The 54,912-nt window shown below is 70.5% G+C and carries 56 protein-coding genes, 2 tRNA genes and 1 riboswitch (2 of these 59 running past the window's edge); of the genes, 26 read left to right on the top strand and 32 right to left on the bottom strand.

The window, feature by feature from the left end:
• Positions 1-15, top strand: partial view of a hypothetical protein gene (locus tag AB0L75_RS27370; RefSeq protein WP_365185730.1) — the 3' portion only. 429 nt of this gene lie to the left of the window's left edge; the window shows 15 of its 444 coding nt (coding positions 430-444); its start codon lies beyond the left edge, outside the window; the stop codon is at positions 13-15.
• A 28-nt stretch (positions 16-43) separates the two neighbouring features.
• Here AB0L75_RS27370 and AB0L75_RS27365 read toward each other — a convergent pair whose 3' ends face one another.
• Positions 44-1,306 carry a DUF445 domain-containing protein gene (locus tag AB0L75_RS27365; protein ID WP_365185900.1) on the bottom strand — a complete coding sequence of 421 codons (1,263 nt, stop codon included), beginning with the start codon at positions 1,304-1,306 and terminating at the stop codon, positions 44-46.
• A gap of 295 nt (positions 1,307-1,601) precedes the next feature.
• On the opposite strand from AB0L75_RS27365, the gene AB0L75_RS27360 reads away from it, so the two are divergent.
• Positions 1,602-2,936 carry an SGNH/GDSL hydrolase family protein gene (locus AB0L75_RS27360; RefSeq protein WP_365185728.1) on the top strand — a complete coding sequence of 445 codons (1,335 nt, stop codon included), beginning with the start codon at positions 1,602-1,604 and terminating at the stop codon, positions 2,934-2,936.
• A 26-nt stretch (positions 2,937-2,962) separates the two neighbouring features.
• Positions 2,963-3,565 (top strand): RdgB/HAM1 family non-canonical purine NTP pyrophosphatase, encoded by a 603-nt coding sequence (gene rdgB / locus AB0L75_RS27355; RefSeq protein WP_365185726.1) that lies wholly within the window; start codon positions 2,963-2,965, stop codon positions 3,563-3,565.
• 4 nt (positions 3,566-3,569) lie between these two features.
• Here the strand turns inward: rdgB and AB0L75_RS27350 are convergent.
• Together AB0L75_RS27350 and bcp are read right to left on the bottom strand one after the other, a co-directional pair.
• Positions 3,570-3,656: transfer RNA gene (locus AB0L75_RS27350), tRNA-Leu, on the bottom strand.
• A 47-nt stretch (positions 3,657-3,703) separates the two neighbouring features.
• Positions 3,704-4,171 (bottom strand): thioredoxin-dependent thiol peroxidase, encoded by a 468-nt coding sequence (gene bcp, locus AB0L75_RS27345; protein WP_365185723.1) that lies wholly within the window; start codon positions 4,169-4,171, stop codon positions 3,704-3,706.
• A gap of 92 nt (positions 4,172-4,263) precedes the next feature.
• Here bcp and AB0L75_RS27340 point away from each other — a divergent pair, with 92 nt between their 5' ends.
• The 3 genes from AB0L75_RS27340 to AB0L75_RS27330 all read left to right on the top strand — a co-directional run bounded on the left by AB0L75_RS27340 (position 4,264) and on the right by AB0L75_RS27330 (position 5,483).
• A complete protein-coding gene (locus tag AB0L75_RS27340; RefSeq protein ID WP_365185720.1) occupies positions 4,264-4,593 on the top strand; it encodes a DUF3618 domain-containing protein in 330 nt (109 codons plus the stop codon).
• Positions 4,594-4,636: 43 nt separating this feature from the next.
• Positions 4,637-4,996 (top strand): co-chaperone GroES, encoded by a 360-nt coding sequence (locus tag AB0L75_RS27335; RefSeq protein ID WP_365185718.1) that lies wholly within the window; start codon positions 4,637-4,639, stop codon positions 4,994-4,996.
• Positions 4,997-5,054: 58 nt separating this feature from the next.
• Positions 5,055-5,130, top strand: a riboswitch (guanidine-III (ykkC-III) riboswitch).
• A 32-nt stretch (positions 5,131-5,162) separates the two neighbouring features.
• A complete protein-coding gene (locus AB0L75_RS27330) occupies positions 5,163-5,483 on the top strand; it encodes a multidrug efflux SMR transporter (RefSeq protein ID WP_365185715.1) in 321 nt (106 codons plus the stop codon).
• Between the two features lie 45 nt (positions 5,484-5,528).
• On the opposite strand, the gene AB0L75_RS27325 is transcribed toward AB0L75_RS27330, so the two are convergent.
• On the bottom strand, positions 5,529-8,333 hold the full coding sequence (locus tag AB0L75_RS27325; protein WP_365185712.1) for a transglycosylase domain-containing protein: 2,805 nt from the start codon (positions 8,331-8,333) through the stop codon (positions 5,529-5,531).
• A gap of 568 nt (positions 8,334-8,901) precedes the next feature.
• Here AB0L75_RS27325 and AB0L75_RS27320 point away from each other — a divergent pair.
• The 5 genes from AB0L75_RS27320 to AB0L75_RS27300 all read left to right on the top strand — a co-directional run bounded on the left by AB0L75_RS27320 (position 8,902) and on the right by AB0L75_RS27300 (position 12,983).
• Complete coding sequence (locus AB0L75_RS27320; protein ID WP_365185709.1) at positions 8,902-9,249, top strand: hypothetical protein; 348 nt, start codon at positions 8,902-8,904, stop codon at positions 9,247-9,249.
• Between the two features lie 334 nt (positions 9,250-9,583).
• Positions 9,584-10,384, top strand: coding sequence for an ABC-2 family transporter protein (locus AB0L75_RS27315; protein ID WP_365185706.1), 801 nt, complete (start codon positions 9,584-9,586; stop codon positions 10,382-10,384).
• 61 nt (positions 10,385-10,445) lie between these two features.
• Positions 10,446-11,222, top strand: a complete 777-nt coding sequence (locus AB0L75_RS27310) for an ABC transporter permease (protein ID WP_365185898.1) — start codon at positions 10,446-10,448, stop codon at positions 11,220-11,222.
• Between the two features lie 3 nt (positions 11,223-11,225).
• Complete coding sequence (locus AB0L75_RS27305) at positions 11,226-12,236, top strand: ATP-binding cassette domain-containing protein (protein ID WP_365185703.1); 1,011 nt, start codon at positions 11,226-11,228, stop codon at positions 12,234-12,236.
• A 9-nt stretch (positions 12,237-12,245) separates the two neighbouring features.
• Positions 12,246-12,983, top strand: a complete 738-nt coding sequence (locus AB0L75_RS27300) for a DUF1707 domain-containing protein (protein ID WP_365185700.1) — start codon at positions 12,246-12,248, stop codon at positions 12,981-12,983.
• Between the two features lie 30 nt (positions 12,984-13,013).
• Here the strand turns inward: AB0L75_RS27300 and AB0L75_RS27295 are convergent, their stop codons facing one another.
• The 4 genes from AB0L75_RS27295 to AB0L75_RS27280 form a co-directional block, all read right to left on the bottom strand.
• Positions 13,014-13,418: a hypothetical protein gene (locus AB0L75_RS27295; RefSeq protein ID WP_365185699.1), complete on the bottom strand. Its 405-nt coding sequence runs from the start codon at positions 13,416-13,418 to the stop codon at positions 13,014-13,016.
• A gap of 133 nt (positions 13,419-13,551) precedes the next feature.
• On the bottom strand, positions 13,552-13,947 hold the full coding sequence (locus AB0L75_RS27290) for a hypothetical protein (RefSeq protein ID WP_365185697.1): 396 nt from the start codon (positions 13,945-13,947) through the stop codon (positions 13,552-13,554).
• A 110-nt stretch (positions 13,948-14,057) separates the two neighbouring features.
• Positions 14,058-14,795, bottom strand: a complete 738-nt coding sequence (gene rph, locus AB0L75_RS27285) for a ribonuclease PH (RefSeq protein WP_365185694.1) — start codon at positions 14,793-14,795, stop codon at positions 14,058-14,060.
• A gap of 91 nt (positions 14,796-14,886) precedes the next feature.
• Positions 14,887-15,120 carry a PTS glucose/sucrose transporter subunit IIB gene (locus AB0L75_RS27280; RefSeq protein WP_365185691.1) on the bottom strand — a complete coding sequence of 78 codons (234 nt, stop codon included), beginning with the start codon at positions 15,118-15,120 and terminating at the stop codon, positions 14,887-14,889.
• Positions 15,121-15,247: 127 nt separating this feature from the next.
• Here AB0L75_RS27280 and AB0L75_RS27275 point away from each other — a divergent pair, with 127 nt between their 5' ends.
• Both AB0L75_RS27275 and AB0L75_RS27270 read left to right on the top strand, forming a co-directional pair.
• Positions 15,248-16,549 (top strand): PTS transporter subunit EIIC, encoded by a 1,302-nt coding sequence (locus tag AB0L75_RS27275; protein ID WP_365185688.1) that lies wholly within the window; start codon positions 15,248-15,250, stop codon positions 16,547-16,549.
• Positions 16,550-16,766: 217 nt separating this feature from the next.
• The gene (locus AB0L75_RS27270) at positions 16,767-18,032 is read left to right on the top strand and encodes a PTS transporter subunit EIIC (RefSeq protein ID WP_365185685.1); all 1,266 of its coding nucleotides are present in this window, start codon (positions 16,767-16,769) and stop codon (positions 18,030-18,032) included.
• Positions 18,033-18,116: 84 nt separating this feature from the next.
• Here AB0L75_RS27270 and AB0L75_RS27265 read toward each other — a convergent pair whose 3' ends face one another.
• The gene (locus AB0L75_RS27265) at positions 18,117-18,869 is read right to left on the bottom strand and encodes an MBL fold metallo-hydrolase (RefSeq protein ID WP_365185682.1); all 753 of its coding nucleotides are present in this window, start codon (positions 18,867-18,869) and stop codon (positions 18,117-18,119) included.
• Positions 18,870-19,098: 229 nt separating this feature from the next.
• On the opposite strand from AB0L75_RS27265, the gene AB0L75_RS27260 reads away from it, so the two are divergent.
• Complete coding sequence (locus tag AB0L75_RS27260) at positions 19,099-19,557, top strand: type II toxin-antitoxin system PemK/MazF family toxin (RefSeq protein WP_365185680.1); 459 nt, start codon at positions 19,099-19,101, stop codon at positions 19,555-19,557.
• A 5-nt stretch (positions 19,558-19,562) separates the two neighbouring features.
• On the opposite strand, the gene AB0L75_RS27255 is transcribed toward AB0L75_RS27260, so the two are convergent.
• From AB0L75_RS27255 to clpS, 9 genes are all read right to left on the bottom strand, one after another.
• Positions 19,563-20,027, bottom strand: a complete 465-nt coding sequence (locus AB0L75_RS27255; RefSeq protein WP_365185677.1) for a hypothetical protein — start codon at positions 20,025-20,027, stop codon at positions 19,563-19,565.
• Between the two features lie 130 nt (positions 20,028-20,157).
• Positions 20,158-22,224, bottom strand: coding sequence for a putative Ig domain-containing protein (locus tag AB0L75_RS27250; RefSeq protein ID WP_365185674.1), 2,067 nt, complete (start codon positions 22,222-22,224; stop codon positions 20,158-20,160).
• A gap of 274 nt (positions 22,225-22,498) precedes the next feature.
• A complete protein-coding gene (locus tag AB0L75_RS27245) occupies positions 22,499-23,449 on the bottom strand; it encodes a cysteine synthase (protein ID WP_365185672.1) in 951 nt (316 codons plus the stop codon).
• 17 nt (positions 23,450-23,466) lie between these two features.
• The gene (locus AB0L75_RS27240) at positions 23,467-23,745 is read right to left on the bottom strand and encodes a MoaD/ThiS family protein (RefSeq protein ID WP_365185671.1); all 279 of its coding nucleotides are present in this window, start codon (positions 23,743-23,745) and stop codon (positions 23,467-23,469) included.
• A 107-nt stretch (positions 23,746-23,852) separates the two neighbouring features.
• The gene (locus AB0L75_RS27235) at positions 23,853-23,948 is read right to left on the bottom strand and encodes a putative leader peptide (RefSeq protein WP_023550193.1); all 96 of its coding nucleotides are present in this window, start codon (positions 23,946-23,948) and stop codon (positions 23,853-23,855) included.
• 79 nt (positions 23,949-24,027) lie between these two features.
• Positions 24,028-24,450: a M67 family metallopeptidase gene (locus AB0L75_RS27230; RefSeq protein ID WP_365185669.1), complete on the bottom strand. Its 423-nt coding sequence runs from the start codon at positions 24,448-24,450 to the stop codon at positions 24,028-24,030.
• A gap of 134 nt (positions 24,451-24,584) precedes the next feature.
• Positions 24,585-26,021: an amino acid permease gene (locus AB0L75_RS27225; protein WP_365185667.1), complete on the bottom strand. Its 1,437-nt coding sequence runs from the start codon at positions 26,019-26,021 to the stop codon at positions 24,585-24,587.
• A gap of 348 nt (positions 26,022-26,369) precedes the next feature.
• Entirely contained in the window at positions 26,370-26,975 is a 606-nt protein-coding gene (locus AB0L75_RS27220; RefSeq protein WP_365185665.1) for a DUF2017 domain-containing protein, read from the bottom strand.
• Positions 26,976-26,988: 13 nt separating this feature from the next.
• On the bottom strand, positions 26,989-27,306 hold the full coding sequence (gene clpS, locus AB0L75_RS27215; RefSeq protein WP_365185663.1) for an ATP-dependent Clp protease adapter ClpS: 318 nt from the start codon (positions 27,304-27,306) through the stop codon (positions 26,989-26,991).
• A 57-nt stretch (positions 27,307-27,363) separates the two neighbouring features.
• On the opposite strand from clpS, the gene AB0L75_RS27210 reads away from it, so the two are divergent.
• Positions 27,364-28,710 carry a nicotinate phosphoribosyltransferase gene (locus AB0L75_RS27210; RefSeq protein WP_365185660.1) on the top strand — a complete coding sequence of 449 codons (1,347 nt, stop codon included), beginning with the start codon at positions 27,364-27,366 and terminating at the stop codon, positions 28,708-28,710.
• Positions 28,711-28,808: 98 nt separating this feature from the next.
• The gene (locus AB0L75_RS27205) at positions 28,809-29,402 is read left to right on the top strand and encodes a nicotinamidase (protein WP_365185657.1); all 594 of its coding nucleotides are present in this window, start codon (positions 28,809-28,811) and stop codon (positions 29,400-29,402) included.
• A gap of 12 nt (positions 29,403-29,414) precedes the next feature.
• On the opposite strand, the gene AB0L75_RS27200 is transcribed toward AB0L75_RS27205, so the two are convergent.
• Both AB0L75_RS27200 and AB0L75_RS27195 read right to left on the bottom strand, forming a co-directional pair.
• Positions 29,415-29,735 (bottom strand): hypothetical protein, encoded by a 321-nt coding sequence (locus tag AB0L75_RS27200; protein WP_365185655.1) that lies wholly within the window; start codon positions 29,733-29,735, stop codon positions 29,415-29,417.
• Between the two features lie 121 nt (positions 29,736-29,856).
• Positions 29,857-32,217: an immune inhibitor A domain-containing protein gene (locus AB0L75_RS27195; RefSeq protein ID WP_365185652.1), complete on the bottom strand. Its 2,361-nt coding sequence runs from the start codon at positions 32,215-32,217 to the stop codon at positions 29,857-29,859.
• A 285-nt stretch (positions 32,218-32,502) separates the two neighbouring features.
• Between AB0L75_RS27195 and AB0L75_RS27190 the strand changes: the two genes are divergently transcribed.
• Positions 32,503-32,748, top strand: a complete 246-nt coding sequence (locus AB0L75_RS27190) for a hypothetical protein (RefSeq protein ID WP_365185649.1) — start codon at positions 32,503-32,505, stop codon at positions 32,746-32,748.
• Positions 32,749-32,823: 75 nt separating this feature from the next.
• On the opposite strand, the gene AB0L75_RS27185 is transcribed toward AB0L75_RS27190, so the two are convergent.
• Together AB0L75_RS27185 and AB0L75_RS27180 are read right to left on the bottom strand one after the other, a co-directional pair.
• On the bottom strand, positions 32,824-33,579 hold the full coding sequence (locus AB0L75_RS27185; RefSeq protein WP_365185646.1) for an RDD family protein: 756 nt from the start codon (positions 33,577-33,579) through the stop codon (positions 32,824-32,826).
• Positions 33,580-33,654: 75 nt separating this feature from the next.
• Positions 33,655-35,199 (bottom strand): RDD family protein, encoded by a 1,545-nt coding sequence (locus AB0L75_RS27180; RefSeq protein ID WP_365185644.1) that lies wholly within the window; start codon positions 35,197-35,199, stop codon positions 33,655-33,657.
• 246 nt (positions 35,200-35,445) lie between these two features.
• Between AB0L75_RS27180 and AB0L75_RS27175 the strand changes: the two genes are divergently transcribed.
• The gene (locus AB0L75_RS27175) at positions 35,446-35,859 is read left to right on the top strand and encodes an SsgA family sporulation/cell division regulator (RefSeq protein WP_365185643.1); all 414 of its coding nucleotides are present in this window, start codon (positions 35,446-35,448) and stop codon (positions 35,857-35,859) included.
• Between the two features lie 17 nt (positions 35,860-35,876).
• Here the strand turns inward: AB0L75_RS27175 and AB0L75_RS27170 are convergent, their stop codons facing one another.
• The gene (locus AB0L75_RS27170; protein WP_365185641.1) at positions 35,877-37,283 is read right to left on the bottom strand and encodes an FAD-linked oxidase C-terminal domain-containing protein; all 1,407 of its coding nucleotides are present in this window, start codon (positions 37,281-37,283) and stop codon (positions 35,877-35,879) included.
• A 92-nt stretch (positions 37,284-37,375) separates the two neighbouring features.
• Here AB0L75_RS27170 and AB0L75_RS27165 point away from each other — a divergent pair, with 92 nt between their 5' ends.
• Positions 37,376-38,830 carry a tetratricopeptide repeat protein gene (locus AB0L75_RS27165; protein ID WP_365185638.1) on the top strand — a complete coding sequence of 485 codons (1,455 nt, stop codon included), beginning with the start codon at positions 37,376-37,378 and terminating at the stop codon, positions 38,828-38,830.
• A gap of 22 nt (positions 38,831-38,852) precedes the next feature.
• Here the strand turns inward: AB0L75_RS27165 and hppD are convergent, their stop codons facing one another.
• Positions 38,853-39,998: a 4-hydroxyphenylpyruvate dioxygenase gene (hppD, locus tag AB0L75_RS27160; RefSeq protein ID WP_365185635.1), complete on the bottom strand. Its 1,146-nt coding sequence runs from the start codon at positions 39,996-39,998 to the stop codon at positions 38,853-38,855.
• A gap of 122 nt (positions 39,999-40,120) precedes the next feature.
• On the opposite strand from hppD, the gene AB0L75_RS27155 reads away from it, so the two are divergent.
• Genes AB0L75_RS27155 through AB0L75_RS27135 form a run of 5 tightly spaced genes read left to right on the top strand, consistent with a single transcriptional unit; the run spans position 40,121 to position 44,368 of the window.
• Positions 40,121-40,600, top strand: coding sequence for an Lrp/AsnC family transcriptional regulator (locus tag AB0L75_RS27155; RefSeq protein ID WP_365185633.1), 480 nt, complete (start codon positions 40,121-40,123; stop codon positions 40,598-40,600).
• A 22-nt stretch (positions 40,601-40,622) separates the two neighbouring features.
• Positions 40,623-41,270, top strand: a complete 648-nt coding sequence (locus tag AB0L75_RS27150; RefSeq protein WP_365185631.1) for an ABC transporter permease — start codon at positions 40,623-40,625, stop codon at positions 41,268-41,270.
• Positions 41,263-42,522: a betaine/proline/choline family ABC transporter ATP-binding protein gene (locus AB0L75_RS27145; protein ID WP_365185629.1), complete on the top strand. Its 1,260-nt coding sequence runs from the start codon at positions 41,263-41,265 to the stop codon at positions 42,520-42,522. Before AB0L75_RS27150 ends, AB0L75_RS27145 begins: the two co-directional genes overlap by 8 nt.
• Positions 42,519-43,415 carry an ABC transporter permease gene (locus AB0L75_RS27140; RefSeq protein WP_365185627.1) on the top strand — a complete coding sequence of 299 codons (897 nt, stop codon included), beginning with the start codon at positions 42,519-42,521 and terminating at the stop codon, positions 43,413-43,415. Before AB0L75_RS27145 ends, AB0L75_RS27140 begins: the two co-directional genes overlap by 4 nt.
• Positions 43,412-44,368, top strand: a complete 957-nt coding sequence (locus tag AB0L75_RS27135; RefSeq protein WP_365185626.1) for a glycine betaine ABC transporter substrate-binding protein — start codon at positions 43,412-43,414, stop codon at positions 44,366-44,368. Before AB0L75_RS27140 ends, AB0L75_RS27135 begins: the two co-directional genes overlap by 4 nt.
• Before the next feature lie 31 nt (positions 44,369-44,399).
• Here AB0L75_RS27135 and AB0L75_RS27130 read toward each other — a convergent pair whose 3' ends face one another.
• The 4 genes from AB0L75_RS27130 to AB0L75_RS27115 form a co-directional block, all read right to left on the bottom strand.
• Positions 44,400-45,191 (bottom strand): S16 family serine protease, encoded by a 792-nt coding sequence (locus AB0L75_RS27130; RefSeq protein ID WP_365185624.1) that lies wholly within the window; start codon positions 45,189-45,191, stop codon positions 44,400-44,402.
• Between the two features lie 148 nt (positions 45,192-45,339).
• Complete coding sequence (locus AB0L75_RS27125; protein ID WP_362125175.1) at positions 45,340-45,981, bottom strand: helix-turn-helix domain-containing protein; 642 nt, start codon at positions 45,979-45,981, stop codon at positions 45,340-45,342.
• Positions 45,982-46,276: 295 nt separating this feature from the next.
• A complete protein-coding gene (locus tag AB0L75_RS27120; RefSeq protein WP_365185621.1) occupies positions 46,277-48,076 on the bottom strand; it encodes a DEAD/DEAH box helicase in 1,800 nt (599 codons plus the stop codon).
• Between the two features lie 131 nt (positions 48,077-48,207).
• Positions 48,208-49,671 (bottom strand): MFS transporter, encoded by a 1,464-nt coding sequence (locus AB0L75_RS27115; RefSeq protein WP_365185619.1) that lies wholly within the window; start codon positions 49,669-49,671, stop codon positions 48,208-48,210.
• A gap of 175 nt (positions 49,672-49,846) precedes the next feature.
• Here AB0L75_RS27115 and AB0L75_RS27110 point away from each other — a divergent pair.
• Both AB0L75_RS27110 and AB0L75_RS27105 read left to right on the top strand, forming a co-directional pair.
• Positions 49,847-49,918 (top strand) — tRNA-Cys (locus AB0L75_RS27110).
• Positions 49,919-50,449: 531 nt separating this feature from the next.
• A complete protein-coding gene (locus AB0L75_RS27105) occupies positions 50,450-50,728 on the top strand; it encodes a hypothetical protein (RefSeq protein WP_365185616.1) in 279 nt (92 codons plus the stop codon).
• Positions 50,729-50,761: 33 nt separating this feature from the next.
• Here AB0L75_RS27105 and AB0L75_RS27100 read toward each other — a convergent pair whose 3' ends face one another.
• From AB0L75_RS27100 to AB0L75_RS27085, 4 genes are all read right to left on the bottom strand, one after another.
• Positions 50,762-52,054 carry a tyrosine-type recombinase/integrase gene (locus AB0L75_RS27100; RefSeq protein ID WP_365185614.1) on the bottom strand — a complete coding sequence of 431 codons (1,293 nt, stop codon included), beginning with the start codon at positions 52,052-52,054 and terminating at the stop codon, positions 50,762-50,764.
• Positions 52,055-52,064: 10 nt separating this feature from the next.
• Positions 52,065-52,298 carry a helix-turn-helix domain-containing protein gene (locus AB0L75_RS27095; protein ID WP_365185612.1) on the bottom strand — a complete coding sequence of 78 codons (234 nt, stop codon included), beginning with the start codon at positions 52,296-52,298 and terminating at the stop codon, positions 52,065-52,067.
• Between the two features lie 223 nt (positions 52,299-52,521).
• Positions 52,522-53,691 (bottom strand): DUF3631 domain-containing protein, encoded by a 1,170-nt coding sequence (locus AB0L75_RS27090; RefSeq protein WP_365185609.1) that lies wholly within the window; start codon positions 53,689-53,691, stop codon positions 52,522-52,524.
• 367 nt (positions 53,692-54,058) lie between these two features.
• On the bottom strand, positions 54,059-54,912 hold the 3' portion of the coding sequence (locus tag AB0L75_RS27085) for a bifunctional DNA primase/polymerase (protein WP_365185607.1). It continues 79 nt past the right edge of the window; only the last 854 of its 933 coding nucleotides appear in the window; its start codon lies beyond the right edge, outside the window — the gene reads right to left on this strand; the stop codon is at positions 54,059-54,061.

Genomic DNA, 54,912 nt, shown 5'->3' with positions numbered 1-54,912 from the left:
ACCACAGGGGCATGAGAGGCACGCCCCCGCACCGCGGAGTCACTCAGGCGCCCAGCGTCCGCGTCACCACATAGATCAGCAGTCCCGCCAGTGATCCGACCACCGTGCCATTGATCCGGATGAACTGGAGGTCGCGGCCGATGTGGGCCTCGATCTTCCGGGTGGTGTGCTCGGCGTCCCAGCTCGCCACGGTGTCGGTGATCAGCGAGGTGATCTCCTTGCGGTACGTCGTCACGACGTGCACCGCCGCGCCCTCGACCCAGCTGTCGACCTTCTCCTGCATCTTCGGCTCGGTCGCCATCCGCGCCCCGAGGGACAGCAGCGCGGCCCGCACCCGCAGCCGCAGCTCGCTGCGCTCGTCCTCGGCCGCCGCCACGATCATGGACCGTACGGCCGTCCAGGCGGACGCGATCAGGTCCTGCACCTCGCCGCGGCCCAGCACCTCGCCCTTGAGCCGCTCAACCCGCGCCCTGGTGTCGGTGTCGGACTGCAGGTCGGAGGCGAAGTCGGTGAGGAAGCGGTCCAGCGCGCCGCGTGCCGGATGGGTGGGCATGTCCCGCATCTCGGCGCAGAAGCGCAGCAGCTCCTTGTAGACGCGCTCGCCGACCCTCCGGTCCACGAACCGCGGGGTCCAGCCGGGCGCGCCGCCCTCCACGGCGACCATCACGTCGTCCCGGTGCAGCACCAGCCAGTCGTGCGCACGGGTCACCACCAGGTCCACCACCCGCCGGTGCCCGCCGTCGGCGACGATGCCCTCCAGCATCTTGCCGATGCCCGGGGCGATCTCCTGGATGTTCGCCCGCCGGGTGACGGCCTCGGTCACGACCGCCTGCACGTCCGAGTCCCTGAGCACCGTCAGCGCGCCGCGCAGCGCGGTGGCCAGTTCCGCCGTCACCCGGTCCGCGTGCTCCGGCTCGGCCAGCCAGGCCCCGAGCCTGCTGCCGATGCCGACCGCGCGCAGCCGTTGCCGTACGACGTCCCGGGAGAGGAAGTTCTCGCCGACGAACTCGCCGAGCGAGACGCCCAGTTGGTCCTTCTTGGTGGGGATGATCGCGGTGTGCGGGATGGGCAGGCCGAGGGGGTGCCGGAAGAGCGCGGTGACCGCGAACCAGTCCGCCAGCGCGCCGACCATGCCCGCCTCCGCCGCCGCGGCCACATAGCCCGCCCACGGCCCGGCGCCCTCGTGCGCGGCGAGCCTGGCCAGGACGTAGACCAGCGCCACGAACAGCAGCAGGCCCGTCGCCGTCAGCTTCATACGGCGCACCCCGCGCCGGCGCTCCTCGTCGGCCGGGGTGAAGGCCGTCATGGTCTTGTACGACACGCCCCGCGCCCGTGCCGGCGCCGGCACCGCCTCGGTCTCGGTCTCGGTCGGTTCCATCAGCTCCACCCGTTCGATGATCCCTCGGTGATCCCGCACACAATTGTCCCTTCCTGACCGACTCCCGGAACGGAACAAGAGTTCCCGGCGTCGGTCCGAGCGGAGGATCGGGCAGGGCCCTGCCAGGTCTCCCCGACCCATGACGCATCATGGGCTCATCAAGATCGGAGCCTCGGGCTCCCATCCCCGAGGAGCTCCCATCCCCGAGGAGAACAACAACAGCGTGACCAAGCGACAGGGCCATGCGGTACTGAGTGCGCTCGTCGCACTGGTCGTCGCCGTGTCCGCCGCCATCTACCTCGCCGTCGCGGCCGACCACGGCGCCTCGCGCGGCGCGCTCACCGACGACCGCCCCCACCACGGTTCCTCCGCCGCCCCCGCCTCGACCGGCACCTGGGTCGGCGCCTGGTCCACCTCCCCGGTCGGCGGCGAGCCCGGCACCGAGCAGCAGGGCCTCGCGGGCCACTCGGTGCGCAATGTCGTCCACGCGGGCACCGGCGGCACGAGCGCACGGATCACGCTGTCCAATCTCTACGGCCAGACTCCGCTGACCCTCACCCACGCCTCCATCGCGCTGTCCGCGGGCGACGGCACCGCCGCGGCCGACCCGGAGTCGATGCGCCGCCTCACCTTCAACGGCGCCACCAGCGTGGTCGTCCCGGCCGGCGAACAGGTCGTCAGCGACGCCGTGCGCCTCGCCGTCCCGCACGACAGCGACGTGCTGGTCACCACCTACTCCCCCGCCCCGTCCGGCCCGGTCACCTACCATCCGCACGCCCGGCAGATCTCCTACGTCGCCGCCGGCGACCGCACCGAGGACGCGACGGGCACGCCGTACACCGAACAGACGCCGTACTGGCGCTACTTGACGAGCCTGGACGTGCTCAGCAACGAGGCCGCCGGCACCGTCGTCGCCTTCGGCGACTCCATCACCGACGGGATAACGTCCACCACCGGCACCAACCACCGCTGGCCGGACCTCCTCGCGGGCCGGCTGCGCACCGCGGTCGAGGGCGGGCGGCGGGTGCCGCGCTACAGCGTCGTGAACGAGGGCATCAGCGGCAACCAGGTCCTCGCCGACGGGCTCGGCCGGCCCGCCGAGAACCAGAGCGGCCTCGGCCGCTTCGACCGCGACGCGCTCTCCCACCCGAACGTCAAGGTCGTCGTCATCGACCTCGGCGTCAACGACATCCTGCGCAACCCCGGGCTCGCCGACCCGAACCAGATCATCGCCGGCCTGCGCACCCTGGTCCGCGAGGCGCACGCCCGCGGGCTGAAGGTCGTCGGCGCCACGCTGATGCCCTTCCGGGGCCACCGCGGCTGGACGGCGGCCCGGGAGACCGTACGCCAGGAGGTCGACGCGCGGATCCGGGCGGGCGGGGTGTACGACGCGGTGGTCGACTTCGACAAGGCACTCCGCGACCCCTACGACCCACGCCGTCTCCGCCCCGACTACGACTCGGGCGACCATCTGCACCCCAGCGACCCGGGCTTCGCCAGGATGGCCGCGGTGTTCGACCTGAGCACGCTGGGCGGCGCGGGCCGGGCGGAACTCTAGAGACGGGGCGAGGAATACTGGCGGGCATGACCCGCTTGATCCTCGCCACCCGCAACGCCGGAAAGATCACCGAGCTGAGGGCCATCCTGGCCGACGCCGGACTCCCCCATGAACTCGTCGGCGCGGACGCCTACCCGGACGTCCCCGACGTCAAGGAGACCGGCGTCACCTTCGCCGAGAACGCCCTGCTGAAGGCGCACGCGCTCGCGCAGGCCACCGGCCTTCCGGCCGTCGCCGACGACTCGGGCCTGTGTGTCGACGTCCTGGGCGGCGCCCCGGGCATCTTCTCGGCCCGCTGGTCCGGCCGGCACGGTGACGACCGGGCCAACCTGGACCTCCTCCTCGCCCAGCTCTGCGACGTCCCCGACGAACACCGAGGGGCGCACTTCGCGTGCGCGGCGGTCCTGGCGCTGCCGGACGGCACGGAACGGGTGGTCGAGGGCCGGCTGCGGGGTGTGCTCCGACACGCGCCGACCGGCACGAACGGCTTCGGCTACGACCCGATCCTCCAGCCGGAGGGCGAGACGCGGACGTGCGCCGAGCTGAGCCCCGGGGAGAAGAACGCGATCAGCCATCGAGGCAAGGCGTTCCGGGCGTTGGTGCCGGTGGTGCGGGAACTGCTCGGCTGAACTCTGGTGCGGCCGGAGGGACTCGAACCCTCACGGGAGTTACCCCACTGGGACCTAAACCCAGCGTGACTGCCAATTCCACCACGGCCGCGTGGTACTGCCCGGCCATGCTAGCGGCCGGGCAGGGGGCCTTGCCGGTCAGATACCCAGATCCTTGATGATCTTGGCCACGTGGCCGGTGGCGCGGACGTTGTAGAGGGCCCGTTCGACCTTGCCCTCCTCGTCGACGACGATCGTGGAGCGGATGACGCCCAGATAGGTCTTGCCGTAGTTCTTCTTCTCGCCGTAGGCGCCGTAGGCCTCGGTGACCTGCTTCTCCGGGTCGGCGAGGAGGGTGATCCCCAGGGATTCCTTCTCGCGGAACTTCGCCAGCTTCTCGGGGCTGTCCGGGGAGATGCCGATGACGTCGTAGCCGGCGCCGGCCAGCAGCTCCAGGTTGTCCGTGAAGTCGCAGGCCTGCTTGGTGCAGCCGGGAGTCAGGGCGGCCGGGTAGAAGTAGACGATGACCTTGCGGCCCTTGTGGGCGGACAGGGACACCTCGTTGCCGTCGGCGTCGGGGAGGGTGAAGGCGGGGGCCACGTCCCCCGGCTGGAGTCGCTCGCTCATCGGGCCAGCGTAACCGGGGGGCCTTGCGGTGCGGTGCGGGCCGGAGCTGACAGACTGTCCGGGACAGCATCACAGACTTCGGAGGCCGTACGGTGGCGGACACGTCGGACACCAGAACCCCGGCGCAGATCGAGGCGGACATCAAGCGCCGCCGTGAAGTGCTGGCCGAGACGCTCGACGAGATCGGGGTGCGGGTGCATCCGAAGACGATCGTCGGGGACGCCAAGGCGCAGGTCGTCGCCAAGGTCGACCACACCGTCGGCCGGGCGTATGTGCAGGTCAACCGGGTGGTGAGTGAGGTCAGGGCACAGTTCGTCGACGACGAGGGCGCCCTGCGGCTGGAGCGGGTCGTGCCGGTCGCGCTGCTCGCCGTCGGTGTCGTCGGGCTGTTCGCCGTGGGCTCCCGGCGGCGCAAGGGCTGACCCGGACGCGTACGGGCCGGGCGAAGACAGGTAGGTTCGAGGCGTGAGCCCCAACAGAGACGAGCACAGCACCCCCCATCACGACAAGCTCCCCATCCGGATGCTGCATGACCGGGTTCTGGTCAAGCAGGACACCGGCGAGGGCGAGCGGCGGTCGGGGGGCGGCATCCTGATTCCCGCCACCGCGGCGGTCGGACGGCGGCTGGCCTGGGCCGCGGTCGTCGCGGTCGGCCAGAACGTACGGACCGTGGAGCCCGGCGACCGTGTCCTGTACGACCCGGAGGACCGGGCCGAGGTCGAGGTGCGGGGCGTGGCGTACGTGCTCATGCGTGAGCGGGATCTGCACGCCGTGGCCGCGGACCGCTTCGAGGGCTCGGAGGACTCCACGGGGCTGTATCTCTGAGTCCGTCTCGCAAAAGGGGCCGGTGACGATCGTCACCGGCCCCTTTTGCGTTTCCTTTGCTATGTTCGAAAGCGGTCAGCCCGACGAGACGCGCCGTACCGGGATCCCCGACCCCCAGGAAAAGACGACGCACCCCCGTTCAGAGATGTCTTCCGGAGGTGCTGTCATGGCCTGGGTTCTGCTGATCGTCGCCGGTCTGCTGGAGGTCGGCTGGTCGATCGGGATGAAGTACACGGACGGCTTCACCCGGCTGGTGCCCAGTGTGTTCACCGGCGCCGGGATCGTGGCCAGCATGGTCCTGCTGTCGTATGCCGCGAAGTCCCTGCCCATCGGTACCGCCTACGGCGTGTGGGTCGGTATCGGGGCGGCCGGTGCGGCGGTGCTCGGCATGGTGGTGCTGGGTGAGCCGGTCACCGCCGCCCGGATCTTCTTCGTCTGTCTGCTGCTGGTCGCCGTGGTGGGGCTGAAGGCGACCAGCAGTCACTGAGCAGTCGGCAGTGGGCAGCAGGCGTCGGGCATCGGGCGTCGTACGTCAGGTGACGGGGCCGCCGCCGTCGCCGGCGGCCGTGCCTGTCGTACCTCCACCGCCGTTGGTGGCGCCACCCGTGGTCGGCTCTCCCCCGGTGGCGTCCCCGGCGGTCGTGCCCCCGCCGGTCGTGCCGCCGCCGGTGGTGTTGCCCCCGCCCGTCGTGCCGCCCCCGGTGGTGGTGCCGCCGCCGGTGGTCGTGGTGGTGCCGCCGGTGGTGGGGGTGCCTCCGGTGGTCGTTCCGCCGCCGGTGGTGGGGGTGCCGGTGGCGCCGCCGGCCGGGCTCATGGTCGCACCGCCGCCGGTCGGACTGGCGGTCGGACTGCCCTTGCCCGGGGCGGTGGTACCCGGCTGGGCCGAGCCGGTCGCACTCGGCGGCTGCGGCTCGTCGGCGCCCTGCTCCAGCTGGAGGTCGAAGTCGGAGGGCGACGTGTTCTGCAGCGCGTCGTGCGTGTACTGGGCCCAGATCTCGGTCGGCGGGCCGCCGCCGTTCATCCGGGGCTGGCCGAGGGCGCCGTACAGCCCCATGTGCTTGGCCGTCACCGGGTCCTGGCCCATCACGGAGACCACCGTGGCCAGGTCGGGGGTGTAGCCCGCGAACCAGGCGGCGGTGTCGTTCTCGGCCGTACCGGTCTTGCCGGCCGCCGGGCGGTCCGCGGCCTGCGCGGCGGTGGCGGTGCCGTTGTCGACCACGCTCTGCAGGATCGACGTGGTCGTGTCGGCGGCCTCCCGGCTGACGGCCTCCTGGACCGGCTGCTCGGGCAGCTTGATCTCGTCCGTGCCGTCCTTGGTGATCTTCTCGATCATGGTGTACGTGCCGTGCTTGCCGTGGTTGGCGAGCGTGGCGTAGCCCTCCGCCATGTCCAGCACGCTGGCGGTGGCGGTGCCGAGGGCGATCGACGGGTACGGCTGGAGGTCCGGGGTGCCGGACGGGATACCGAGGTCGATCGCGGTCTGCTTGACCTTGGACGGGCCGACGTCGACGGCCATCTGCGCGTAGACGGCGTTCACGGACAGGTCGGTCGCCTTGGTGACGTCGATCTGGCCGTACGACTTCTGGTCCTCGTTCTGCGGGGCGTAGCCGCCGCCGCTCCAGCCCTGTACGGGGCGCTCGTTGGTGCCGTCGTACATGGTGTTCGGGGTGATGGGGCGGCCGTCCTGGGTGGTCGAGCCGTTCTGCACCGCCGAGGTGAACACGAACGGCTTGAACGTCGAGCCGACCTGGAAGTCACCGCGGGTCGCGCCGTTGGTGTACTGCTTCACGTAGTCGATGCCGCCGTACATGGCGACGACCTTGCCGGTCTTCGGATCGACGGAGGCGCCGCCGGCCCGGACGTAGTTGTCCGCCTTGTTGTTCTTCTTGTCCAGCTTGGAGATCAGCTGGTCGTTCACCGCCTTGACGAAGGCGTTCTGCTTGTCCTTCTGGATGGTGGTGGTGATGCGGTAGCCGCCGGCCGCGAGCTGGTCGGGGTCGACGATGTTGTTCTTGGTCAGGTAGTCGTTGACCGCCCGCACGAAATAGCCGCGCTGGCCGGACAGGCCGGTGGAGACCGTCTGCTCCTTCGGCATCGGGAACTTCAGGCCGGCGCGCTTGGACTCGTCGAGCCAGCCCTTCTTCACCATGCCGTCGAGGACGTAGTTCCAGCGGGCGACGGCCGCGGACTTGTTCTCGGGGTGGGCCACGACGTCGTACTCGCTGGGCGCGTTGACGAGCGCGGCGAGGTAGGCGGCGCGGGCCGGGTCCAGGTCCTTGGCGTCCACGCCGTAGTAGGCCTGGGCGGCGGCCTGGATGCCGTAGGCGTTGCGGCCGAAGAAGCTGGTGTTGAGGTAGCCCTCGAAGATCTCGTCCTTGGACTTCTGCTGGTCCAGCTTGATCGAGATGAAGAACTCCTTGGCCTTGCGGGTGACCGTCTGCTCCTGGGCCAGGTAGTAGTTCTTCACGTACTGCTGGGTGATCGTCGAGCCGGACTGCTTGCCCTTGCCGGTCGCGGTGTTCCAGGCGGCGCGCAGCATCGCCTTCGGGTCGACGGCCGACTCGGAGTAGAAGTCGCGGTCCTCGGCGGCCAGTACGGCGTGCTGGGCGTCCTTGGAGACCTGGGCGAGGCTCACGTTCTCGCGGTTGATGTCGCCGTCGCGGGCGAGCTGCGAGCCGTCGGCGTAGAGGTAGACGTTGCTCTGCTTGGTGGCGAGGGCGTTGGCCGGCGGGATGTTGACCATCGAGTAGCCGAGGAAGAAGAGCCCGATGATCAGCATCACGCCGATGATGAAGGTGCCGAGCACCATGCGCCAGGTGGGAATGAGCCTGCGCCACCCGGTCCGCTTGGGCCGCTTCGGCTTCTTGCCCTTGCCGCCGCTCCCGTCACCGCCGTCGCCACCGCCGGGCTGCCCGCCGCCGGAGGCGGCCGCGAGGAGACCGGCCTCCTGCTCGGCGCCCTGGGCGGAGCCGCGAGAGGTGCGGCGGGGGCCGGCAGCGCTCGCCGCGCCCGCGCCACCGGCGGGGCCTGCCTGGGACGCCTGGCCGGCGGCCGCTCCGGCCGCGCCCACGGCGGCGGCCAGACCGGCGGCCCGGGCGGCGCGGTTCGCACCGGGACCGGTGGTACGAGGGGTGCGCGGGGCACTCGGGGTACGGCCGGTGGCGCTGGGCTCACCGGCCGGAGAGTCGCCCGGCTCGGCGGCTCGGGGTGCGTTGACCCGCCGCAGGACCTGGGTGCTCTCGGGCGCCTGCTCCTCACCGGAGCCCGCGGCGGCCCCGGCCGCTGTGCCGGCCTGGTCCCCCTGAGCCCCTCGGGGCGCCGTGACCCGCCGGAGCACCTGAGTGCTCTCGGACTGCCCCTGCCCGGAACCGGCCCCGTGAGCCGCGGTCTGCGAGCCCCCGGAACCGTCACGCCGCCGCCTGGCCCCCGAACGCCCACTGGAACCCAAGCCGTCACCGGACGCCGAGCCAGAGCCCTCGGACACCGCCGAAGCACCGGACGCCGAACCCGCACCCGTGCCGGCCGACGACCCACCGGAACCCGACGCACCACGACCGGCCGACCCACCCGAAACCGAGCCGTCACCGGACGCCGAGCCCCTGCCAGAGCCCTCGGACGCCGCCGACGCACCAGACGCCGAACCCGCACCCATGCCGGCCGACGACCCACCGGAACCCGACGCACCACGACCGGCCGACCCACCCGAAACCGAGCCGTCACCGGACGCCGAACGCCCACCAGAACCCGAGCCCTCACCGGACGCCGAAGCCGAACCCGTGCCCGTGCCGCCCGCCGACGGCCCACCGGAACCCGGCGCGCCACGATCAGCCGACCCACCCGAAGCCGAGCGGCCGCCGGACGCCGAGCCCCCGCGAGTCGCCGCGTCCCCGCCGGAGGCCGAAGCCGTGCCCGCGGCCCCGCGGGACCCGGAGGCCGAACCCCGGCCGGAACCCGAGGCCTCCTCACCGGACGCCGAGACGCCGACGGAGGCCGTGTCGCCGCTCGGCGCGGTCGTCCCGGGCTCCGTGCGGCCGCCTCGGGCCGCCTGGCGGGCCCGGGCCATGGAGGCCGTCCGGTCCAGGGCCGAGCGGTCCGCAGGAGTCGCGGGGGCCGCCTGCGCCGAGGACTCCGCCGGAGACGGCTGCTCCTGGGACGCGGGGCCGTCACCCGTTCGGCCGGCCCCGGCCGGGCGGGTCCGCCCGCCCTGCTCGGCCTTCTGCGCGCGCTCGGCACGCCCGGCTCGCTCGCCCTGATCGGCCTTCCCGGCGCGCCCGGCGCGCTCGCCCTCCACAGGCGGCGTCGGCTCGCCGGGCCCTTCAGCCGGCAGCGGCTTTGTCGGCGGCACGCCCTCGGTCGGCTGCTGCGGCTGCGGCTCGTCGCTCATGTCGTGCACGGACTCCTGTTTTTCGCGTCGTACGTTCCCGTACGTCTCGTACGCTTCTGCGCCCCCGGTTTGAAGACTCTCGCACCTGGCGTTCCGTTCCCGGATTCCGGCACGCTTCGAGCACAAATTGCGTGGCCGTCGGCCGGACCTCAGGGCTAGGCTCCTGCGCTTCGGTGTCGAGCGGTCCCGGGAGGTGGACTGGTGTGAGCGCGGGACGGTTGTACGTGGCCGTCGCGGCGGGGGGATTCAGACGGTACGCGACGTATCGGGCCGCCACTGCGGCAGGGGTGTTCACCAACACGGTCTTCGGACTCATTCTCGTCTACACCTACCGCGCGCTCTGGGACGAGCGGCCGCACCTCGGCGGGTGGGATCAGGCGCAGGTCGTGACGTACGTGTGGCTGGGGCAGGCACTCCTGTCGACGCTCGCGATCGGCGGCGGTGGCGTCGAGAACGAGGTGATGGAACGCATCCGTACGGGGGACGTGGCGATCGATCTGTATCGGCCCGCCGACCTGCAGCTGTGGTGGCTCGCCACGGATCTCGGCCGGGCGTTCTTCCAGTTGCTGGGGCGGGGAGTGGTGCCCTTCGCCTTCGGCGCCCTGTGCTTTCCGGTGTACCTGCCGACGGACGCGGGCACCTGGGCCGCCTTCTTCGTCGCCGTGCTGCTGGCGATGCTCGTCGGGTTCGGGATCCGGTACCTGGTGGCGCTGAGCGCGTTCTGGCTCCTGGACGGCATGGGTGTGACGCAGATGGCATGGCTGGCCGGCTATTTCTGCTCGGGCATGCTGCTGCCGCTGAACGTCTTCCCGGGGGCGCTCGGCGAGGTCGTACGGGCCCTGCCCTGGTCCTCGCTGCTCCAGGCGCCGGCCCAGATCCTGCTGGGGCACGCGGACCCGCTGGGCACGTATGCCTTCCAGGGGGCGTGGGCGGTGGCGCTGCTGGGCGGGGGGCGGCTGGTGCAGTCGGCGGCGACGCGCAGGGTGGTGGTCCAGGGTGGGTGATCCGGGTGAGGTGAGTCACCTCGAGCGGGGCCGGGTGCGGGAGGGGGCGCGGGTCTATCTGATGATCGCCGGGATGTGGGTGCGGTCCACGATGGCCTACCGCGCCTCGTTCCTGATGACCACGTTCGGCAGCTTCGCGACGACCTTCTTCGACTTCGTCGGGATCCTGCTGATGTTCTCGCGGGTGGACGCCCTGGGCGGCTGGTCGCTGCCCGAGATGGCCTTTCTCTACGGCCTGTCCGGTGCGGCCTTCGGGCTGGCCGACCTGGTGATCGGGTCGATGGAGCGGCTGGGGCGGCGGGTGCGCGACGGCACGCTGGACACGCTGCTGGTGCGCCCGGCGCCGGTGCTGGCGCAGGTGGCGGCCGACCAGTTCGCGCTGAGGCGGCTGGGGCGGGTGCTGCAGGGCCTGCTGGTGCTGGGCTGGGCGGTGTCCCGGCTGGATGTCGACTGGACGCCGCTGAAGCTGCTGCTGATGCCGGTGATGGTGGTGAGCGGCTGCGGGATCTTCTGCGCGGTGTTCGTGGCGGGCGCGGCCTTCCAGTTCCTGGTGCAGGACGCCTCGGAGGTGCAGAACGCGTTCACCTACGGCGGTACGACGCTGCTGCAGTATCCGCCGACGGTGTTCGCGAAGGAGCTGGTGCGCGGGGTCACGTTCATGCTGCCGCTGGCCTTCGTCAACTGGGTGCCCGCGACCTATGTGCTGGGGCGGCCGTATCCGCTGGGGCTGCCGCGGTGGGTGGCGTTCACACCGCCGCTGGTGGCGGTGGCGTGCTGCGCGCTGGCGGGGCTGGCCTGGCGGGCGGGACTTCGTTCGTACCGGAGCACAGGGAGCTAGAGCGTGAGTGACTTCGACGCGGATTTCAACACTGACCTCGAAACGGTCTTCAAAACGGACTTCATCACGCTGGAGCAGGTCGAGAAGGTCTTCGCGGTGCGCAGGAAGACCGGGTTCCTGAAACGGCAGCGGCGTGAGGTACGGGCGGTGGACTCGATCTCGTTCACCGTGGCGCGCGGGGAGATGGTCGGGTACATCGGGCCGAACGGCGCGGGGAAATCGACGACGATCAAGATGCTGACCGGGATTCTCACGCCGAGCGCGGGACGGGTGCGGGTGGCGGGCATCGACCCGTCGAGCGAGCGCAGGCGCCTCGCGCACCGGATCGGGGTGGTGTTCGGGCAGCGTACGACCCTGTGGTGGGACCTGCCGCTGATCGACTCCTACCGGCTCGCGCACCGTATGTACCGGATCCCGGACGCCCGTTACCGCGAGAACCTGGACCGGTGTGTCGAACTCCTGGAGCTGGACACCCTGTTGGACGTGCCGGTACGGCAGCTCTCGCTCGGGCAGCGGATGCGCGGGGACATCGCGGCGGCCCTGCTGCACGACCCGGAGGTGCTGTACCTGGACGAGCCGACGATCGGCCTGGACGTCGTGTCGAAGGCCAAGGTGCGCGGGTTCCTGCGGGAGTTGAATGCCGAGCGGGGCACGACCGTGCTGCTGACCACGCACGATCTGCAGGACATCGAGCAGTTGTGCTCACGGGTGATGGTGATCGACCATGGGCGGCTGATGTACGACGGTCCGCTCGCGGGGCTGCACGAGGCCGGGGAGAGCGAGCGGACGCTGGTGGTGGATCTGGAGCGGGAGCTGCCGCCGGTCGAGGTGCCGTCGGCGCGGGTGGTGCGGGTGGAGGGGCCGCGGCAGTGGCTGGCGTTCCCGGCGGGGCAGTCGGCGGCGCCGCTCGTCGCGCATCTGGCGGCGGAGTATCCGCTGGTGGACCTGTCGGTGCGGGAGCCGGACATCGAGGCCGTCATCGCGAAGATGTACGCGGGGAAGGCGGTCTCGTAGGCTTCTGCCATGACCGACGACGCAAGTCCGGACCTCCGGGCGTCCGACGCCGACCGTGAGCGGGTCGCCGAGGTACTGAGGGACGCTCTGGCCGAGGGCCGGCTCGACATGGAGGAGTTCGAGGACCGCCTGGAGGCGCTGTACAAGGCGCGCACCTACGGCGAGCTGACGCCGCTCACCCGTGATCTGCCGACGGCCGGCGCGGCGGCGGCGCCGGCCCCCGTCTCCTTCACCAAGCAGCCTGCGCGGGACGGGAGTTGGGCCGGCCGGATCGTCGGCGGCGAGGGGTCCTCGACGGGCGGGGTCGCCATCCTGTCGGGGTTCGAGCGCAAGGGCCGCTGGACGGTGCCGAAGCGGTTCAACTGCTTCGCCCTCATGGGCGGCGGCGAGATCGATCTGCGGGAGGCGGACTTCGCGGACCGCGAGGTCGAGATCAACTGCGTGGCGATCATGGGCGGGATGCAGGTCATCGTGCCGCCGGGGGTCGAGGTCGTGGTCCGGGGCATCGGCATCATGGGCGGCTTCGAGCACCCGAGGGACGACGAACCGGCCGAGCCGGGCGCTCCGCGGGTGATCATCGGCGGGCTCGCCTTCTGGGGCGGGGTCGGTGTGGAGCGCAAGGTCACACGGGCCGAGCAGAAGCGTCTGAAGGAGCAGCGCCGCCAGGAGAAGCTGGAGCGCAGGGAGTCCCGGCACGAACTGCTGCGCGAGCGCCGGGAGGAGAGGCGCCGGGACCGGGGCCGCTGAACGTTCCTCCTCCCCCCCCCGCCCCTCAAGTCACTTGGTGCAGGCCTTGGTCAGCTCGCCCGCCGCGTCTCCGACCGGCCCGAGGTCCGGGGCCTTGTCGCCGTTCTCCACGGACGTACGGACGTTCCTCACGGCCTTGTTCAGGTCATCGACCGCCTTGTTCACGTCGACGTTGTCGCTCTGGTGGCCGATCTTCTTGAGGTCCTTCTGGATGGGATCGAAATAGGTGCCGGCCTTCGACGGGTCGAGCGCGGCGTCCCGAGCCGCCTGGTGGAGGTTGCCGACGTCATCGGCCACGGCGTTGGCGGTCCGCGCGCAGTCCAGGGCCCGGTGCGCGGCGTCGCAGCCGGTGGTGAGCGCGGCGGTGAGGGCGACGGCCGCCACGGCGGTGACAGCGGTGGCGGGTCCTCGGCGTAAGCGTCGGCTGGGGGTCATGGTGATGTCCGCTCCTCGGGTACGGCCTGTGGGTACGGCGTGTGGGCGCGACCTACGGGTGGTTCCTTCGGGTGGTGCCTTCGGGTGCTGCCTTTGGGTGCTGCCTGTCGGACGCGCGGTGGGCGGGCCTTCGTCAGTTCTTCGTGCAGACCTTGGTCAGTTCGCCGGCCGCGTCCGTGACCGGGCCGACGTCCGGGGTCTTGTCGCCGTTCTTGATGGCCGTACGCACGTTCCCCACAGCCTTGTCGAGGTCGTCGACCGCCTTGTTGACATCGGCGTTGTCCGTCTTGTCGCCGATCTTCTTGAGGTTCTTCTGGATGCTGTCGAGAGCGGAGTCGGCCTGGGTCGGGTCGTTCGCGGCGTTCTCCACGGCCTGCTGGAGGTCGGTGACGCTGTCGGCTATGGAGTCGGCGGTCTGCACGCAGTCCAGGGCCTTGTCCACGGCGTCGCAGCCGGCGGTGAGGCCGGTCGTGAGCGCGGCGAGCGCCACGGCGGCGACTGCGGTGAGACGGCGTCGGCTGACGGCCATGGTGGTGGTCCCTCCCCTGATAAGGCTGTCCGTACCTAGGACGCCGAGGAGGGCGCGCGGGTTGCCCCGCGCGCACCCGGTGATTTGGCCGTCCCTTTACTCGGCGGGGGTCACTTCGCGAGGGTGGCTTCCAGGGCCTTGCGCTGATGGGCGGTCAGTTCGGCGCAGCCGGTGACCGCGAGGTCGAGCAGGGCGTTCAGCTCGTCGCGGTCGAAGGGCTCGGCCTCGGCGGTGCCCTGGACCTCGACGAAGCGGCCGTCGCCGGTGCAGACGACGTTCATGTCGGTCTCGGCGCGCACGTCTTCCTCGTAGCAGAGGTCGAGCAGGGGGACGCCGCCGACGATGCCGACGGAGACCGCGCTCACGGTTCCCGTCAGCGGCTGCCGGCCGGCCTTGATGAGCTTCTTGCCCTGCGCCCAGGCGACGGCGTCGGCGAGGGCGACGTACGCGCCGGTGATGGCGGCCGTACGGGTGCCGCCGTCGGCCTGGAGGACGTCGCAGTCGAGGACGACGGTGTTCTCGCCGAGCGCCTTGTAGTCGATGACGGCGCGCAGCGAGCGGCCGATGAGGCGGGAGATCTCGTGGGTACGGCCGCCGATCCTGCCCTTGACGGACTCGCGGTCGCCGCGGGTGTTGGTGGAGCGGGGCAGCATGGCGTACTCCGCGGTGACCCAGCCCTCGCCGCTGCCCTTGCGCCAGCGCGGGACGCCTTCGGTCACGGAGGCGGTGCAGAACACCTTGGTGTCGCCGAAGGAGACGAGGACGGAGCCCTCGGCGTGCTTGCTCCATCCGCGTTCGATGATGACCGGGCGGAGCTGTTCGGGGGTACGGCCGTCGATGCGAGACATGGCATGGAGCCTAGCCGCACACAGGGAAGGGGCTCGTCCCGCGTCGGGAAGAGCCCCTCGAAGGAGCCTGCGGCGCCAGGGCCGGGGCAGCTCACATCATGTCTTCGATCTCCGAGGCGATCGGGTCGGCGTCGGTGCCGATGACGACCTGGATGGCGGTGCCCATCTTGACGACGCCGTGCGCGCCGGCGGCCTTCAGGGCGTCCTCGTCGACCAGCGAGGCGTCGGTGACCTCGGTGCGCAGCCGGGTGATGCAGCCCTCGATCTCCTCGATGTTGTCGATGCCGCCGAGGCCGGCGACGATCTTCTCAGCCTTGCTGGCCATTTCGGTCTCCTCACGCACAGTTGGCCCAGTTTCACGAGCGATTGCGCCGCACGTACCGAAAGATGACGTCACAGCATCCCAATCGTCCGTAACTGGTCTACACCACCCGACAGGCGGTCGCCAACTCATGAGTGCCGACACCGAGACCTCTGCCGCACGTCGACGGTGGCAGACGGCCTTCCAGGGGCTGCAGAAGATGGGCCGCAGTCTGCAGCTGCCGATCGCGGTGCTGCCGGCCGCGGGCATCCTCAACCGTCTGGGCCAGCCGGACGTGTTCGGCAAGGACGGGCTGGGCTGGACGGACGTCTCCAAGGTCATGACGGGCGCGGGCGGCGCCCTGCTCGACGGCTCGCTCGGCCTTCCGCTGCTGTTCTGCGTGGGCGTGGCGATCGGCATGGCGAAGAAGTCGGACGGCTCGACGGCGCTCGCGGCGGTGGCGGGCTTCCTCGTCTACTACGGCGTACTGCATCAGTTCCCGGTGGCCTGCCCCGGCGGCTCCAAGGCGATCCCGCAGGTCGGTTGCCAGGTGAGCGTCGGGGCGGGCGTGGGCTCGGTGACGCCCTTCACCTTCCAGAACCCGGGCGTCTTCGGCGGCATCGTCATGGGTCTGCTGACCGCCTTCTTCTGGGCCCGCTTCCACCGCACCAGGCTGGTGGACTGGCTGGGCTTCTTCAACGGCCGCCGCCTGGTGCCGATCATCATGGCGTTCGTCGCGATCGTCTTCGCGGCGCTGTGCCTGTGGATCTGGCCGCCGATCGGCAGCGGCCTGGAGAGCTTCAGCCACTGGCTGCGGGACATCGGCTACTGGGGTGCGGGCGTCTTCGGCCTCGCCAACCGGACGCTGCTCGTCGTCGGCCTGCACCAGTTCCTGAACGTGCCCATCTGGTTCCAGTTCGGCAGCTACACCAAGCCGGACGGCACGGTGGTGCACGGCGACATCAACATGTTCCTGGCGGGCGACCCGCACGCGGGCCAGTTCACCTCGGGCTTCTTCCCGATCATGATGTTCGCGCTGCCCGCGGCGGCACTGGCGATCACCCACTGCGCCAAGCCCCACCGCCGCAAGGAGGTGGGCGGTCTGATGCTGTCGGTGGCGCTGACGTCGTTCGTGACGGGCATCACCGAACCGATCGAGTACTCCTTCCTCTTCATCGCGCCCGCGCTCTACGCGATCCACGCCGTGCTCACCGGAGTCTCGATGGCGGTGACCTGGGGGCTGGGCGTGCACGACGGCTTCAGCTTCTCGGCGGGCCTGATCGACTACGTGATCAACTGGAAGCTGGCGACGAGACCGTGGGCGATCATCCCGATCGGCCTGTGCTTCGCGGCGGTCTACTACGTCGTCTTCCGGTTCGCGATCACCAGGTTCGACCTGAAGACGCCGGGCCGTGAGCCGGAGGACGAGGTCGAGGACATCACCAAGGCCTGAGGCACCTCAAGGCCTGAGGCACCTCTGGCACATCGGCACGCCGCGTAGCGTTCTCGTAGCGGATTTCGTGGTTCCTTATCCCGCCTTCATCGTGCTACAACAGGTCTACACCACTGAGTGGTGTAGACCAGAGACGCTGCCGTCCCCTTCCATGGTTCCCGGGCGGCGCCTTGCCCTCCCCCGGCCTTTGGCTGGGCGGTACCCCCTGGAGGAACTTGTGACCACGGCCACCGCCGCTCCCGCGGCAGAGAAGAAGAAGGGCCCCGGGATGATGGCTGTGCTGCAGCGCATCGGCCGCAGCCTGATGCTGCCGGTGGCGGTACTGCCGGCCGCCGCCCTCCTGGTCCGCCTCGGCAACACCGACATGCTGGGACGCCCGTCCTTCCCGACGTTCCTGACGAAGATCGCGTCCTTCATGGCCGCCGGCGGCAACGCGATCCTCGAGAACATGGCCCTGCTGTTCGCCGTGGGCATCGCGATCGGCTTCGCGAAGAAGTCGGACGGCTCCACCGCCCTCGCCGCGGTCGTCGGCTACCTGGTCTTCAAGAACGTGCTCGGCACGTTCACCGACAAGAACCTGCCCAAGGTGGCGACGGTCGTCGACGGCAAGATCGTCATGCAGAACGCCCCGGCGGACGCCAAGGTCCTCGGCGGTGTGGTGATGGGCCTCGCCGTGGCGCTGCTCTACCAGCGGTTCTACCGCACCAAACTGCCGGACTGGGCGGGCTTCTTCGGTGGCCGCCGGCTGGTTCCGATCCTGTCGGCCTTCGCGGGCCTGGCCCTCGGCATCGTCTTCGGTTACATCTGGCCGGTCCTCGGTACAGGCCTGCACAACTTCGGTGAGTGGCTGGTGCGTTCGGGCGCCGTCGGGGCCGGCATCTTCGGCGTCGCCAACCGTGCGCTCATCCCGATCGGCATGCACCACCTGCTGAACTCCTTCCCCTGGCTGCAGGCGGGCGAGTACCACGGCAAGAGCGGTGACATCGCGCGCTTCCTCGCCGGCGACCCGACCGCGGGCCAGTTCATGACCGGCTTCTTCCCGATCATGATGTTCGGCCTGCCGGCCGCCTGTCTCGCGATCGTGCACTGCGCCCGCCCGGAGCGCCGCAAGGTCGTCGGCGGCATGATGTTCTCGCTCGCGCTGACCAGCTTCGTCACCGGCGTCACCGAACCGATCGAGTTCACGTTCATGTTCATCGCGCCGGTCCTGTACGCCATCCACGCGGTGCTCACCGGCATCTCCATGGCGCTGACCTGGGCGCTGGGCATGAAGGACGGCTTCGGCTTCTCCGCCGGCGCCATCGACTACCTGCTCAACCTCGGCATCGCGAGCAACCCATGGGGCCTGGCTCTGATAGGCCTGTGCTTCGGCGCCGTCTACTACGTCGTCTTCCGCTTCGCGATCACCAGGTTCAACCTGCCGACGCCGGGCCGCGAGTCCGACGAGGAACTCGCCGAACTGGAGAAGGCCGAGGCCAAGTAGGGCTCTGCCGGACACCCCGCGCCGCAGCGGGTCGAAGGCCCCGGAACCGAGGAGGTTCCGGGGCCTTCCCGCGTATCCGGGGGGCTAGATCTCGTACGTCGCCCTCGGTGCGGCCAGCTCGACCGGGCCCGTGAACACCTCGCGGGCGTCGCGGAGGTTGACCTGCGGGTCGGTCCACGGCGGGATGTGGGTGAGGACCAGGCGGCGCGCGCCCGCGCGGGCCGCCGTCTCGCCCGCCTCGCGGCCGTTGAGGTGCAGGTCCGGGATGCTCTCCTTGCCGTGCGTGAACGCGGCCTCGCACAGGAACAGATCGGTGTCCCGGGCCAGCTCGTCCAGCGCCTCGGTGACACCCGTGTCGCCGGAGTACGTCAGCGACCGGCCGCCGTGCTCGATCCGGATGGCGTACGCCTCCACCGGATGGCGGACCCGCTCGGTGTGCACCGTGAACGGGCCCGTCTCGAACGTGGACGGTTTCACGGTGTGGAAGTCGAAGACCTCGCTCATGGACGAGGCGGAGGGGGTGTCGGCGTAGGCCGTGGTCAGGCGGTGTTCGGTGCCCTCGGGGCCGTAGACCGGGATCGGGGCGCAGCGGCCGCCGTCGTGGCGGTAGTAGCGCGCGACGAAGTACGCGAGCATGTCGATGCAGTGATCGGCGTGCAGATGGCTCAGGAAGATCGCGTCGAGGTCGTAGAGACCGCAGTGGCGCTGCAGCTCGCCCAGGGCGCCGTTGCCCATGTCGAGGAGCAGCCGGAAGCCGTCGGCCTCGACGAGGTAGCTCGAGCAAGCCGATTCCGCGGACGGGAACGACCCCGAGCAGCCGACGACGGTGAGCTTCATGAAGCAGAAACCTCCGTTGGCGGTGAAGATCACAGCGGAAAGATCAAAAGGGCGGGAAACGGGGGTCGTGCGGTTTGTCGAGCGTAAGGCGCGAAAGCGCGGGTCGCTCCTCCGCCAGGGGCTGTTGTGGGCGAACTCACCTGTGCTGTCACCGGTTCGGCTGGACCGGGGGCGCAGAAGGTTCCACCGAGGGCGCGCGATCCTCGGCGCGCGCCGGTAACGTCGTCGTATGGACACGTCATGGTGGCTGGCGCTCGCGGCGGTGGTTCTGCTCGCGCTGGTCGCCACGCTCGTCGACGGATGGGGACGCGGTCGCCGGCCCGGCGGACGCCGCCTGAGGCCGCTCGGCCGAGCGGGAACGCGCCCGGCACGGGCAGCCCGGCCGGCCCCGGGGGACATCTGGTGGGCGGATGTCCCCTACGAGGACCGTGCCGAGCTGAAGGACCGGCCGTGTCTGGTGCTGGCCGTGCGCGGGAACCGGGCCACGGTCGCGAAGATCACCAGCAAGTACCACGACGAGCGGGCCGGGGTGATCCCGCTGCCGCCGGGCGCGGTCGGCGACGCCCGGGGCCGCCCCAGCTTCCTGGAGACCGACGAGCTGCGTGAGGTGCCGGTGGGCGACTTCCGGCGGCGGGTCGGAGTCGTCGACCCGGTGCTGTGGGACCAGGTACGGCACCTCGCGGGTTAGCTCTGCTACTGCACCTTCACCGTGACCGTCCAGTCCTGGATGCCCTTGCAGGAGACCTGGCCGGGAGCCGTCGGCTGGGCGCACAGCGGCCTGGAGGACGTCAGTTTCTCGGTTCCGGTGGCCACCGCCTGGTACGCCGCCGTGGCCTGGCCGGGCTGGATGACGAAACCCGCGTTGATGCCCTTCAGCGCGCTGCCGTCGGCCATGACCGGCTTCCACGGGCGGGACTTGGTGCCGTCCAGGGTCAGGCGGACCTCGCCGCCCTTGGCCACGCAGACCGTGCGGCCGCTGTCGGCGGCCTTGAGCTGCACCAGGGAGGCGCAGCCGCCCTTGGCCGGGGTGGAGGCCGGCGGCGACACCTTGCCGGCGCTTCCGGTGTCCTTGCCGGTGTCCTTGCCGCTGTGCGAGCCGCATCCGGCGAGAAGCAGCGCTGCCGCCGCGAGGGCGAGGGATGTCGTCGTACGGCGCATGGGGTTCGCCTTTCTGCCGTGGCCGTGGGGGGGTCGGCCGTCTGGTGCAGATGTGACGTGCCGGCGTGCGAAAAGGATCCCGCACGCGGAGGGTTTCCGCGTGCGGGATCGCTGGGCCGGGCGGTACGGATCAGCTGGTCGTCAGGGCGGTGTCGTCCACGACGAAGCTGGTCTGCAGCGAGGAGTCCTCCACGCCGTTGAACTTCAGGGTGACCGTCTGGCCCGCCAGCGAGGACAGGTCGAAGGTCTTCTGCGCGTAACCGGAGTTCGCGTTGACGTTGGAGTACGTCGCCAGCGTGGTCGAACCGGCGGTCACGGTCAGCTTGTCGTACGCGGTGCTGCCGGTCTCCGCGGTGTCGATGTGCAGGTAGAAGGTGAGCGTGGCCTTGCAGCCGGCCGGGATCGTCACCGACTGGGAGAGCGTGTCGGTGTGCGAGGAGCCGTAGCCGTCGAGCCAGGCCTTGTACGAGCCGCTGTGCGCGGCCTCACCGGAGTCGGTGGTGATGACGCCGCTGGTCGCGGTCCAGCCGGTGCTGCCCGACTCGAAGCCGGGGTTGGCCAGCAGCTGGGCGGAGGTGCAGCCACCGCCGCCGGCGGTGACGGTCCAGGTGAAGGAGGTCGAGCCGGAGGCGCCGGTGGAGTCCTGCGCGGTGACCGTGACCTGGTAGGTGCCCGCGGTGGAGGCGGTGCCGGAGATCAGGCCGCTGGAGCTGTCGATGGACAGGCCGGTGGGCAGGCCGCTCGCGCTGTAGGTGAGGGCCGCGCCCGCGCTGTCGGTGGCGTGGATCTGCAGGCTTGCCGAGCCGCCCGTGGTGGTGGACTGGCTGCCGGGGTTGGTGACGCTCACCGTGTTGCCGGTGCTGGAGCCTGCGGTGAAGGCGGCGGTGCCGTTCGGGGTGCCCCAGCCGGTCGGGCCGTCGTAGCCGGTACCGGCGGTGCAGAAGTACGACGGGGAGCAGGAGCCGTTGCTGCCGCTGGTCACGTCGTACAGGTTGCCGGTGTGCTGGTACGGGTACTTCGACGGGTAGTCGCCGGAGCCCGGGGTGCCCGCGAGGGCGTAGACGCCGGCGACGATCGGGGCGGAGGCGCTGGTGCCGCCGTAGACCGCCCAGCCGGTGCCGCCGTAGGTGTCGTAGACCGCGACGCCGGTGGCCGGGTCGGCGACGGCGGAGACGTCGGCCTCCATGCGCTTGGCGCAGCCGGTGTCGGTCTGCCAGCTCGGCTTCGGGTCGTAGGCCGAGCAGCCGGAGCCGGTGCCCTCGGTGGAGCTGGTGTGCCACACCGACTCGCTCCAGCCCCGGGAGTTGGAGGCGGTGGTGAGCGCGGTGCCGCCTACGGCCGTCACGTACTGGGAGGTCGCCGGGTACTCGGCGCCGTAGGCGGAGTCACCCGAGGAGACGGTGATGGCGACGCCCGGGTGCTTGAAGTACTGGGTGTCCTCGGTGGTCTGGGAGGAGGACTCGGAGCCGCCCCAGCTGTTGGAGACGACCTTGGCGCCGAGCGAGACCGCCTCGTTCTCGGCGATGCCGAGGTCGGAGTCGTTCGCGGAGTTGGCCTCGACCAGGACGATGCTGCAGTTCGGGCAGACCGCGCTGACCATGTCGAGGTCGAGGGCCTCCTCGCCCGCCCAGCCGGTGTCGTTGGTCGGCAGCGAGGTGGTGGAGCCGGTCTGGCTGACCTGCTTGAAGCAGCCGTTGGCCTTGGTGCAGGCGGACAGGCCGTAGGTGGAGCGGTAGGTGCCCAGGTCCGACTCGGCGTTGGGGTCGTTGTAGGCGTCGACGATGGCGACGGTCATGCCGGAACCGCCCGTGGTGGGCAGGTTGTAGGCGCTGTGCAGGTTGGCCGGGGAGAGACCGGAGGGGGCCGCGGCGGCGAGCGCCGAGGCGAGGCGCTGCTTGATGTCGGTGCGGCGCTGGGCGAAGCAGGACGCGTGGCCGGGCTCGGCGGTGGCGCAGAGGTGCGTGGTGGGCACCTTCTGGCCGGCCTTGCCGGTGGAGTGGTAGGTCTGCCGCCTGGGTGCGGTCAGCGCCTTGTTGTTCTGCGTGACCTTGGTGGTGTGCGGGTGGGCCGCGGTGGGCTGGGCGCCTGCGGTCGGTGCGGCGACGAGTCCGGTGACGGTGAGGGCGAGCGCGGGGAAGGCGACGGACAGAAGTCTTCGCACACTCCGTCTGCGCTTGCTCAGGCGTGACTCACGCATGGGGTACTGCCTCCATCGGGAAGTGGGGTTTCTCGCACTGGATTGGCAGGCCCGTGACACGCGTAGCGGCGGCGGCCGCGTAGCCATGAGCATGACATTCACAGGCACCTGTCAGTACGCGGGGTGAACGTGACATGACAGGGTGCGGGAGGAACGTAGCTCCGGCCCCGGAGCCACCGGCAGTACCGGATGGATTTCTTTGCCTCGCCATAGGAATGGCTTAGCCCCCTCATAGGAGGGGGCTGGTGACCGCTTGATGCACGTTAATGCCGTGTTACGCCCAGAGTTGACCCTGCAGCGTCTCGATGGCCTCCTCGGTGGTGGCCGCCGTGTAGACGCCGGTGGACAGGTACTTCCAGCCGCCGTCGGCCACGATGAAGACGATGTCGGCGGGCTCCCCCGCCTTGACCGCCTTCCGGCCCACGCCGATCGCCGCGTGCAGGGCGGCGCCGGTCGAGACGCCCGCGAAGATGCCCTCCTGCTGCAGGAGTTCACGGGTGCGGGTGACCGCGTCGGCCGAGCCGACCGAGAAACGGGAGGTCAGCACGGAGGCGTCGTACAGCTCCGGTACGAAGCCCTCGTCGAGGTTCCTGAGGCCGTACACCAGGTCGTCGTAGCGCGGTTCGGCGGCGACGATCTGGATGCCCGGCCGGTGCTCGCGCAGGTAGCGGCCGACGCCCATCAGGGTGCCTGTGGTGCCGAGGCCCGCCACGAAGTGGGTGATGGAGGGCAGGTCGGCGAGGATCTCCGGGCCGGTGGTGGCGTAGTGGGCGCCCGCGTTGTCCGGGTTGCCGTACTGGTAGAGCATCACCCAGTCGGGATGCTCGGCCGCCAGCTCCTTCGCCATGCGTACCGCGGTGTTGGAGCCGCCCGCGGCCGGCGAGGCGATGATCTCGGCACCCCACATGCCGAGCAGGTCCCGGCGCTCCTGCGAGGTGTTCTCCGGCATCACGCACACCATGCGGTAGCCCTTGAGCTTGGCCGCCATGGCGAGCGAGATGCCGGTGTTGCCGGAGGTGGGTTCGAGGATCGTGCAGCCCGGGGTCAGCCGGCCGTCCTTCTCGGCCTGCTCGATCATGTGCAGCGCGGGACGGTCCTTGACCGAGCCGGTGGGGTTGCGATCCTCCAGCTTGGCCCAGATGCGGACGTCGGCGGACGGCGAGAGCCGCGGCAGGCACACCAGGGGGGTGTTGCCCACCGCCGCCAGCGGGGAGTCGTAACGCATCTCTGCTCAGCGACCGATCAGCGCATGCCGCCGGCCACGGCCGGCAGGATGGTCACGGTGTCGCCGTCGGACAGCTTGGTGTCGATGCCGTCGACGAAGCGGACGTCCTCGTCGTTCAGGTAGACGTTGACGAACCGGCGCAGCTTGCCCTCGTCCACGATGCGGGCCCGGATGCCCGCGTGCCGGGTCTCGAGGTCGGCGAACAGCTCGGCGAGGGTGTCACCGATGCCCTCCACCGCCTTCTCACCGTCGGTGTACGTGCGGAGGATGGTCGGGATGCGGACCTCGATGGCCATGGTTGCGGACTCCTGTCGGAAAGGTGTGTAGGTCGGTGGGCGCGCGAGGGGGCGCTGGACACCGGAGGAGCGCGCCGCGGCTCACGGCCGTACGGCGGCGGGAAACGTCAACAGATGGCGCTGTTCAGCCTGCACAGATCGACGTGCAGCCGCGCCACGAGCAGCATGCCCGGCGCTTTCTCGCTCACGTCGTTCAGAACCATGCGCTCATCGTAACGATTCCCGGTCCTGCCATCGGAGTGTGATCTCGCATGCTGGATGAAATCTGCCCGAATCCCGGGATCAGTAGGCCTCCACCACCGTGACCTCCTCCTCCGTGACCTCGCCGTCCACGATCCGGAAGGAGCGGAACTGGAACTCGCCGAGGCCGTCGGTGTCGGCGGTGGAGACGAGGACGTAGTGGGCGCCGGGTTCGTTGGCGTAGGAGATGTCGGTGCGCGAGGGGTAGGCCTCGGTGGCGGTGTGGGAGTGGTAGATGACCACCGGGTCCTCGTCGCGGTCGTCCAGCTCGCGGTAGAGCTTGAGCAGGTCGCCCGAGTCGAACTCGTAGAAGGTCGGCGACATCGCGGCGTTCAGCATGGGGATGAAGCGCTCGGGGCGGTCCGAGCCCGCCGGGCCCGCCACGACGCCGCACGCCTCGTCGGGGTGGTCCTTGCGCGCGTGGGCGACGATCTGGTCGACGAGGGCCTGGGTGATGGTCAGCATGTCCGTCAGGATAAGCAGAAGGGCCGTTCCGTACCGAGGGATGGTACGGAACGGCCCATATGCCGGACGTCCTGAGCGGCAGCCGCGGCGGGGCACCACGAGAGCCCCGCGCGGCTGGACGTCCCGGAGGGAGGTCAGCGCTTGCGGAAGGCCGCGGCCTCCGGGTTGCGGCGCCGGAGCACCCAGTAGGAGACGCCGAGGATCGCGGCCCACAGCGGAGCACAGTACAGCGACACCCGGGCATCCTTGTCGATACCCATGAGCACGATCACCATGAAAATGAAGGCCAGCGCGAAGAGGCTCGTGTACGGCGCTCCCGGCGCACGGAACTCGCTCTGCGGCAGCTGCCCGCGGTTCGCCTTCGCCCGGTAGCGGATCTGGCAGAGCAGGATGACGATCCAGGCCCACATGCCGGAGATGGTCGCGAAGGACACGACGTAGTCGAACGCCTTGCCCGGCCACTGGTAGTTGATCCAGACGCCGACGAGCATCAGCGCGGCGGAGAACGTCGTGCCGACGAGCGGGGTGCCGCTGCGGGTCAGCTTGGTGAAGGCCTTCGGGCCCTGGCTGTTGAGCGCCAGGTCGCGCAGCATGCGGCCGGTGGAGTACATGCCGGAGTTGCAGGAGGACAGCGCGGCCGTCAGGACGACGAAGTTCACGATGCCGGCGCCGACCGACAGGCCCATCTTCTGGAAGGCGGCCACGAAGGGGCTCACACCCGGGTGGAACTCGGTCCACGGCACGACCGACAGGATCATGATCAGCGCGCCGACGTAGAAGACGGCGATGCGCCACGGCACGGTGTTGATCGCCTTCGGAAGCACCTTCTTGGGGTCCTTGGACTCGCCCGCGGTGACACCGACCAGCTCGACGGCGAGGAAGGCGAACATGACCATCTGCAGGGTCATCAGCGTGTTGCCGACGCCGTGCGGGAAGAAGCCGCCGTCGCTCCACAGGTGGGTGACGGAAGCGGTCTTTCCGGCGTCGGAGAAGCCGATCGTCAGGATGCCGGCGCAGATCAGGATCATGCCGATGATCGCGGTGACCTTGACCATGGAGAACCAGAACTCCAGCTCACCGAAGAGCTTCACGGAGATCAGGTTGGCCGCGTACAGCACGATCGTGAAGATCAGGGCCGAGACCCACTGCGGGACGTCGAACCAGTACGTCATATAGGCGGCCGCGGCCGTGACCTCGGTGATGCCGGTGACCACCCAGAACAGCCAGTACGTCCAGCCGGTGACGAAGCCCGCGAAGGGGCCGATGAACTCGCGCGCGTACTCGGAGAACGAACCCGACACCGGGCGGTACATCAGCAGCTCGCCGAGCGCCCGCATGATCAGGAAGATGACGAGGCCCGCGACGGCGTACGCCAGGATCAGGCTGGGGCCGGCCTTGGAGATGCCCTTGCCCGCGCCGAGGAACAGGCCGGTGCCGATGGCACCGCCGATGGCGATCATCTGGATCTGCCGGGACCCGAGCCCGCGCTGGTATCCCTCGCCGCCCTCGCTGTCCGCGGCCCGCGTGGCCTCATTGCCGTCGCGAAGCTGATCGACCTGCGATGAGGTCATGTGTGGTGCGCCTTTCTCCATGCCGACCCGGGCCTTTCGTCGGCCTCGGATCGGGTTTCGATCCCCCCGGATGCTGGAGTTGAGCGGACTTCTCCGGGTCCGCTGAGCCTGGCCGACGGTCGTCGGCTCGGTGGCGCACCCGGCCGGACATGGGTGGTGTCGGCCAGGCGATCGTGAAGATTTATCACGGCCGCAATATGGAGCACGGGGGCGGATTGTGGCCCACCACACAGGGAAAAGCGGACAAAGAGCGCCCGAACGCGGCAAAACCGGCCGCAACGGTGACGGGATCGTTATCCGGATTTGAGCGTCCGCTGAGCGAACACTCGTGCACCGCAAATGCCGTATTCACGACATCAGCGTGCCGACCAAGGTCTCCTGGAGCCCGCCCAGCCACAGATAGGCCATCACCATCGGCTTGCGCGGGTCCTCGTCGGGGAGCCGGTAGAGCAGATCGGTGTCGTCCTCGTCGGTGATCTCCAGCCGGGTGCCGATCGCGAGCCGCAGGTCGTTGAGGGCGCTGAGCCACTGCCGGGACTCCTGCGGGGACAGCTTCAGCACCGCCCCGCCCTCGTCCACCGGGGCGAGCGCGTCCAGGGCGCGGATCACCGCGAGCGCGTTCTCGCGCTTGCCGGCCCTCAGATCATTCTCGGTGTAGCGGCGGAACTCGGCGGAGTGGGCCCGCCGCTCCTCGGCGTCGGCGGGCGAGTCCGGGGCCTTCTCCGGGTCGCTGTAGGCGTCCGGGAAGAGCCTCAGCAGCACCGGGTCGGCGGGCGGCTCGCTCGGACCCTCCGCGAACAGCTCGGCGAGCGGGTCCTTCGGAGTGTCGGCGCCAGGGCCGGGACCGATGAGTTCCAGCAGCTGGACGGCCAGCGACCGGATGATGGAGATCTCGACGTCGTCGAGTGCGACGGCCGCGCCGCCGCCGGGGAGCGGTTCGAAGTGTCCGGGCATGAAAATGGGTTCGCTACTTCCGGTCCTGCTGCAGGGTGGCCCACAGACCGTAGCCGTGCATCGCTTGTACGTCGCGTTCCATCTCCTCGCGGCTCCCGCTGGAGACGACTGCCCGGCCCTTGTGGTGGACGTCGAGCATGAGCTTGGTGGCCTTGTCCTTGGTGTAGCCGAAGTACGTCTGGAAGACGTACGTCACATAGCTCATGAGGTTGACCGGGTCGTTGTGCACGATGGTGACCCAGGGGACGTCGGGTTCGGGTACGGCGAAGACCTCCTCCGTCGACTCGGTGCGTTCGATCTCTACGGGCGCGGGTGACGTCACAGTGCCCATGCTGCCACGCTCAGCGAAAATCGTCACACTGACGAAATGGGGGTACCATCGGTTGCCATGAACACAGCGGACCTTGGGCTGCCGGTGGATGTTCCCTCGACGGCACTCTTCACGGACCAGTACGAGCTGACGATGCTGCAGGCCGCGCTGAAGGCCGGTACGGCCGAACGGCGGAGCGTGTTCGAGGTCTTCACCAGGCGGCTGCCGGACGGGCGCCGCTACGGCGTGGTGGCCGGCACCGGGCGCGTCCTGGACGCGGTGGAGAACTTCCGCTTCGACGCGGGCCTCCTCGGCTTCCTGCGCGAGCGGAGGATCGTCGACGAGGAGACCCTCCAGTGGCTCGCCGGCTACCGCTTCAGCGGGGACGTCTGGGGCTATCCCGAGGGCGAGGTCTACTTCCCCGGTTCGCCGATCATGCGGGTCGAGGGCACCTTCGCCGAGTGCGTGCTGCTGGAGACGGTCATCCTCTCCATCCTCAACCACGACTCCGCGATCGCCGCGGCCGCCTCCCGTATGGCCTCCGCCGCCGGGGAGCGCCCGCTGATCGAGATGGGCGCCCGCCGCACCCATGAGCTGGCGGCGGTGGCCGCGGCCCGGGCGGCGTACGTCGGCGGCTTCACGACCACCTCCGATCTGGCGGCCGGCTTCCGCTACGGCATCCCGACCGTCGGCACCTCCGCACACGCCTTCACCCTGCTCCACGACCATGAGCGGGACGCCTTCCAGGCCCAGGTCGACACCCTCGGCCGGGGCACCACCCTGCTCGTGGACACCTACGACGTCGCCCAGGCCGTCCGTACGGCGGTGGAGGTGGCCGGGCCCGAGCTGGGCGCGGTCCGCATCGACTCCGGCGACCTGCTGCTCGTCGCGCACCGGGTGCGGCAGCAGCTGGACGAGCTGGGGGCCACGAAGACGAAGATCGTGGTCACCTCCGACCTGGACGAATACGCGATCGCCTCGCTCGCCGCCGCCCCGGTGGACGCGTACGGCGTCGGCACCCAGCTGGTCACCGGCTCCGGGCACCCCACCTGCTCCATGGTCTACAAGCTGGTCGCCCGCGCCGAGTCCGGCGACCCGAAGGCGCCGCTGGTGCCGGTCGCGAAGAAGTCCAGCGGCGGCAAGACCTCCGTCGGGGGCCGCAAGTGGGCGGCGCGCCGGCTGGACGAGGACGGGGTCGCCGAGGCCGAGGTCGTCGGCACCGGGCCGGTGCCGCCCGAGCTGGCCGACCGGCAGCTGCTCGTCGAGCTGATCAAGGGCGGTGACGTACTGGCCCGCGAACCCCTGGACGTGCCCCGGGACCGGCACATCGCCGCCCGCGCGAACCTCCCGCTCTCCGCTACCCAGCTGTCCCGAGGGGAACCCGTGATTCCGACGGAGTACGTCACCGGGCGCTCGGGTAGCTAGAGCGGGACCGCAGTCCGCCCCCCTCGCATGCCCCCTCCCGTACGGGCCCCGAAGTCTCTAGGCTCAGTTACTTAACTCATCGTCGAAGGACACCCGCCATGCGCCGCGCCTTGATCGTCGTAGATGTGCAGAACGACTTCTGCGAGGGGGGCAGCCTAGCGGTGGCCGGGGGTGCGGACGTGGCCGCCGCGATCACCGAACTGATCGGCCAGGCGGCGGGCACCGGATACCGCCATGTGGTGGCCACCCGGGACCACCACATCGCCCCCGGCGGCCACTTCGCCGACGACCCCGACTTCGTCCGCTCCTGGCCCGCGCACTGCGTCGCGGGCACGGAGGGCGTCGGCTTCCACCCGAACTTCGCCCCGGCCGTCGCCTCCGGCGCGATAGACGCGGTCTTCGACAAGGGCGCCTACTCGGCCGCCTACAGCGGCTTCGAGGGCGCCGACGAGAACGGCGTCCCGCTGGCCGACTGGCTGCGCGCCCGCCACATCGACGAGGTCGACGTGGTGGGCATAGCCACCGATCACTGCGTACGGGCCACGGCCCTGGACGCGGCCCGGGAGGGCTTTCGCACCCAGGTCCTGCTGGATCTGACGGCGGGGGTCGCTCCGCAGACGACGGAGCGGGCCCTGGAGGAGCTGCGGGAGGCCGGAGTGGAGCTGACGGGCAAGCCCGTGGTCAGCGGCTAGGCGGCCCAGAGGTCACTGCACCACCGCCGACCTGCGAAGCAGCGCCCGGATGGGATGCCACAGCTCGTTCACGATGACACCGTTGTCGGCCGGTGCCGTGCGCCATATCAGGCCGTCCGGGTGGTGCAGGACCGCCGTGATCTCGTCCGGCGACGGGGGCGCGGCATTGCCCCGGAGGTAGATCGCACGCAGCCCCAGGTTGCGGAGCCTGGTCAGGGCTCGGGCGCGGTTCTGGGCGTGCACCAGTACCCGCACCGCGGTGGTGTCGTAGGGCAGGTTCAGTGCCACCACGACCGTGCCGTTCGGCAGTTTGCAGAAGCCTCCAGCGGCCATGCGGTCACATCCCCGTTTCGGTCGGTGTCAATAAGCGGTCCACAGGACGCACCTAAACACGATCGGCGGCGACCCGCCAAGGGGTTGCCGCCGATACGCGTCTGACCTGCGAAAACGTTGATTAGTTCACCGCTGGACCAACCTTGAGGAAGATCGTCGAGCCGTTCTTGGCCTCCTTGACGATCTCGATCTTGGTGTTGGTGTCAGTGACCTTCACACCGCCGGTGGGGTTCGCCGGGTCGTAGTAGGTGCTGGTGTGGTCGTTGAAGACCGGCACCCCCTTCGACGCCGCGATCACCGTCGGGACGTCCGCCTTGTCCAGCGTGATGCCGTCCGTGTCATAGAGGCTGAACGGGGAGTCGTAGGCCTGCATGCGGTTGCGCATCAGCGTGCCGTCGGACCACTTCATCGCCGTCGGGTGGGAGTCGATCGGCAGGATCAGGCCGGAACCCGGGTGGCCGTTGGTGCTGTTGGTGTTGTTGTCCGCCTGGGAGGTGTCCCACTTCCAGATCAACAGGCCGTTCTGGTACGGGTAGTGCTCCACCCAGCCGGGGCGCTTGGCCGAACCGAAGTTGTACGGGCCGGTCCTGAGCGTCTTGTCGTAGGACACGTACTGCCGGTTCTCGGCGATGTAGTACTGCTTGTAGTCCTTGGTGAAGGACGCGCCGATGCGGGAGAAGCCGCTCGCGGTCCACCCGGCGTCCTGCGTCTCGGCGTTGTCCGAGAAGAGCGGCGTGCCGTCGGCGGTCACGGAGATCTCGTCCGCCGTGAAGCCGTTCTCCGCGACCCCGCTGTCGGTGGCGTAGCGGAAGCGCAGGTCGATCTTCTTGCCCGCGTAGGCGTCGAGCGGGTACGAGAGCTTCTTGTGCGTCTGCGAGAAGCCGGTCAGCGCCGGATTGCCGCTGGCGTCACGCGGGATGGCCTGGCCGTCCGCGGTGCCGTCCAGCGCGGTCCAGTTGGCGCCGCCGTCGGTCGACACCTCGGTGTAGACGAAGTCGTAGCCGTCCTCGGTGGCCCACCAGCCGTCCAGGTCCAGCTTCGCCGAGGACTTGCCGGTGAGGTCCACGGACCGGGTCAGCGTGTTCTTCAGGTCGTTGCCGCTGCCGCTCCACCACTGGGTCGAACCCTGGGCCGGCTGGGTGATCGTGGTGGTGACCGCCTTGTCCGGCAGATTGACCACGAGGGCCTGCTTGTTCCAGGTGTTGTACTCGGCGACGCCCAGCTTGTGCGTGGACTGCGCACCCGCCTTGGCGGTGTCGTAGTTCAGCCAGCCGAGCTGCAGCTTGTCCCAGGCGTTCATGTCGCCCGGCAGATTGCCGATGGACTCCTTGCCGGTACCGAGCCAGGAGCCGGAGGACATCAGGGTCCAGAAACCGGTCGAGTTGTCGCCGCCGGCGGTGTCGTACTCGTCCGGCAGGCCGAGGTCGTGGCCGTACTCGTGGGCGAAGACACCGAGGCCGCCGTTCTCCGGCTGGATGGTGTAGTCGCCGACCCAGATGCCGGTGTCGCCGATCTGGGCGCCGCCGAGCTTGTTGCCCGCGGGGCCGGTGGAACCCTTGTCGGTGCCGAAGGCGTACCAGCGGTGGGCCCAGATCGCGTCCTTGCCCTGCGCGCCACCGCCCGCGGACTCGTCCTCACCGGCGTGCACGATCTGGAAGTGGTCGATGTAACCGTCGGGCTCGTTGAAGTTGCCGTCGTGGTCGTAGTCGTAGCGGTCCCACTGGTCGTACTGGGCGAGGTCCTTCTTGATGTCGGCGTCCGACTTGCCGGCCGCCTTCTGCTGGGCCACCCAGGCGTTCAGACCGTCGCTGACCACGTTCCACACGCTCGGGCAGTTGGTCTGGCCGCAGGCGTTGTTGCCGTAACGGGCCTCGTTGTAGGGGACCTTGACCCAGTCCGAGACCTGCCCGTCGACCGAGTAGCGGCCCGAGGACTGCTTCTCGTAGTACTTCTTCAGCGACTCGGTCTTCTTGCCGGTGCCGAAGTAGAGGTCCTGGTAGTGCTTCTGGTCGTAGTCCTTCTGCCAGGCCGTGGAGTTGTCGTTCTTGCGGTCCGGCGCGGCGATCTGGTTGTGCAGGGGGCCCGCGGTGCCGCCGAACTTGGGGTCGGTCTTGTCCCCGAACTCCACCAGGATGGTGAAGATCTTGTCGGTCTTCTCGCGGCTCAGCTCGACGTACTTGCTCTTGCCCTTGCGGCTTCCCAGCGCCACGACCTTGGAGCCGTCCCGCTCCTGCGCCTTGGCCTTCCCGGATATGAGCTGGTTCAGCGCCTCCCGGCGCTGGGCCGCCTGGGTCTTGCTGAGCGGGCCGTCGAGGTCGTGCGCCTGCTGCTTCACCGGCGCGGGGTCGTGCCGGTTCGCGACGGCGGAGTGGTCCGCCCGGGTGGCGGCCTCCGCGGCGGCGAAGGTGGCGAACGTGGCGGAGGCCGCCGCGAGCGTCACACCGACCGCGGCCGCTCTGAACGTCCAGGATCTGCTGGTCACTTGAGTTCCCCTCCCGCGCTGCACGCAGGTGTGCATGGTCGAATGCGCGTTTCAAGTGACGTAATTTGACTAGAGGTTTAGAAGAAAAGACAGACCTTGACTCAGCCAGTTCGTGTGCACTATGCGGAGTTGACGTCCGTTTTACGGATACCGTGCTTCCTGTGCGCCCCCCGTGCACCCGTACCGTGGGTTAGGTCACGCTTACCAGGCATTCGACTCGGGCATGCACGCGAAGAGAGAGTCGAAGGCACCCCCGATCCGAAGACTTCCGAGGACACGATTGCCATGCCTCGTCCGACTGCCGCACAGCTCGTTTACGGTTCCTGCACCGTGATCTTCTCGACGCTCGCCATGCTGCTGCTGTCCCAGACGAGTTCGGGCCTCGGGATCACCGTGATCGCCCTCGCGGCGCTGGCCCTCGGGCTGCTCGTGGCGATGACGGTGCCCCTGCCGAAGGCCCCCGCGCCCGAGCCACCGGCCGCCTCCGCCGAGTCCGTACCCCAGGAACAGCCGGTGTCCACGGCACTCTGAGCGACGCATACGAGAGCGGCGGGCCCGTGATCCCACGGACCCGCCGCTCTCGTATGACCGCCCATAGCACTTCGCTCAGTCGGTGCTGACCACCACCGTCTTGGCCGCCTTGTCGTGCAGGCCCTGTTTGTACGGCTTGTCGAAATAGCTCCAACCGCCGCTGATCGCCGTCCAGATGCAGGCACAGCAGAAGGCGAACGGCACCCAGAGGACCAGGGAGCGGATCAGGTTGGTCTGCACCGAGGGTGTGGCGCCGTTGTCCAGGTTCGCCACCCGGATGTTGAGCCACTTCTTGCCGAGGGTCTGGCCGTGCTTGCTCATCATGAAGGTGTCGTACGCGATGTAGAGCACGGCCGCGATGACGGACTGCCCCACGGACTTGCCGACCTCGACGTGATCGCCGTTGACGTTGTACTCGCGCACACCGAAGCCCCAGGTGAGCAGCCAGACGACGATGCCGACGAGGATCATGTCGACGATCCGCGCGAGCGTCCGCTTGCCGCTGTCGGCGAGCGGCGGCATACCCGCCAGCGGGTCACCGGGGTACCCGCCGGGACCGGCGCCATAGGGCCCGCCGCCGTAGGGGCCACCGCCGTAGGGAGGTGGCTGGCCTCCGCCGTAAGGGGGTGGCTGCTGGCCGCCGCCATAGGGGGGCGGTTGCCCGCCGCCGGGCGGTGGGGGCTGCTGGCCGCCGGGCGGCGGGGGCTGCTGGGCGCCGCTGTACGGGGTGTCGTACGGCGAGCCCGACCCCTGGTCCGACGGGGGCCGCTTCCTGAACGGGTCGTCCTCGGGGGGCTGCTCTCCGGAGCCGGGGGGCGGTTCGCTGCTCATGGCCCGAGTGGACCGCGAACGCCCCGGCTCCGCACCCGGCGGACGGCCGTACGGAGTACGCCCCTGCCTCCTGGGTCAGCCCGCGACGAAGGTGTGCGCCGCCTTGTCGTGCCAGCACTGGTGCCAGGGCCGGTCGACCAGGCACCACAGCACGCCCACGACCCCGATGCCGAGCAGCCCCGGCACGCTGTAGACCAGCCAGCGGCGCAGCGCCGGGCCGAAGGCCGGGGGCTCGTGCGCCTCGATGTCCCGCACTTCCAGGCCCAGCAGCTTCTTGCCCAGGGTGCGGCCCCACTTGACGGTCGGCAGCACCTCGTACACGACACCGACGAGCAACAGGACGGCGACGACGATGCCGAGGCTGGTGGCGGTCGTCCCGTCGAGCAGCCAGACGGTCACCTCGTGGCCGGACACCCTGGCCGCGTCGATCTTCTGCTGGACGTGGTCGACGGCCCTGGTGCCGAGCGGTACGGCAGCGGCGGCCGTCACGGCGCCCACGACCAGTGTGTCGATCAGCCGGGCGGCGAACCGCTTGCCGAGTCCGGCGGGACGGGCGGCGGCCTGCCGGCGCGCGGCCGCCTGGAACGGGTCCTCCACCACCGGCTTCCACGGCGCCACGGGCTGCTCGTCACCGCCACCGGCCAGCTGGTGCACCTGCTGCGCCCACGACGCCTGACCGCCACCGGATCCGCTGGTCACCGGGGTGACGGGGGCGGCCGGGGCACCGCCCTGAGCGGGCACGGAGGGTGCCACGGCGGCGGACGCGGACGGCGCGGCCTGGGCGGGCTGTGCGAGCTGCGCGGCCCCGGGTGCCTGCGCTGCCTGGGCTGCTTGGCCTGCTTGGGCTGTTTGCGGTGCCTGCGCGGCGGCACGCGCCGCGGCCGCCTTTCCGGCGCCGAAACCGGGGCCTCCCGACTGCGGGGAGGGGATCGAGGGGGTCGCGGCGGCGGGCGGGGTGGGTGCGCCGACGGGACCCTGCGGCCCGAAGCCACCGGCGGCACCGGCGGCACCGGGCGCGCCGGCCGAAGCGTGCGGGCCGAAACCGGCGCCCGTCCCCGCTTCCGCGCCGGAGGCCTGCGGGCCGGACGAGGGCCGGGGGCCGTAGCCCTGGCCCGGTACCGGGCGGAACGTCATCGTGCCCTCGTCCTTGACGGCCGCGGGCCCCGGGACCGGGCGGCGGAAGACGAACGTGCCGCCGGCGTCCTGGCCGTCGCCCTCCGCCGACGGGACCGGGGCCGTGCCGTCGCTGCGGCCGCCGCCGTGGCCTGTCGGCCGGGCCGGGCCCTCGGCGGGCACCCTGGGGTCGACGCCCCAGGCGGTACGTCCGGTGCCGTCACCGGTACCGGCGGCGGAGTGCTGCCCGGCGGGCCTCGGCTCCGGGTCCTCGTCGAAGAAGTGCGGGCCCGTCTCCTCCACCGCGGGAGCCGCGGGGGCCACGGGAGCCGCGGGGCGGACGCCGGGCGGCGGGGCGAGCGGCTCGCCGTCCTTCGGCGCCGGCCGGCTGGTGCCGGGCACCCAGGAGGCGCCGTTCCAGTACCGGACGTATCCGGGGATGGACGGGTCCGGGTAGTAGCCCTCGCGGGGCCTGTCGTCACCTGGGGCCGGGGTTGGGGCGCTCATGTCCGTCGTCCCGTATCTGCTCGGGGGTGGGATAGGGGCCTCCACATCTATCAGACCGCGGCAGCCCGCAGCGCCAGTCCCGCAGGACCCACCCCTTTCCGGGCAACGCCGTGCCCGGTTCTCACAGGTCCGTGACAAAAAATTTCCCCGAACCCGCGTAATGGCCCGGCCCCTGCCCTCTCTCCCCTGGTACGGGCCCGTCCCAAGCGGCCCCGACCAGCGCGGACGAGGAGAGGAACGCAGGTCATGCAGCACATCGTGGTGGAACGCGAGCTGGAGCTGAGGCTCATCCTGTCACCGGAACGCGGCATCCCGGTACCGGCCCGGCTGAGCTACCGCTCCGACGATCCGTACGCCGTCCACATCAGCTTCCACATCAACTCCGAGTCCCCCGTCAACTGGACGTTCGCCCGCGACCTGCTGGTGGAGGGAGTGTTCCGGCCGTGCGGGCAGGGGGACGTGCGGGTGTGGCCGACGAAGGTGGACGGGCGCAGCGTCGTACTGATGGCGCTCAGCTCGCCGGACGGGGACGCGCTGCTGGAGGCGCCCGTCCCGCAGGTGTCGGCCTGGCTGGAGCGGACGCTGCGGGCGGTCCCCCCGGGGACTGAGGGCGGTCAGCTGGGCATCGACGACGCGCTCGACCAGCTGCTCGCCCGGTGAACGGCCGCAGCGGCGGCTCAGAGCACCTTGCCCGGGTTGAGGATGCCCAGCGGGTCGAAGGCCTGTTTCACGGCCCGCTGCATCTCGATGCCGACCGGGCCGATCTCGCGGGCCAGCCACTCCTTCTTCAGCACGCCGACGCCGTGCTCGCCGGTGATGGTGCCGCCCAGTTCCAGGCCGAGGGCCATGATCTCGTCGAAGGACTCGCGGGCCCGCCGGGACTCGTCGGCGTCCTCGGCGTCGAAGCAGACGGTGGGGTGGGTGTTGCCGTCGCCGGCGTGTGCGCAGACCCCGATGGTCAGCCGGTACTTCTCGGCGATGCGCTCGACGCCCTCCAGCATCTCGGCGAGCCGCGAGCGGGGCACGCACACGTCGTCGATCATCGTCGTGCCCTTGACCGCCTCCAGCGCGGTCAGCGAGAGCCGCCGGGCCTTCAGCAGCAGCTCGGACTCGGCGGCGTCCTCGGCCGGGACGACCTCGGTGGCGCCGGCGGCCTCGCACAGGGCGCCGACGGCGGCGAGGTCGGCGGCCGGGTCCGGGGTGTCGAAGGCGGCCAGCAGCAGCGCCTCGGTGGTCTCCGGCAGGCCCATGTGGGCGAGGTCGTTGACCGCCTTGACGGTCGTACGGTCCATCAGTTCGAGGAGGGACGGGACGTGACCGCCCTCCATGATCCGGCAGACCGCGTCGCAGGCCGCGGCCGCGGAGGGGAACTCGGCGGCCAGCACCAGCTGCTGCGGCGGCTTCGGCTTCAGCGCCAGCACGGCCCGCACGACGATGCCGAGCGAGCCCTCGGAGCCGACGAAGAGCCGGGTGAGGTCGTAGCCGGCCACCCCTTTCGCGGTACGGCGCCCTGTGGACATCAGACGGCCGTCGGCGAGGACGACGTCCAGGCCGAGGATGTACTCGGCGGTCACGCCGTACTTGACGCAGCACAGCCCGCCGGACGCGGTGCCGATGTTCCCGCCGATCGTGCACATCTCCCAGCTGGAGGGGTCCGGCGGGTAGTACAGGCCGTGTTCCTCGACCGCGTGGGAGAGGGTCGCGTTGATCACGCCCGGTTCGACCACGGCGATCCGGTCGACCGGGCTGATCTCCAGGATGCGGTCCATCTTGGTCAGGGACAGCACGACGCAGCCGTCGATGGCGTTGGCGGCGCCGGACAGACCGCTGCGGGCGCCCTGCGGGACCACGGGCACCCGCAGCTCGGTGGCGACGCGCATGACGTGCTGGACCTGTTCGACGGTGCGCGGGAGCACGACGACGGCGGGGGCGCCCGCCGGGCAGAAGCTCGCCATGTCGTTGGCGTAGGACGCGGTGACGTCGGGGTCGGTCAGGACGGCCTCGGCGGGCAGGCCGGCCAGGAGCCGGTCGGTGAGGTTGCTGGTTTCCTCGTCGCGGGGCGCTTCGATACGGCTCATGATCACAGCCTGGCACTCGCAGCCATCGGTGTGAACCCCGTCCTCGCCTCCCTTGGGCCGCCCGGATCAGCTCGTCGTATTGACGCACAGTGAGCGCCATGGACAACCGAGTCCGCGTGCCGGGCACGTCTGCGCTCCTGCCGGCCGAGCCGCCGCCACGCCGCGCCCGCAGGTGGCTGCGCCGGCTGCTGGTGGCCGCGCTGGCCGGCGGTGTCGTCGCGGGTCTGGGGCTGATGCTGCCCGAGGAGACGCCGCACCAGGCCCTCCCGCCGCCCGCCGCCGGTCCGCAGGCGCGGACGCTGACGGCGGTGGCCTCGGGGGTGCCGACCGCGCTGCCGCAGCTGACGGCGCTCGTCCGGCAGCAGGAGCGGCGGGTGCGGGCCCGGCCCCTGGACGCGCCGGCGTGGGCCGTGCTGGGGAACGCCTATGTGCAGCGGGGCCGCCGGACGGCCGACCCGGCGGACTATCCGCGGGCCGAGCAGGCGCTGCGGACGTCCCTGCGGGTGCGCGCGGCGGGGAACACGGAGGCGCTGGACGGGATGGCCGCGCTCGCGCTGGCGCGCCGGGACTTTCCGGCGGCGAGACTCTACGGCGAGCAGGCGCTGAAGGCGGCGCCGGACCGGTGGACGGCGTATCCGCCGCTGATCGAGGCCTACACCGGGCTCGGCGACTACAAGGCGGCCCGGGTCTCGCTGGACAAGCTGCTGGAACTGCGCACCGGCCCGGCGGACCGGCCCGCGGTGATGGCCCGGGCCTCGGCGGTCTACCAGGACCGGGGCTGGCGCGAGGACGCGGTGGCCCAGCTGACCGACGCGGCGGCCGCCGCCGGCACACCGGCCGAGCGGGCCGCGTATCTGACCGGGCTCGGGCAGCTGGCCTGGGAGCGCGGGGACCCGCAGGACGCGCTGCGGCACTTCGAGGCGGCCGTGGGCCTCGATCCCGACCAGCGGGAGGCGCGGGCCGGACAGGGCAGGGCGCTGGTCGCGCTGGGCCGCGTGGAGCAGGCGTTCGCCGCGTACCGGGCGGCGCTCGACCGGCATCCCAGCCCGCAGGACGCCTTTGAGCTGGGCGAGCTGTACGAGGCGCACGGCATGGGCGCGTCGGCGGCGGCGCAGTACGAGCAGGTGAAGGCGCTGGAGCGGCGGGAGGCGGCGGCCGGGGTCGACGACGCGCTGCTGATCGGCCGGTTCGAGGCCGACCACGGGGACCCGCGGGAGGCCGTGGTGCGGCTGCGGGCGGAGTGGCGGCGCCAGCCGGCGGCCGAGGTCGCCGACGCGCTCGGCTGGGCGCTGCACCGGTCCGGCGCCGACCAGGAGGCGCTGGCCTTCGCCACGGCTGCGACGGACACGTCCAGGGCCGGGGTGCGCGACGCGCTGTACGCCTTCCACCGCGGCCTGATCGAGCAGGCCCTGGACCGCCCGGCCCCGGCCCGCCGCCACCTCCAGGAGGCCCTGCGCCTCAACCCGTACTTCTCGCCCCTGGGCGCACCCGCGGCGCGCGCGGCGCTGGGGGTGCTGGGCGAGCAGCCGCCGGATGAGGCGGTGCCGAGGTGAGGGACGGCCGGCCCCGCCGCGCCTACAGGTTGCCGCGCTTTTCCTGCTCGCGCTCGATCGCCTCGAACAGGGCCTTGAAGTTGCCCTTGCCGAAGCCCATGGAACCGTGCCGCTCGATGATCTCGAAGAAGACGGTCGGGCGGTCCTGGACCGGCTTGGTGAAGATCTGCAGCAGATAGCCGTCCTCGTCGCGGTCGGCGAGGATCTTCAGCTCACGCAGGGTCTCGATGGGCACGCGGGTGTCGCCGACCCACTCGCCGAGGGTGTCGTAGTAGGAGTCGGGGGTGTTGAGGAACTCGACGCCGGCCGCGCGCATGGTGCGCACCGTCTGCACGATGTCGTTGGTGTTCAGCGCGATGTGCTGGACGCCCGCACCGCCGTAGAACTCCAGGTACTCGTCGATCTGGGACTTCTTCTTGGCGATCGCGGGCTCGTTGATCGGGAACTTGACCTTCAGGGTGCCGTCCGCGACGACCTTCGACATCAGCGCGCTGTACTCGGTGGCGATGTCGTCGCCCACGAACTCCTTCATGTTCGTGAAGCCCATGACCTTGTTGTAGAAGGCCACCCACTCGTTCATCCGGCCGAGTTCGACGTTGCCGACGCAGTGGTCGATGGCCTGGAAGGTGCGCCGGGCGGGCGGTTCGACCATCGGCGCGGCGGTGACGAAGCCGGGCAGGTAGGGGCCGTCGTAGCCGGAGCGGTCGACCAGGGTGTGGCGGGTCTCGCCGTAGGTGGCGATCGCGGCGAGGACGACCGTGCCGTGCTCGTCCTTCAGCTCGTACGGCTCGGCGACCGAGCGGGCGCCGTGCTCGACGGCGTAGTCGTGGGCGGCGCGGGCGTCCGGGACCTCGATGGCCAGGTCGACGACGCCGTCGCCGTGCTCGGCCACATGCTCGGCGAGGAAGTGGCCCCAGGTGGTGGCGGGCTTGATGACCGAGGTGAACACGAAGCGGGCGGAGCCGTTCTCCAGGACGTAGCTCGCGGTCTCGCGGCTGCCGTTCTCCGGTCCGGAGTAGGCGACCAGCTGCATGCCGAACGCGGTGGAGTAGTAGTGCGCGGCCTGCTTGGCGTTGCCCACGGCGAAGACGACCGCGTCCATTCCCTTGACCGGGAAGGGGTCGGCCTGCCGTGCGGTGTCGGGAGTGTGGTGTGTGGTCTGCGTCATAGCGGAAGGGTGGCTCCGCTCTGCAAGGTGCGCAATAGTTTCTGAATTCACTGCACAATCTGCTCAGTGCTACGACCGTGTCGGCGGTCTTTCTGTGCAGGATGACCACCCCTGGGGGTGCTGTGGCGATCGATCATCTGGACGGGCGGATCATCGTGCTCCTGGCCCGGGAGCCGCGCATCGGCGTGCTGGAGATGTCCCGGCGGCTGGGGGTCGCGCGGGGCACGGTGCAGGCGCGCCTGGACCGGCTTCAGTCGAACGGAGTCATCCGCGGATTCGGTCCGCAGGTGGACCCGGCGGCCCTCGGATATCCGGTGACGGCGTTCGCGACGCTGCAGATCCGGCAGGGCCAAGGGCCTGACGTCCGGGCGCACTTGGCGACCGTGCCGGAGGTGCTGGAACTGCTGACCACCACCGGCAGCGGGGACATGCTGTGCCGGCTGGTGGCCCGCTCCAACGCCGATCTCCAGCGGGTGATCGACCGGGTCATCGGCTTTGATGGCATCGTCCGGGCCTCCACGGCGATCGTCATGGAGAACCCCGTTCCGCTGCGGATCATCCCCCTGGTGGAACAGGCCGCCCGGGAGGCGAAAGGGACCTAGGCCGATCGCGGGGTGAGCACCGGTGAACTTCTGGGAGTACCTGGGCTATCGCCACCAGCAGCTGCTCACGGACGCCTTCCAGCACGCCAGCGCGGTCTTCCAGTGCATGGTCCTGGCGACCGCCATCGGAGTGCTGACCGGGGTCGTCACCTACCGCTCCGACTGGGCGGGCAACCTCGCCACCACCGCCACCTCCACCATCCTCACCATCCCCTCCCTCGCGATGATCGGTCTGCTCATCCCGGTCGTCGGCCTCGGCGTGCCGCCCACGGTGATCTCGCTGACCCTGTACGGGCTGCTGCCGATCGTGCGGAACTCGATCGTGGGCCTGCGCGGGGTGGACCCGACGCTGGTGGACGCGGCCCGGGGCATCGGCATGTCCCGGCCGATGCGGCTGGTGCGGGTGGAGCTGCCGCTGGCCTGGCCGCCGATCCTGACCGGCATCCGGGTCTCCACGCAGATGCTGATGGGCATCGCCGCGATCGCCGCGTACGCCTCCGGGCCGGGCCTCGGCAACGAGATCTTCCGCGGGCTCGCCTCCCTGGGCAGCAAGAACGCGCTGAACCAGGTGCTCGCGGGCACGCTCGGGATCATCGTCCTCGCGCTGCTGTTCGACGCCGCGTACGTCCTGATCGGCCGGCTGACCATTCCGAGGGGGATCCGTGTCTGAGACGACCGCTGAACCGTCCGCCCGGGAGAGCCATGGCGCCGCCATCGAGCTGGAGAACCTGACCAAGCGGTATCCGGGCAGTGCGCAGCCGGCCGTGGACAACGTGAGCATGGAGATCAAGGCGGGCGAGACGGTCATCTTCGTCGGCCCGTCCGGCTGCGGGAAGTCCACGACGCTCAAGATGATCAACCGGCTGATCGAACCGACCGGTGGACGCATCCGGATCGACGGCGAGGACGTCACCGACATCGACCCGGTGAAGCTGCGCCGCAAGGTCGGCTACGCCATCCAGTCGGCCGGTCTCTTCCCGCACATGACCGTCGCCCAGAACATCGCCCTCGTACCGAAGATGATCGGCTGGCCGAAGAAGCGGATCCGGGACCGGGTCGACGAGCTGCTCGACCTCGTCGGGCTCGACGCGGGCGAGTTCCACGGCCGCTATCCGCGCCAGCTCTCCGGCGGCCAGCAGCAACGGGTGGGCGTGGCGCGGGCGCTCGCGGCCGATCCCCCGGTGCTGCTGATGGACGAGCCGTTCGGCGCGGTCGACCCGATCACCCGCGACCACCTCCAGGACGAGCTGATCCGGCTCCAGCACGAACTGCACAAGACGATCGTGTTCGTCACCCACGACTTCGACGAGGCGATCAAACTGGGCGACCGGATCGCCGTCCTGCGCGAACGCTCGCACATCGCCCAGTTCGACACCCCCGAGGCGATCCTCACCAACCCGGCCGACGACTTCGTCTCCGGTTTCGTCGGCGCGGGCGCGGCCCTGAAACGGCTGAACCTCACCCGGGTGCGGGACGTGGAGATGCGGGACTACCCGACGGTGACCGTGGACACCCCGCTCCAGCAGATCTTCACCGTGATCCGCGGCAGCGGGACGAACGAGATTCTGCTCCTCGACAAGCGCCGCCGCCCCTACAAGTGGCTGCGCCGCGGCGACCTGATGCGGGCCAAGGGCTCGCTGGCCCGCGCCGGCACGCTGGTGCACGACACGGTGACCCGGGACGCGACCCTCCGGGACGCGCTGGAGGCCGTACTGACGGACAACGCGGGCCGGGTCGCGGTGACCGGGCGGCGCGGCGAGTACATCGGCGTGGTCGACATGGAGACCCTGATGAACTCCGTGCACGAACTGCTGGAGGCCGACCGGCTGGAGGCCATGGAGGCCCAGCACGAGCTGGAGGAGGCGCGTGCCCAGCAGACCCACCAGGAGCAGGAGGGCCCCGGAGGGGTGACGAAGGCGTGAGCGGCGAGCGGCAGCAGCGGCCCGAGGGCGAGCACGAGGTCAAGGGGCTCGCCTTCCGTGACGACGACGAGGCCTTCCGCGGTGAGGACGAGGCCTTCCCCGACGAGGGCGCGGCGGAGCAGGAGGCCCCGCCGCCGGCCCGGCGTCCGCCCGCGCGGCGCCTGTCCTGGCCGCGGCTGACCGTCGTGCCCGCTTTCCTGGTGGCGCTGCTCCTGGCGACCTGGCTGTGGTTCCGGCAGGCGCGGCTGGACACGATCTCGCAGAACGCACTGTCGGGCGGCCAGGTCTCCAAGGCGCTCTGGCAGCATGTGCAGCTGACGGTGGTCTCCACGTTCTTCGTGCTGATCATCGCGATCCCGCTGGGCGTCGTGCTCACCCGGAAGGCTCTGCGCAGGGCCACCCCGGTGGCGATGACCTTCGCCAACATGGGCCAGGCGACCCCGGCGATCGGCCTGCTGGCCCTGCTGGTCATCTGGCTCGGCACGGGCACGAAGGCGGCCCTGATCGGCATCATCGTCTACGCGATCCTGCCGGTCCTGTCCAACACCATCGCCGGGCTCAAGGCCAATGACCCGACCCTGCTGGAGGCGGCCCGCGGCATCGGCATGTCCCCGCTCGGCGTGCTGAGCAGGGTCGAACTCCCGCTCGCGGTCCCGCTGATCCTCGCGGGCGTCCGTACGGCCCTGGTCCTCAACGTCGGTACGGCGACGCTCGCGACCTTCGGCGGAGGCGGCGGCCTGGGCGTGCTGATCACCACGGGCATCACCACCCAGCGCATGCCGGTGCTGGTGCTCGGCTCGGTCCTCACGGTGGCGCTCGCCCTGCTGGTGGACTGGCTGGCCTCGCTGGCGGAGGTGCTGCTACGGCCGCACGGCCTGGAGGTGGGCAGATGAGACGCGGCGCATGCCTGTCGGCGGCGGGGCTGCTGCTGGCGTCCGGCTGCGGGCTGACCAGCGGCTCCCCCATGGCCGACGCTGTCGCTCCCGGCAGCATCGGCCGGGGCGAGCCGCTCAGGGGTGCCCGTCTCACCGTCACCTCCAAGGAGTTCACCGAGCAGCTGATCCTCGGCGCGATCATGGGGATCGCCTTCCAGGCGGCCGGCGCGGACGTGCTGGACCGCACCGGCATCCAGGGGTCCATCGGAGCGCGGGAGGCGGTGAAGAAGGGCGACGCGGACGCCCAGTTCGAGTACACGGGCACCGGCTGGATCACGTATCTCGGCAACGGCACACCGATCCCGGATCCGCAGAAGCAGTGGGAGGCGGTACGGGACGCCGACGCGAGGAACGGGCTGACCTGGCTGCCGCCCGCGCGGCTGGACAACACCTACGCCCTGGCCATGAACCAGGCCGGCTTCAAGAGGTACGGCACCCGGACGCTCTCGCAGGTGGCCGCGCTGTCCGAGAAGGACCCCGGCGCCGTCACCCTGTGCGTGGAGAGCGAGTTCGCCAACCGGGCCGACGGACTGCCCGGCCTGGAGAAGGCGTACGGGATGAGCCTGCCGGCGAACAACATCACGCAGATGGACACCGGGATCATCTACACGCAGGTGGCCAAGGGGAAGTGCACCTACGGGGAGGTGTTCACCACCGACGGGCGCATCAAGTCGATGAACCTGGCGGTGACGGAGGACGACAGGAAGTTCTTCCCGAACTACAACGCGGCACCTGTCATCAACACCAAGGTCCTCAAGAAATGGCCGGCCATCGCGAGCGTCATCGACCCCGTCACGAAGAAGCTGGACAACACGGTGGCACAGACCCTGAACGGCAAGGTGGACGTGGACGGCCAGGACCCCCACCAGGTGGCACTGGACTGGATGAGGCAGCAGGGGTTCGTGAAGTAGGGCCCCGGTGCCGCGGGGCCCCGGCGACGGCCTAGCAGCTCGGGACCGAGCCCTTCCCCTTCTCCAGGGCCACCAGGGAGTCGACCGCGCCCTTCAGGGTGGTGACCGGGACCAGTCTGAGGCCCTTGGGCAGTTCCGCCTTGGCGTCGGTGCACTCGGCCTTCGGGACCAGGAAGAGGGTCGCTCCGTCCCGCCGGGCGGCCTGCGTCTTCAGGGCCACCCCGCCGACCGCGCCGACCTTGCCGTCCGCGTCGATCGTGCCCGTACCGGCGATGGTGCGGCCGCCCGTGAGGTCGCCGCCGCTGCCGTCGCCGTCCAGCTTGTCGATGATCCCCAGGGTGAACAGCAGACCCGCGCTCGGCCCGCCCACGTCGGCGAGCTTCAGCGTGACCTTGACCTTGTCGGCGCTCAGCCGCAGATACTTCAGCGCCGCCTGGGTGGCCGCGTCCTGGGACTGCCGCATCTGCGCCTCGTTGTGCCGCTCGATCTCCTTGACCGTGTCACCGCTCGGGTAGACGGCGTCGCGCGGCATGACGGCCCGGTCGGTGCGGAACCAGTTGCCGGCCACGTCACCGAGGCTCACCCTGGCGTCCGGGCCGGTCGCCACGATCGTGACCATCCGCAGCTGACCGCTGGTCCTCCGGGTGGCCGCGCCGGAGACGGTGATCACCTCGGCGCCCTTGTTCTCGCCGAGCACGTTCGCCGTCATCCCGGGCTGGGCCACCGAGAACGGCAGCGGTGCGAACGCCGCCGTGGCCAGCAGGGCCACGACGGGCAGAGCACAGACGGCTACGGCCTGGGGACGCGTGAGACGAGAGAGCACAGGATCAATCTAACGTGACCACCCGCCGTGCCTCAGGCCGCGTACAGGTCCCGTCGCGCGCGGGTGAACCTCCGCGGCACCCGAGGGAGGGGCTCGGTGCTCGGTGATGTCCTCGCAGCAGAACCGGCCGACCTGACCCACAGGCCGCTCAGCGCAGCGCCTCCGCCACCTCCCGCGCCGCCTCCACCACCCTCGGCCCCACCCGTTCCGGTACGGAGTCCGCCAGCATCACCACGCCCACGCTGCCCTCGACCCCCGTGACCCCGACCAACGGCGCCGCGGCCCCGCTCGCTCCGGCCTCCAGCTCCCCGTGCGTCAGGGTGTAACCGGGATCCACGGACGGCGACTGCCGGGCGGACAGGATCGCCCGGCCCGCGGCCCCCCGGTCCAGCGGATGCCGGAAGCCGGCCCGGTAGGCCACGTGATAGTCGGTCCACGTCGGTTCGACGACGGCGACGGCCAGCGCCTCCGTCCCGTCCACCAGCGTCAGATGCGCGGTCGCCCCGATGTCCTCGGCGAGCGACCTGAGCGCCGGCAACGCGGCCTCCCGCACCAGCGGATGCACCTGCCGCCCGAGCCGCAGCACCCCGAGTCCGACCCGGGCTCGCCCGCCCAAGTCACGCCGTACGAGCGCGTGTTGCTCCAGCGTGGCGAGCAACCGGTACACGACGGTGCGGTTCACGCCCAGTTTCGTGGACAGCTCGGTGACGGTCAGTCCGTGGTCGGTGTCGGCCAGCAGCTTGAGGACACGCAGTCCCCGGTCGAGCGTCTGAGAGGTCTCCGCGGTCACGACGCCCACTCCTTTGGTGGTGAGGCCGGCGGCCCCTGAGCGGCGGATGCGTCGTCGAGTCCCGTCGGCGACGCGCTTCAGAGGCCGCCGATCGGCAGGACGGCTCGGCGGCTCCGGGCCAAGTCGCTTCACGGCTGCGCTCCGCGGCGGCGCTGCCACGGGGCGTGTGCGTAGCGGGACAGTAGCGAAGCAAGTTCGCTGAGCGGAAGTCTCAGTCCAAAATCCGGGCAAGACAAGATCCGGCCTGCCGCCATTCGTCCGGATACGCACACCGGGCCCCCGGTCCGGCCGGGCCTCACTTCATGCGCGTGGCCCACTCCCGCACCTTGTCGATCCGCTGCCGCAGCTGCCCCGCCGTGGCCTCCGCGCTCGGCGGCCCCCCGCACACCCGGCGCAGCTCGGTGTGGATCACCCCGTGCGGCTTGCCGCTCTGGTGGACGTATGCGCTGACCAGCGTGTTGAGCTGCTTGCGCAGCTCCATCAGCTCCTTGTGGGTGACCACCGGCCGCCGCTCGGCCGGCAGCTCCAGCAGATCGGCCTCGCTGTCCGGTTTCTTCCGGCTGTGCGCGATCTGCCGGGCCTGCCGCTTCTGCAGCAGCATCTGCACCTGCTCGGGTTCGAGGAGGCCCGGGATGCCGAGGTAGTCCTGCTCCTCCTCGCTCCCGGGATGCGCCTGCATACCGAACTCGGCGCCGTCGTAGAGCACCCGGTCGAAGACGGCGTCGGACTCCAGCGCCTCGAACGGCAGCATGTCCTGCTCACCGGTGTCCTCGTCCTGCTGCTTGTTCGCCTCCTCCATCTCCTTCTCGGACTCGGCGTACGGGTCCTCCTCGCCCTCCTTCTTCGGCTTGTCGAGGGCGTGGTCCCGTTCCTTCTCCATCTCGCCTGCGAAGGTCAGCAGGTCGGGCACGGTGGGCAGGAACACCGACGCGGTCTCGCCGCGCCGCCGGGACCGTACGAAACGGCCGACGGCCTGCGCGAAGAAGAGGGGGGTGGAGATGGTCGTCGCGTACACGCCGACCGCGAGCCGCGGCACGTCGACGCCCTCGGAGACCATCCGCACCGCGACCATCCACCGGTCGCTGCTCTCGCTGAACTCGTCGATCCTCTTCGAGGCGCCGGTGTCGTCGGAGAGCACGAGCGTCGCCTTCGTCCCCGTGATCTCCCGGATGAGCTTGGCGTAGGCACGGGCGGAGTCCTGGTCGGAGGCGATGACCAGGGCACCGGCGTCCGGGATGGCCTTACGGACCTCGGTCAGCCGCTGGTCGGCGGCGCGCAGCACGCTGGGCATCCACTCGCCGCGCGGGTCGAGCGCCGTACGCCAGGCCTGGCTGATCGCGTCCTTGGTCATCGGCTCGCCGAGCCGGGCGGCGATCTCGTCACCGGCCTTCGTACGCCAGCGCATGTTGCCGCTGTAGGAGAGGAAGATGACCGGCCGGACGACACCGTCCGAGAGCGCGGAGCCGTAGCCGTAGGTGTAGTCGGCGGCGGACCGCCGGATGCCCGCGTTGTCCTCCTCGTACAGCACGAAGGGGATGGGGTTGGTGTCGGAGCGGAACGGCGTGCCGGTCAGCGCGAGCCTGCGCGTGGCGGGCTCGAACGCCTCCAGGCAGGCCTCGCCCCAGGACTTGGAGTCACCGGCGTGATGGATCTCGTCGAGGATGACGAGCGTCTTGCGCTGCTCGACGCGGTTGCGGTGCAGCATGGGGCGCACGCCGACACCCGCGTAGGTGACCGCGACGCCGTCGTACTCCCTGCCGAGCGGGCCCGCGCTGTACTCGGGATCGAGCTTGATCCCGATCCGGCCCGCGGCCTCCGCCCACTGCTTCTTCAGGTGCTCGGTGGGCGCGACCACGGTCACCTGCTGCACGACATGGTGGTGCAGCAGCCAGGAGGCGAGCGTCAGCGCGAAGGTGGTCTTGCCGGCGCCGGGCGTGGCGACGGCCAGGAAGTCACGCGGCTGCTCCTGGACGTACTTCTCCAACGCCCCCTGCTGCCAGGCACGCAGCTTGCTGGCGGTACCCCAGGGGGCCCTGCCGGGGAAGGCGGGCGAGAGGTGGTGCGAGTGCGCGGAGGAAGCGGCGGTGGTAGTCACGGTCTCCGTTTTTTGTGGGGCTCGGCTCGTCGGTCGGGGCTCGGCTACGTATGACAACCGGGCCACCCTACCGGCGGTGTCCTGCCGTCAACGCCCGGACGAGGGCGGGTCGCCCGCGGGTGGGACCGACGTCACAGCCGCCGAGATCGACACCGTTCGGGTCGGCGCGCCCGCAGCCGCGTCGTCACCCATGCCCCCACCAGCGCCACCCCCGCCATCGGCAGGAAGACGGCGGCGAAGGCGGCCGGGTGGCTGCCGTCGGCGGCCGTGGCCGTGCCGGCCGCGCTGGTGCCGCCGCCCAGGGCCGCGAAGGCGGCGCCGGTCACGGAGAGCAGGACGACATCGGCGAGGGCGTCGGAGATCTGCAGCGCGGCGGAGTTGGCGCCGGCCTCCTCCGGCGCGGACAGCTGGAGCAGGAGCACGCCGGTGGAGGCGATCACCAGGCCCATGCCGAAGCAGCCGAAACCCCAGCCGAGGGCGACGGTCCAGACGGGCACGGAGTGCGCGAGCACACTGGGCGCGGTGGTGATCGCGGCGGCGACCAGCACCATCCCGACGGTCATCAGCCGCTCCCGGTACTGCCGCACGCGCGGCCGGGACTGCACCCATGAGCCCAGCGCCCAGGTGCCGCCGCCCGCCGCCAGCGAGAACCCGGCGAGCGTCGGCGACAGCCCGCGCCGGCTGACCAGCATCAGCGGGACGAAGGACTCGGCGGCGATGAAGGAACCGGCGGCCAGTCCGCGCAGCAGCACGACGGAGGGCAGTCCGCGGGCCGCCCGGTAGGTGCCGGGTGGCAGCAGACCGCGGACGGCGGGCACCAGCAGGGCGGCGCCGGCCAGCCCCGGGAGCAGGGCGAGGGGGCGCAGGTCCTGGGCGGCGTACTGCAGCAGGCCGGCGCCGAGGGAGATGCCGAGGGCGAGCCGGATCCGCCGCCGGTCGAAGGAGTGGGCGCCGGCCTCCGCGTCCACCGGGCCGGAGGCCCTGCGCCGTATCTGCGGCAGGGCGAGCGCGAGCGGGAGGACGACGAGGACCGGGATGCCGAGGAAGACCCAGCGCCAGCCGAGGTGCTCGGTGACGGCGCCGGAGGCGAGCGGGCCGACGATCGAGGGGACGACCCAGCCCGCCGCGAAGGCCGCCATGATCGCGGGTCGCAGCCGCTCCGGGTAGGCACGGCCGACGACGACGTACAGCGCCACGATGACGAGGCCGCCGCCGAGGCCCTGTACGGCGCGGCCGAGGATGAACACCCACATCGCGCGGGCGGTCCCGGCGATCACGAGCCCCACCGCGAAGGCCCCGATCCCCGTGGTGAGCGCCCCCAGCGGACCGCGCCGGTCGGACCACTGGCCCGCCAGCACCATGCCGAACAGGCTGGTCGTGAAGTACCCGGAGAAGGCGAAGGCGTACTGCGCCACGCCGTCCAGCTCGCGCGCCGCGACCGGCATCGCCGTCCCGACGGCGGTCGCCTCGAAGGCGATCAGCAGCACGACGGAGACCATCCCGACACTGAGCGCCCGGTACGGCCGGCTCAGCACGCCGCCGACCTGCTCGACGACGTCCACGGCAACGGCATCACCGGGCTCCAGGGCGGTCATGCCCGTCAGCGTAAGGTCCACGAGCCGCTTTGACCCCTGTCCATGGTCCGTCCGGCTCTGCGACCTTGGTCGTACGTCCGCCCTTTCATGAACGCCGTATGGCAGTCCCATTGCAGCCCGCCCGGCTCCCTTGAGCCGCTCCGCACCGGCGCCGTAGCTTCAATTCCACGAACAAGGCCGTGTGCCCGAGTGGTTGAGGGGCTCGCCTGCAAAGCGAGTTACGTGGGTTCGATTCCCGCCACGGCCTCTGGTGCCTTGACCAGGCAAAAGGAAAGGGCGGCACCCCGAGGGGGTGCCGCCCTTTCGATCGTCCGTCTCAGTTCCCGTCTCAGTTACGGATGCCTCCGCCCCTCCTCCACCGTGAAGCATGCGAAACGCTCCCCAGGAGGGGCGCGGGGTAGCACAATCGACACTCCGGCGCTGCCGACGCACAACAGCACGACGTCACTGGGGAGGGTGGGGATGGATCCGGAGTGGGTCTCACTCTTGGGAGCGTTCGGGGTGTCCGCCGCAGCCCTGTTGGTCAGCGAGAAGCTACGCAGCATCCTGCGCACCATTTTCCGAAGGCCCAGAGAGACGTCTCTGCTCGTGAAAGAGCCTGGCGGAAGGCGAGTCATCGAGATCAGGGGGCCAGCGAACCTAAGCGCGGTAGAGGCGGAGGCACTCCTCAAGGCGTGGCGCGAGGCTGCACGAAAACCCCCGACAGTAGAGGACACTCCGGCGTCGTCAGGTGAGAGTGTTCAGCGCGCCGCGGGGGCCGAGTCTGATGAGTGAAGGCATGGCCAACCCGGGGACAAGCATCGACACGACTCAAACGCCAACAGCGGCGACTGCTACCGACGCCGCAGCCGTCACCACGGTGACCGCCCATTTCAAGTTGGTCTTCCTCAGCGTGACGCTGATAACTGTGCTCACCCTCGCAGCCAGCCTGTACATAGGAATCTTCGTGGAGAAGCCCACGGAGGCTGCGAAGTCTGCGATGGACACCTGTTCCACGCTCGCGAACCTCGGCTTCGGTGCCATGGTCGGCCTCTTGGGCGGCAAGGCCGTGAACTAGCGAGGGCAGGCTCGAAAGCCTGCCCCTGCCATTTCAGGGGACCGGCACGAGGGCCCCCGCGAGGCCGTCATCGTCGTCCGGGCCAACTCCGTCTCCGGACGACTGCCAAATCAGCCCATCCACCTGCCTGGCAATGTCAGCCCGCACCGCGTCAACCATGTGCTGATAGCGAGCGGCCATAGCCGTGGTCGACCACCCCATCAGCCCCATGACGGCCCGCTCCGGCACGCCCAGGATGAGCAGCACAGTTGCAGCCGTGTGGCGCGCATCGTGCAGACGCCCGTCCCGCACCTTCGCCTCTGTGAGAAGAGCCTTCCATTCGGTCCAGTCCCGGCGGTGGGACGGGCTACGGCCGTGCTCGTCCGGGAACACCAAGCTGTTGTCCTCCCACCGCTTCCCGGCCGCCTTCCGCTCCGCTTCCTGCGCCTTGAGGTGGGCACGGAGTAGGTCAACTAGCTGTTCGGGGAGACCGACGGCACGGCGGCCGGCGCGCGACTTGGTGGTGGACAGCTCAGGGTTGGTTCGTCGCCTCTGCGGGCAGTACCCGGCGGCCTTGCGTCCGCAGGGCTCCGTGCACCCATGGGCGTACTGCGGCCGGTGGCGACTGCGACGGACAACGAGGAACCCGCCCTCAAGGTCCACGTCATCCCACTTCAGCCCCAGCACCTCCCCTTGGCGCAGTCCGAGGGCGAGAGCGACGGCCCAGCGAGCGGAATTCCGGTGCTGGTCGGCGGCCTTCAGCAGCCGCCGTACCTCTTGGACACTGTAGGGCTCCACCTCGTACTCCCCCGTCTTCGGCGCCTTGGCCAACTGAACGGGGTTCTTGCCGAGATGGCCGCGCCGTACGGCCTCGTTGAGGGCGGTGCGGAAGGTTCGGTGTACCTGGTGAGCTGTTGCGGGCTTGCTGCCGTTGGCCTGCATCTTGGCGTAGAACGCTTCGATGTGCTCGGGCTTGAGCCTGTCGAGACGGTGGGCGCCCAAGCCTGGGATGAGGTGCTTCCGGACCGCAACGCCGTACCCAATCATCGTGTTGTCGTTGACGGCGAGTGGTGCGACGTTCTCAACCCAGTGCGTCAGCCACGCCTTGACCGTCCAGGGCTTACCCGGCTTGCGTACGGTCTTGGCGTCGCGCTGCCGCTCCAATTCCCGTACAGCCTCTGTGACTTCCGCACGGGTCTTGCGTTCGACGTGACGGCGGTCGGGCTTCCCGTCGTCACGCACGCCAACGGTCACCCGTCCGTGCCACTTTCCGTCCTTGCCCTGGTAGATGGATGATCGGCCGTTGGGCTGTCGGGTGCGCTTTTTGCCGTTGTTCTCTTCTACCACGTGTAGCTCCTCAGGCGGCCGGGGCGACGATGGCGGTGTGCTGCTTGCGTCGTCGGGCGACGTACTCGGCCGGCGCGTCGGCGGGGACCCTGCGGAGGTGGCCGACGGTGATGGACTCCAGCTCTCCGGAGCGGATGAGCCGGTAGCAGACCGTCCGGCCTATACGGAGTCGGCGGGCGGCCTCTTCGACGGTCAGCAGGACAAGGGTGGAGTCGATGGATTCGGCGAGTTGGGCCGTGTCCATGCGGCGGATCTCCTTCGTCTCACAACGGCGGGGGCGAGCCCCCTTGCTGGAAGTCCGCTACTTCCGCTACCTCCGCTACCGCCCTGGTCAGGGGCATGATCGAGGTAGCGGATAGGAGTAGCGGTAGCGGATAGATCCGCTACCGGCCCAGGGACGGTGGCCACGGCGGGTAGCGGATGAGGCGCGGCGGTAGCGGATGCGGAGCACGCATCCGCTACCGATTTCAGGGCTCTGACCTGCCCGGTAGCGGAGGTAGCGGAAGTAGCGCACTTTCCGCGGGGGGCGGGCAGTAGCGCTGCCACGCGTCGTGAAGGTCGCTCGCGTAGTAGCCCTTCATGACGCTTCCGCCGGTCTTGATGTTGCGGGCCGCGATCGGGGTGTTGTCCGCAGTGACGTACTCGCGCAGCATCCGCGAGAGCCCGCGGGCGTCCAGGGGCTTGCCACTCATGTCCGCCCACGGCGCCTCTTCGAGGCTGTGGAGCCGGTCCAGGATGGCGACGGTGGGCAGGCGATCGATGCCGTTGAACACGTAGTCGCGCAGGTCGGTCAACAGGCGGATGCCGATGCTGCCCTTGTCGCTGGTCTTGGCCGCGTTCACCAGCTCGACGCACGCGGCGCGGGCCCGCTCCGGCCACGCACCGCCGGCCGCCTCCGCGACGGCCAGCAGGGGTTCCCACACGTCCGCGGGCCGGTCGCTGATGCCATCCGGGAGATCCGGGAACACTCCGTCGACCAGGTGGCGCACGGACTGTGCCCAGTTCGCGAGCCGGTCACGCAGCGCGTGGCCTTCCTTCTCGTGGATGCGCTGCCGGAACGGCTCCACCTTCTCGTTCGGCGCGCGGCGCCGCATGCGGACGATGACGGAGCGGGTCAGGATCGTGTCCGGCAGCGAGCCGAGTCCGGCGACCGCGACCGCGCAGAACGACGGGAATTCCTGTACCTGCTGGTTGGCGCCGTCGCCCACGCACCGCCACATGACGCCGGAGCGTCGGTGTCCGGCGTTCAGGAACCCCCGGAGCTGTTCGTTCTCTCCGGCCTTGGGCCCGAAGACGGTGTCGATCTCGTCGAACAGGATCGTGGGCCGTCCCTCCATCCCGGAGACCGCGCGGAACAGCGCGGACGCGGACGCGTTGACCGCGACCATCGGGTAGGGCACGAGGGTTTCCACGATCTCCAGCGCCCGGGACTTGCCGGATCCCGGCTCCGGGGAGAGGAACGCGATGCGCGGGGTGGAGTCGAAGCAGTCGAGCAGGTGGGCGTGCGCGTCCCACAGCGTGACGGCGACGTACGCGGCATCGAGGGGGAAGATGTTGAAGCGCCGGTGGAACGCTTCGACCTCATCGAGCAGTACGGCGCCGTCGGTGGACGGTGCGGGCGTCTCGGTGCTGGTCACGCGGCGTTCCTCCCTTCCTGGGTGGTGCGGAGCGGGCAAGAGTCTCGGTGGGCTTCGTGGTCGGCGATCAGGGCGAGCACCTTGCGGTGGCCGATGGCGCTTACGTCCCGGCCGCACAGACACTTCGAGGTGGCCGTAGGGGTGGCGCCGCGCGGCGCGCGGATGTGGAGCCAGGCCACGGCGAAGCGCCCGTCACCGCCGGTCGGGCCGCTGGCGTGCCGGTCGGGGGGAAGGGCTGAAAGGACGCCCTGACGGGCGGCCTTTCCTTGGCCGCACCCGGAAGCCGTGCCTGCCGCGCTGATGGCGGAATCGGCCCGTCCGGCCGTGTCCGGTGGGCATTTGGGTTGCGGGCGGGGCGGGTTGTGGCTCATGCCGTCTCCCGGGCGCGGCAGGTACGGGCGGAGTAGGCCAGCGCGTCCCGGATCGTGGCGCGACACTCGGCCGCCGGCAGTCCGGCCGCCTCACCGGCCGCCCCAAATGCCTCCTCGACCACGTCTCGGGCGATCTCTCCCCAGACGACGAAGCGTCCGATGGCGATCGTGCGCTTGAGCAGGAGGTCATGCCGCTGCCCCTCCGGCGCCTTCCTGACCCGTGCGGCCTCCCGCTCCAGCGCCACCGCAGCGCGGCGGGTGGCCCCGCCAGGGATCAGCACCGGCGCGGGCGTCGGGGCCTGTGTGGGCGTGGGCCGGAGACGGTGCAGCAGCCACGCGGGCAGCACCGCCACGGACGCGCTGTCGGTCACCTCGTATGCCCCGGCCGTGGTGACGCTGCCCGCGGCCACGATGTTGCCGCCCCATGCGCGGGTGTCGACGTTCGGCGCCACGGTCTTGGCTGTGCAGGGCAGACGCACGCCGGGCGGCGCCTGGAAGTACAGGTGCATGCCGCCGGAGGGCGTCCGCACCGTGTAGGTAGTCGGCCAGGGCACTCCGGCGCGCTCGCAGAGCGCCGAAAAGGTCGTCGCGCCGTCAGGCGCGTCCGAACTGCCCTTCCCGTTCTGCTTGGGTACGTCCAGGTCGACGACGACCAGGCCGGAGGGCCCGGTGGCGATGCCGACGTTGAACGCGCCCGCGGACCACGCGGCGCGGATCCGGTCGGGGTCGGTGGTGGCGCGCTGTTCCCACTTCACGTGTCCGCCGGCGCACTCGCCGGTGTGGGGGCAGGCGTGTTCGCCGTGCAGGGCGGATGCCTTGCTGCCGGGGCGGAGCGGGTGGACGTGCCAGC

The organism is Streptomyces sp. NPDC052101, from assembly GCF_040680235.1.
GTDB lineage: Bacteria > Actinomycetota > Actinomycetes > Streptomycetales > Streptomycetaceae > Streptomyces.
This window is presented reverse-complemented; position numbering and strand designations above follow the sequence as displayed.

What these genes read in the sequence shown, in the direction of transcription:
- AB0L75_RS27235 (WP_023550193.1), bottom strand. Translation starts at nt 23,948, where the DNA reads ATGGTTCTGAACGACGTGAGCGAGAAAGCGCCGGGCATGCTGCTCGTG.
- AB0L75_RS27105 (WP_365185616.1), top strand. Translation starts at nt 50,450, where the DNA reads ATGGCCAACCCGGGGACAAGCATCGACACGACTCAAACGCCAACAGCG.
- AB0L75_RS27365 (WP_365185900.1), bottom strand. Translation starts at nt 1,306, where the DNA reads ATGACGGCCTTCACCCCGGCCGACGAGGAGCGCCGGCGCGGGGTGCGC.
- AB0L75_RS27330 (WP_365185715.1), top strand. Translation starts at nt 5,163, where the DNA reads ATGGCCTGGGTTCTGCTGATCGTCGCCGGTCTGCTGGAGGTCGGCTGG.
- AB0L75_RS27190 (WP_365185649.1), top strand. Translation starts at nt 32,503, where the DNA reads ATGCCTCGTCCGACTGCCGCACAGCTCGTTTACGGTTCCTGCACCGTG.
- rdgB (WP_365185726.1), top strand. Translation starts at nt 2,963, where the DNA reads ATGACCCGCTTGATCCTCGCCACCCGCAACGCCGGAAAGATCACCGAG.
- AB0L75_RS27200 (WP_365185655.1), bottom strand. Translation starts at nt 29,735, where the DNA reads ATGGCCGCTGGAGGCTTCTGCAAACTGCCGAACGGCACGGTCGTGGTG.
- AB0L75_RS27300 (WP_365185700.1), top strand. Translation starts at nt 12,246, where the DNA reads ATGACCGACGACGCAAGTCCGGACCTCCGGGCGTCCGACGCCGACCGT.
- AB0L75_RS27185 (WP_365185646.1), bottom strand. Translation starts at nt 33,579, where the DNA reads ATGAGCAGCGAACCGCCCCCCGGCTCCGGAGAGCAGCCCCCCGAGGAC.
- AB0L75_RS27250 (WP_365185674.1), bottom strand. Translation starts at nt 22,224, where the DNA reads ATGCGTGAGTCACGCCTGAGCAAGCGCAGACGGAGTGTGCGAAGACTT.
- AB0L75_RS27180 (WP_365185644.1), bottom strand. Translation starts at nt 35,199, where the DNA reads ATGAGCGCCCCAACCCCGGCCCCAGGTGACGACAGGCCCCGCGAGGGC.
- AB0L75_RS27245 (WP_365185672.1), bottom strand. Translation starts at nt 23,449, where the DNA reads ATGCGTTACGACTCCCCGCTGGCGGCGGTGGGCAACACCCCCCTGGTG.
- AB0L75_RS27220 (WP_365185665.1), bottom strand. Translation starts at nt 26,975, where the DNA reads ATGCCCGGACACTTCGAACCGCTCCCCGGCGGCGGCGCGGCCGTCGCA.
- AB0L75_RS27210 (WP_365185660.1), top strand. Translation starts at nt 27,364, where the DNA reads ATGAACACAGCGGACCTTGGGCTGCCGGTGGATGTTCCCTCGACGGCA.
- AB0L75_RS27280 (WP_365185691.1), bottom strand. Translation starts at nt 15,120, where the DNA reads ATGGCCAGCAAGGCTGAGAAGATCGTCGCCGGCCTCGGCGGCATCGAC.
- AB0L75_RS27230 (WP_365185669.1), bottom strand. Translation starts at nt 24,450, where the DNA reads ATGCTGACCATCACCCAGGCCCTCGTCGACCAGATCGTCGCCCACGCG.
- AB0L75_RS27275 (WP_365185688.1), top strand. Translation starts at nt 15,248, where the DNA reads ATGAGTGCCGACACCGAGACCTCTGCCGCACGTCGACGGTGGCAGACG.
- AB0L75_RS27135 (WP_365185626.1), top strand. Translation starts at nt 43,412, where the DNA reads ATGAGACGCGGCGCATGCCTGTCGGCGGCGGGGCTGCTGCTGGCGTCC.
- AB0L75_RS27290 (WP_365185697.1), bottom strand. Translation starts at nt 13,947, where the DNA reads ATGGCCGTCAGCCGACGCCGTCTCACCGCAGTCGCCGCCGTGGCGCTC.
- clpS (WP_365185663.1), bottom strand. Translation starts at nt 27,306, where the DNA reads ATGGGCACTGTGACGTCACCCGCGCCCGTAGAGATCGAACGCACCGAG.
- AB0L75_RS27260 (WP_365185680.1), top strand. Translation starts at nt 19,099, where the DNA reads ATGGACACGTCATGGTGGCTGGCGCTCGCGGCGGTGGTTCTGCTCGCG.
- AB0L75_RS27310 (WP_365185898.1), top strand. Translation starts at nt 10,446, where the DNA reads ATGATCGCCGGGATGTGGGTGCGGTCCACGATGGCCTACCGCGCCTCG.
- AB0L75_RS27295 (WP_365185699.1), bottom strand. Translation starts at nt 13,418, where the DNA reads ATGACCCCCAGCCGACGCTTACGCCGAGGACCCGCCACCGCTGTCACC.
- AB0L75_RS27265 (WP_365185682.1), bottom strand. Translation starts at nt 18,869, where the DNA reads ATGAAGCTCACCGTCGTCGGCTGCTCGGGGTCGTTCCCGTCCGCGGAA.
- rph (WP_365185694.1), bottom strand. Translation starts at nt 14,795, where the DNA reads ATGTCTCGCATCGACGGCCGTACCCCCGAACAGCTCCGCCCGGTCATC.
- hppD (WP_365185635.1), bottom strand. Translation starts at nt 39,998, where the DNA reads ATGACGCAGACCACACACCACACTCCCGACACCGCACGGCAGGCCGAC.
- AB0L75_RS27165 (WP_365185638.1), top strand. Translation starts at nt 37,376, where the DNA reads ATGGACAACCGAGTCCGCGTGCCGGGCACGTCTGCGCTCCTGCCGGCC.
- AB0L75_RS27175 (WP_365185643.1), top strand. Translation starts at nt 35,446, where the DNA reads ATGCAGCACATCGTGGTGGAACGCGAGCTGGAGCTGAGGCTCATCCTG.
- AB0L75_RS27095 (WP_365185612.1), bottom strand. Translation starts at nt 52,298, where the DNA reads ATGGACACGGCCCAACTCGCCGAATCCATCGACTCCACCCTTGTCCTG.
- AB0L75_RS27205 (WP_365185657.1), top strand. Translation starts at nt 28,809, where the DNA reads ATGCGCCGCGCCTTGATCGTCGTAGATGTGCAGAACGACTTCTGCGAG.
- AB0L75_RS27240 (WP_365185671.1), bottom strand. Translation starts at nt 23,745, where the DNA reads ATGGCCATCGAGGTCCGCATCCCGACCATCCTCCGCACGTACACCGAC.
- AB0L75_RS27225 (WP_365185667.1), bottom strand. Translation starts at nt 26,021, where the DNA reads ATGACCTCATCGCAGGTCGATCAGCTTCGCGACGGCAATGAGGCCACG.
- AB0L75_RS27255 (WP_365185677.1), bottom strand. Translation starts at nt 20,027, where the DNA reads ATGCGCCGTACGACGACATCCCTCGCCCTCGCGGCGGCAGCGCTGCTT.
- AB0L75_RS27115 (WP_365185619.1), bottom strand. Translation starts at nt 49,671, where the DNA reads ATGACCGCCCTGGAGCCCGGTGATGCCGTTGCCGTGGACGTCGTCGAG.
- bcp (WP_365185723.1), bottom strand. Translation starts at nt 4,171, where the DNA reads ATGAGCGAGCGACTCCAGCCGGGGGACGTGGCCCCCGCCTTCACCCTC.